Origin of the sequence: Phenylobacterium sp. (assembly GCF_004299445.1) — a bacterium.
GTDB lineage: Bacteria > Pseudomonadota > Alphaproteobacteria > Caulobacterales > Caulobacteraceae > Phenylobacterium.
This window is the reverse complement of the sequence record NZ_SCTC01000007.1, coordinates 1-54,799: the sequence shown is the minus strand read 5'-3', so window position 1 is coordinate 54,799 and position 54,799 is coordinate 1. Positions and strand designations below refer to the sequence as shown.

Annotated in this window: 53 protein-coding genes and 1 riboswitch (1 of these 54 cut by a window edge); of the genes, 29 read left to right on the top strand and 24 right to left on the bottom strand. The window is 69.2% G+C overall.

From position 1 onward, the window contains the following. From EPN98_RS02745 to EPN98_RS02730, 4 genes are all read left to right on the top strand, one after another. Positions 1-524, top strand: partial view of a PEPxxWA-CTERM sorting domain-containing protein gene (locus EPN98_RS02745; protein WP_293359976.1) — the 3' portion only. Its footprint begins 127 nt before the window's first position; only the last 524 of its 651 coding nucleotides appear in the window; the start codon falls outside the window, past its left edge; the stop codon is at positions 522-524. Between the two features lie 175 nt (positions 525-699). Continuing rightward, positions 700-1,428: an ABC transporter ATP-binding protein gene (locus EPN98_RS02740; protein ID WP_293359973.1), complete on the top strand. Its 729-nt coding sequence runs from the start codon at positions 700-702 to the stop codon at positions 1,426-1,428. Continuing rightward, positions 1,425-3,791, top strand: coding sequence for an FtsX-like permease family protein (locus tag EPN98_RS02735; protein ID WP_293359970.1), 2,367 nt, complete (start codon positions 1,425-1,427; stop codon positions 3,789-3,791). The genes EPN98_RS02740 and EPN98_RS02735 overlap by 4 nt, the downstream gene beginning before the upstream one ends. Positions 3,792-3,793: 2 nt before the next feature. Then, positions 3,794-4,990 (top strand): HlyD family efflux transporter periplasmic adaptor subunit, encoded by a 1,197-nt coding sequence (locus EPN98_RS02730; RefSeq protein ID WP_293359968.1) that lies wholly within the window; start codon positions 3,794-3,796, stop codon positions 4,988-4,990. A gap of 11 nt (positions 4,991-5,001) precedes the next feature. On the opposite strand, the gene EPN98_RS02725 is transcribed toward EPN98_RS02730, so the two are convergent. From EPN98_RS02725 to EPN98_RS02710, 4 genes are read right to left on the bottom strand one after another with little or no spacing between them, the layout of a single operon-like run. Beyond that, positions 5,002-5,706 carry an amino acid racemase gene (locus EPN98_RS02725; RefSeq protein ID WP_293359965.1) on the bottom strand — a complete coding sequence of 235 codons (705 nt, stop codon included), beginning with the start codon at positions 5,704-5,706 and terminating at the stop codon, positions 5,002-5,004. After that, on the bottom strand, positions 5,703-6,719 hold the full coding sequence (locus EPN98_RS02720; RefSeq protein ID WP_293359963.1) for a D-cysteine desulfhydrase: 1,017 nt from the start codon (positions 6,717-6,719) through the stop codon (positions 5,703-5,705). The genes EPN98_RS02725 and EPN98_RS02720 overlap by 4 nt, the downstream gene beginning before the upstream one ends. Positions 6,720-6,742: 23 nt before the next feature. Continuing rightward, the gene (locus EPN98_RS02715) at positions 6,743-7,114 is read right to left on the bottom strand and encodes a hypothetical protein (RefSeq protein ID WP_293359960.1); all 372 of its coding nucleotides are present in this window, start codon (positions 7,112-7,114) and stop codon (positions 6,743-6,745) included. Positions 7,115-7,130: 16 nt separating this feature from the next. Then, a complete protein-coding gene (locus EPN98_RS02710; RefSeq protein WP_293359957.1) occupies positions 7,131-7,550 on the bottom strand; it encodes a DUF6491 family protein in 420 nt (139 codons plus the stop codon). 96 nt (positions 7,551-7,646) lie between these two features. Further along, positions 7,647-7,754, top strand: a riboswitch (TPP riboswitch). A 38-nt stretch (positions 7,755-7,792) separates the two neighbouring features. Between EPN98_RS02710 and thiC the strand changes: the two genes are divergently transcribed. Continuing rightward, a complete protein-coding gene (gene thiC / locus EPN98_RS02705; protein ID WP_293359954.1) occupies positions 7,793-9,628 on the top strand; it encodes a phosphomethylpyrimidine synthase ThiC in 1,836 nt (611 codons plus the stop codon). Between the two features lie 195 nt (positions 9,629-9,823). Here the strand turns inward: thiC and EPN98_RS02700 are convergent, their stop codons facing one another. The 3 genes from EPN98_RS02700 to EPN98_RS02690 form a co-directional block, all read right to left on the bottom strand. Then, positions 9,824-10,030 carry a hypothetical protein gene (locus tag EPN98_RS02700; protein ID WP_293359951.1) on the bottom strand — a complete coding sequence of 69 codons (207 nt, stop codon included), beginning with the start codon at positions 10,028-10,030 and terminating at the stop codon, positions 9,824-9,826. Positions 10,031-10,144: 114 nt separating this feature from the next. Then, a complete protein-coding gene (locus EPN98_RS02695) occupies positions 10,145-12,661 on the bottom strand; it encodes an FtsX-like permease family protein (protein WP_293359948.1) in 2,517 nt (838 codons plus the stop codon). Continuing rightward, positions 12,658-13,350, bottom strand: coding sequence for an ATP-binding cassette domain-containing protein (locus tag EPN98_RS02690; RefSeq protein WP_293359946.1), 693 nt, complete (start codon positions 13,348-13,350; stop codon positions 12,658-12,660). The genes EPN98_RS02695 and EPN98_RS02690 overlap by 4 nt, the downstream gene beginning before the upstream one ends. Positions 13,351-13,401: 51 nt before the next feature. Between EPN98_RS02690 and EPN98_RS02685 the strand changes: the two genes are divergently transcribed. Continuing rightward, a complete protein-coding gene (locus tag EPN98_RS02685) occupies positions 13,402-14,043 on the top strand; it encodes an arylesterase (RefSeq protein ID WP_293359944.1) in 642 nt (213 codons plus the stop codon). Between the two features lie 35 nt (positions 14,044-14,078). Beyond that, positions 14,079-14,936, top strand: coding sequence for an MBL fold metallo-hydrolase (locus tag EPN98_RS02680; RefSeq protein WP_293359941.1), 858 nt, complete (start codon positions 14,079-14,081; stop codon positions 14,934-14,936). Here EPN98_RS02680 and EPN98_RS02675 read toward each other — a convergent pair. The 4 genes from EPN98_RS02675 to EPN98_RS02660 all read right to left on the bottom strand — a co-directional run bounded on the left by EPN98_RS02675 (position 14,902) and on the right by EPN98_RS02660 (position 19,648). Then, on the bottom strand, positions 14,902-15,657 hold the full coding sequence (locus EPN98_RS02675; protein ID WP_293359938.1) for a hypothetical protein: 756 nt from the start codon (positions 15,655-15,657) through the stop codon (positions 14,902-14,904). The genes EPN98_RS02680 and EPN98_RS02675 overlap by 35 nt on opposite strands. 40 nt (positions 15,658-15,697) lie before the next feature. After that, the gene (locus tag EPN98_RS02670; protein WP_293359935.1) at positions 15,698-16,888 is read right to left on the bottom strand and encodes a cytochrome P450; all 1,191 of its coding nucleotides are present in this window, start codon (positions 16,886-16,888) and stop codon (positions 15,698-15,700) included. Positions 16,889-17,046: 158 nt separating this feature from the next. Continuing rightward, a complete protein-coding gene (locus EPN98_RS02665; RefSeq protein WP_293359932.1) occupies positions 17,047-18,045 on the bottom strand; it encodes a glycine zipper 2TM domain-containing protein in 999 nt (332 codons plus the stop codon). A gap of 472 nt (positions 18,046-18,517) precedes the next feature. Further along, positions 18,518-19,648, bottom strand: coding sequence for a zinc-binding dehydrogenase (locus EPN98_RS02660; protein WP_293359929.1), 1,131 nt, complete (start codon positions 19,646-19,648; stop codon positions 18,518-18,520). A gap of 608 nt (positions 19,649-20,256) precedes the next feature. Here EPN98_RS02660 and EPN98_RS02655 point away from each other — a divergent pair. Next, positions 20,257-21,639, top strand: a complete 1,383-nt coding sequence (locus EPN98_RS02655) for an HWE histidine kinase domain-containing protein (RefSeq protein WP_293359926.1) — start codon at positions 20,257-20,259, stop codon at positions 21,637-21,639. 100 nt (positions 21,640-21,739) lie between these two features. Next, positions 21,740-22,042, top strand: a complete 303-nt coding sequence (locus tag EPN98_RS02650; protein ID WP_293359923.1) for a hypothetical protein — start codon at positions 21,740-21,742, stop codon at positions 22,040-22,042. Here EPN98_RS02650 and EPN98_RS02645 read toward each other — a convergent pair. Together EPN98_RS02645 and EPN98_RS02640 are read right to left on the bottom strand one after the other, a co-directional pair. Beyond that, a complete protein-coding gene (locus tag EPN98_RS02645; protein ID WP_293359920.1) occupies positions 22,039-22,809 on the bottom strand; it encodes a hypothetical protein in 771 nt (256 codons plus the stop codon). The two genes, EPN98_RS02650 and EPN98_RS02645, sit on opposite strands and share 4 nt — an antisense overlap. 25 nt (positions 22,810-22,834) lie before the next feature. Continuing rightward, positions 22,835-23,404 (bottom strand): OmpA family protein, encoded by a 570-nt coding sequence (locus tag EPN98_RS02640; RefSeq protein WP_293359917.1) that lies wholly within the window; start codon positions 23,402-23,404, stop codon positions 22,835-22,837. A 260-nt stretch (positions 23,405-23,664) separates the two neighbouring features. Here EPN98_RS02640 and EPN98_RS02635 point away from each other — a divergent pair, with 260 nt between their 5' ends. After that, complete coding sequence (locus tag EPN98_RS02635; protein ID WP_293359914.1) at positions 23,665-24,171, top strand: FKBP-type peptidyl-prolyl cis-trans isomerase; 507 nt, start codon at positions 23,665-23,667, stop codon at positions 24,169-24,171. Between the two features lie 81 nt (positions 24,172-24,252). Here the strand turns inward: EPN98_RS02635 and EPN98_RS02630 are convergent, their stop codons facing one another. Beyond that, positions 24,253-25,137, bottom strand: a complete 885-nt coding sequence (locus EPN98_RS02630; protein ID WP_293359911.1) for a hypothetical protein — start codon at positions 25,135-25,137, stop codon at positions 24,253-24,255. A gap of 371 nt (positions 25,138-25,508) precedes the next feature. Between EPN98_RS02630 and EPN98_RS02625 the strand changes: the two genes are divergently transcribed. Beyond that, positions 25,509-27,299 (top strand): long-chain-acyl-CoA synthetase, encoded by a 1,791-nt coding sequence (locus EPN98_RS02625; protein ID WP_293359909.1) that lies wholly within the window; start codon positions 25,509-25,511, stop codon positions 27,297-27,299. 17 nt (positions 27,300-27,316) lie between these two features. Here the strand turns inward: EPN98_RS02625 and EPN98_RS02620 are convergent, their stop codons facing one another. Continuing rightward, positions 27,317-28,480 carry an HWE histidine kinase domain-containing protein gene (locus EPN98_RS02620; RefSeq protein ID WP_293359906.1) on the bottom strand — a complete coding sequence of 388 codons (1,164 nt, stop codon included), beginning with the start codon at positions 28,478-28,480 and terminating at the stop codon, positions 27,317-27,319. Continuing rightward, positions 28,396-28,809 (bottom strand): PAS domain-containing protein, encoded by a 414-nt coding sequence (locus EPN98_RS02615; protein ID WP_293359903.1) that lies wholly within the window; start codon positions 28,807-28,809, stop codon positions 28,396-28,398. The genes EPN98_RS02620 and EPN98_RS02615 overlap by 85 nt, the downstream gene beginning before the upstream one ends. A 117-nt stretch (positions 28,810-28,926) precedes the next feature. Between EPN98_RS02615 and uvrC the strand changes: the two genes are divergently transcribed. Next, positions 28,927-30,837 (top strand): excinuclease ABC subunit UvrC, encoded by a 1,911-nt coding sequence (gene uvrC, locus EPN98_RS02610; protein WP_293359900.1) that lies wholly within the window; start codon positions 28,927-28,929, stop codon positions 30,835-30,837. A gap of 7 nt (positions 30,838-30,844) precedes the next feature. Here the strand turns inward: uvrC and EPN98_RS02605 are convergent, their stop codons facing one another. Beyond that, positions 30,845-31,888: a hypothetical protein gene (locus tag EPN98_RS02605; protein ID WP_293359897.1), complete on the bottom strand. Its 1,044-nt coding sequence runs from the start codon at positions 31,886-31,888 to the stop codon at positions 30,845-30,847. Positions 31,889-31,988: 100 nt separating this feature from the next. Further along, entirely contained in the window at positions 31,989-32,990 is a 1,002-nt protein-coding gene (gene cobS / locus EPN98_RS02600; RefSeq protein WP_293359894.1) for a cobaltochelatase subunit CobS, read from the bottom strand. Between the two features lie 114 nt (positions 32,991-33,104). Between cobS and EPN98_RS02595 the strand changes: the two genes are divergently transcribed. Both EPN98_RS02595 and EPN98_RS02590 read left to right on the top strand, forming a co-directional pair. After that, positions 33,105-33,476, top strand: coding sequence for a limonene-1,2-epoxide hydrolase family protein (locus tag EPN98_RS02595; protein WP_293359891.1), 372 nt, complete (start codon positions 33,105-33,107; stop codon positions 33,474-33,476). An 18-nt stretch (positions 33,477-33,494) separates the two neighbouring features. After that, positions 33,495-34,361 (top strand): TauD/TfdA family dioxygenase, encoded by an 867-nt coding sequence (locus EPN98_RS02590; protein WP_293359888.1) that lies wholly within the window; start codon positions 33,495-33,497, stop codon positions 34,359-34,361. 10 nt (positions 34,362-34,371) lie between these two features. On the opposite strand, the gene EPN98_RS02585 is transcribed toward EPN98_RS02590, so the two are convergent. After that, entirely contained in the window at positions 34,372-35,094 is a 723-nt protein-coding gene (locus EPN98_RS02585; RefSeq protein WP_293359885.1) for a hypothetical protein, read from the bottom strand. A 50-nt stretch (positions 35,095-35,144) separates the two neighbouring features. Then, positions 35,145-36,449: an MFS transporter gene (locus EPN98_RS02580; RefSeq protein WP_293359883.1), complete on the bottom strand. Its 1,305-nt coding sequence runs from the start codon at positions 36,447-36,449 to the stop codon at positions 35,145-35,147. Between the two features lie 112 nt (positions 36,450-36,561). Here EPN98_RS02580 and EPN98_RS02575 point away from each other — a divergent pair, with 112 nt between their 5' ends. Continuing rightward, complete coding sequence (locus EPN98_RS02575) at positions 36,562-37,707, top strand: aminotransferase class I/II-fold pyridoxal phosphate-dependent enzyme (protein ID WP_293359881.1); 1,146 nt, start codon at positions 36,562-36,564, stop codon at positions 37,705-37,707. 16 nt (positions 37,708-37,723) lie between these two features. Here EPN98_RS02575 and EPN98_RS02570 read toward each other — a convergent pair whose 3' ends face one another. Next, positions 37,724-38,116 carry a hypothetical protein gene (locus EPN98_RS02570; RefSeq protein WP_293359878.1) on the bottom strand — a complete coding sequence of 131 codons (393 nt, stop codon included), beginning with the start codon at positions 38,114-38,116 and terminating at the stop codon, positions 37,724-37,726. Between the two features lie 145 nt (positions 38,117-38,261). On the opposite strand from EPN98_RS02570, the gene EPN98_RS02565 reads away from it, so the two are divergent. From EPN98_RS02565 to EPN98_RS02535, 7 genes are all read left to right on the top strand, one after another. Further along, entirely contained in the window at positions 38,262-38,675 is a 414-nt protein-coding gene (locus EPN98_RS02565; RefSeq protein WP_293359876.1) for a helix-turn-helix domain-containing protein, read from the top strand. Between the two features lie 4 nt (positions 38,676-38,679). Beyond that, the gene (locus EPN98_RS02560; protein ID WP_293359873.1) at positions 38,680-39,543 is read left to right on the top strand and encodes an alpha/beta hydrolase; all 864 of its coding nucleotides are present in this window, start codon (positions 38,680-38,682) and stop codon (positions 39,541-39,543) included. After that, positions 39,540-39,905 carry a DUF4180 domain-containing protein gene (locus EPN98_RS02555; protein ID WP_293359870.1) on the top strand — a complete coding sequence of 122 codons (366 nt, stop codon included), beginning with the start codon at positions 39,540-39,542 and terminating at the stop codon, positions 39,903-39,905. The genes EPN98_RS02560 and EPN98_RS02555 overlap by 4 nt, the downstream gene beginning before the upstream one ends. Before the next feature lie 19 nt (positions 39,906-39,924). Then, positions 39,925-40,584, top strand: a complete 660-nt coding sequence (locus EPN98_RS02550; RefSeq protein ID WP_293359867.1) for a Type 1 glutamine amidotransferase-like domain-containing protein — start codon at positions 39,925-39,927, stop codon at positions 40,582-40,584. 52 nt (positions 40,585-40,636) lie between these two features. Further along, the gene (locus tag EPN98_RS02545; RefSeq protein ID WP_293359865.1) at positions 40,637-41,644 is read left to right on the top strand and encodes an aldo/keto reductase; all 1,008 of its coding nucleotides are present in this window, start codon (positions 40,637-40,639) and stop codon (positions 41,642-41,644) included. Between the two features lie 171 nt (positions 41,645-41,815). Then, positions 41,816-42,685, top strand: coding sequence for a 2OG-Fe(II) oxygenase (locus tag EPN98_RS02540; protein ID WP_293359862.1), 870 nt, complete (start codon positions 41,816-41,818; stop codon positions 42,683-42,685). Positions 42,686-42,699: 14 nt separating this feature from the next. Beyond that, positions 42,700-43,686, top strand: coding sequence for an aldo/keto reductase (locus tag EPN98_RS02535; protein ID WP_293359859.1), 987 nt, complete (start codon positions 42,700-42,702; stop codon positions 43,684-43,686). 226 nt (positions 43,687-43,912) lie between these two features. Here the strand turns inward: EPN98_RS02535 and EPN98_RS02530 are convergent, their stop codons facing one another. Continuing rightward, positions 43,913-45,448, bottom strand: coding sequence for an acyl-CoA synthetase (locus EPN98_RS02530; RefSeq protein WP_293359856.1), 1,536 nt, complete (start codon positions 45,446-45,448; stop codon positions 43,913-43,915). A 10-nt stretch (positions 45,449-45,458) separates the two neighbouring features. Continuing rightward, positions 45,459-46,277: an N-acyl homoserine lactonase family protein gene (locus EPN98_RS02525; RefSeq protein ID WP_293359853.1), complete on the bottom strand. Its 819-nt coding sequence runs from the start codon at positions 46,275-46,277 to the stop codon at positions 45,459-45,461. Between the two features lie 107 nt (positions 46,278-46,384). Between EPN98_RS02525 and EPN98_RS02520 the strand changes: the two genes are divergently transcribed. After that, positions 46,385-47,995, top strand: a complete 1,611-nt coding sequence (locus EPN98_RS02520; protein ID WP_293359849.1) for an NAD(P)/FAD-dependent oxidoreductase — start codon at positions 46,385-46,387, stop codon at positions 47,993-47,995. A gap of 120 nt (positions 47,996-48,115) precedes the next feature. On the opposite strand, the gene EPN98_RS02515 is transcribed toward EPN98_RS02520, so the two are convergent. Continuing rightward, positions 48,116-48,958, bottom strand: coding sequence for a fumarylacetoacetate hydrolase family protein (locus EPN98_RS02515; protein ID WP_293359846.1), 843 nt, complete (start codon positions 48,956-48,958; stop codon positions 48,116-48,118). Between the two features lie 70 nt (positions 48,959-49,028). On the opposite strand from EPN98_RS02515, the gene EPN98_RS02510 reads away from it, so the two are divergent. The 6 genes from EPN98_RS02510 to EPN98_RS02485 all read left to right on the top strand — a co-directional run. Then, positions 49,029-49,730, top strand: coding sequence for an FCD domain-containing protein (locus tag EPN98_RS02510; RefSeq protein WP_293359843.1), 702 nt, complete (start codon positions 49,029-49,031; stop codon positions 49,728-49,730). Positions 49,731-49,755: 25 nt separating this feature from the next. Further along, on the top strand, positions 49,756-50,685 hold the full coding sequence (locus EPN98_RS02505; protein WP_293359840.1) for a VOC family protein: 930 nt from the start codon (positions 49,756-49,758) through the stop codon (positions 50,683-50,685). A gap of 177 nt (positions 50,686-50,862) precedes the next feature. Next, on the top strand, positions 50,863-51,249 hold the full coding sequence (locus tag EPN98_RS02500) for a GntR family transcriptional regulator (protein WP_293359838.1): 387 nt from the start codon (positions 50,863-50,865) through the stop codon (positions 51,247-51,249). After that, entirely contained in the window at positions 51,246-52,145 is a 900-nt protein-coding gene (locus tag EPN98_RS02495) for a slipin family protein (RefSeq protein ID WP_293359835.1), read from the top strand. The genes EPN98_RS02500 and EPN98_RS02495 overlap by 4 nt, the downstream gene beginning before the upstream one ends. Positions 52,146-52,156: 11 nt before the next feature. Next, a complete protein-coding gene (locus EPN98_RS02490; protein WP_293359832.1) occupies positions 52,157-53,542 on the top strand; it encodes an alpha/beta hydrolase in 1,386 nt (461 codons plus the stop codon). A gap of 141 nt (positions 53,543-53,683) precedes the next feature. After that, a partial coding sequence (locus EPN98_RS02485) for a globin-coupled sensor protein (protein WP_293359830.1) occupies positions 53,684-54,799 on the top strand: 1,116 nt, incomplete at its 3' end.

Below are 54,799 nucleotides of genomic sequence, written 5' to 3'. Positions count from 1 at the left end.
GCTGGACCACGAACGGCTTCCTCTCCGTGGTCGGCTCGGCCGGCAGCTCGCAGGGCGCCAACTATACGGCGACCGACGGCGACGTGTTCGCCCGCCTCGATGCCGGTGTGGGCGAGGGCATCTTCACCACGCTCAGCCAGACCTTCACCCTGCTGACCGCCGGCACGCTCTCGGGCGACGCGGCGTTCCTGGCTTTCGACTACATGCCCTATGACGACGACAGCTACGTGCGGATCTTCGACATCAACACGTCGCAGACCGTGTTCTCGGCCAGCGTCGGCAGTGTCGGCGACTACGGCGCGACCGGCTGGACCCACTTCAGCGCCAACCTCGGCCCGGGCCAGTACACCCTCGAAGCGGGCGTGCGGAACAACGGCGACAACAGCATGTCGTCCGCCCTGCTGGTCGACAACGTCGCCCTGCAGGCGGGCGCGGTGCCGGAACCCGGCGCGTGGGCGCTCATGATCATGGGCTTCGGCGGCGTGGGCGCGATGGTGCGCCGTCGCCGGATGATCCTGGCCTGATCGGCCTCAGGGGCGGCCGGGCGCACCCCGGTCGCTCTCTCGACCACGCACGTGGGACGCCGGCTCCCAGCCCAGGCAGACGGCGACGCGTTGGCGGGCCAGGGCTGTGCTGACGTGGATCAAGACGGGTAGGGCCATCAGGGCCTAGGCTTCCCGCCACCTCGAGTGGGACGCCATGCTGAGCCAGGAAGCCGCCGCGCCTGTGACCGCCTTCGATATCCGGGGGCTGGCCAAGGTCTATGCGACCGGGGCTGGAGAGGTGCACGCGCTGCGCGGCGTGGACCTGGAGATCCTCAAGGGCGAGACGCTGGTCCTGCTGGGCCCCTCCGGCTCTGGAAAGTCGACGCTGCTCAATATCCTGGGCGGTCTCGACCGCGCGACGTCGGGGACGGCGCGCTTTCACGACCTGGACATCACTGCGGCGAGCGACGCCGAACTGACCCGTTATCGGCGCGCGTCGGTGGGCTTCATCTTCCAGTTCTTCAATCTGGTCCCGAGCCTGACCGCTCTCGAGAACGTCGCGCTGATCACCGAGATCGCCGCCAACCCCATGCCGCCCGAGGAAGCGCTGGCGCGGGTGGGACTGGCGGAGCGACTCAACCACTTCCCGGCGCAGCTTTCCGGAGGCGAACAGCAGCGGGTGGCGGTGGCGCGCGCGATCGCCAAGCGGCCCGAGCTGCTGTTCTGCGACGAGCCGACCGGATCGCTCGACAGCGAGAGCGGCGTTCGTGTTCTCGAGGCGATCGCCTCGGTGAGCCGGGAGGTGGGCGCGACGACCATGATCGTCTCGCACAACACCGAGATCGGCGCGATGGCGGACCGCGTCATCCGCTTCCGCGACGGGCGCATCGCGGGCATCGCCCGCAACACCACCAAGGTCGCGCCGTCGGAGATGGCGTGGTGAAGCCCTCGCCGCTGGATCGGAAGCTGCTGCGCGATCTGTGGCGGCTGCGCTGGCAGGTAGCGGCCATCGCGCTGCTCATCGCCTGCGGCGTCTCGGTGGCCGTTATGGCGTACTCGGCCCAGCGCGTGCTGGTCCGCGCGCAGGAGGCGTTCTACGCCGAGACCGCCTTCGCCGACGTGTTCGCCCACGCCCGTCGCGCGCCGACGTCCCTCGCCGGCGCCTTGCTTCGCATCGACGGCGTCACTGCGGCCGACGTTCGAATACAGGAGGCCGGGCTGATGGACGTGCCGGGGCTCAGCCGCCCCGCGGTCGCGCGCCTGATCTCGCTGCCGGACGATCCTCAACGCGCGCTGAACCGGGTCCGGCTGGTCCGAGGCCGGATGCCCGACCCGACGCGAAGCGACGAGGCGGTGGCGCTGTCCGCATTCCTCGACGCCTCCGGAGTGCGGCTGGGGGACCGGCTGACAGCGGTCGTCGCGGGCCGGTCGTTCACCTTCCGGGTGGTGGGCGCTGTCCTGTCGCCTCAGCACGTCTACGTGCCGGCCCCGGAATCCCTGATGCCCGACGATGCGCATCAGGCGGTGATCTGGGCGCCGCGGCGCGCGGTCGAGCGCGCGGCTGGGATGGCGGGCGCATTCAACGAGGTGGCGCTGACCCTGGCGCCGGGCGCGTCCGCCCCCGCTGTGCTGGCCGACCTCGATCGGCTGCTGGCGCCGTACGGCGGGCGCGCCTCCTACGTCCGTGCTGACCAGCCCTCGGACAAGTTCCTGAGCGCCGAGCTTCGAGAGCTCTCGACCTCGGCCACCGTGCTGCCGCCAGTGTTCCTCCTGGTGGCCGCGGCCCTGGTCAATCTGGTGGTCACCCGACTGGTCGAGATCGAGCGCGAGCAGATCGGGCTTCTCAAGGCGTTCGGCTACGGGCGCGTCGCGGCGGCTGCGCCCTATCTGAAGCTTGCGGCGGCGATCGCCGCAGCGGGGGCTGTCGGCGGCAGTCTTCTCGGCGTCGGGCTGGCGGCCGCCATCGTGGAGCAATACCGCCAGTACTTCCGCTTTCCGGTGCTCGAGCCGCAGTTTCACGGGCCGGCCTTCGTCCTGGCCTCGCTGGTGGCGGTCGCGGCCGCGCTCGGCGGCGCGGCCGGCGCCGCGCGCCGTGCGGCGGCGTTGTCGCCGGCCGTCGCGATGCAGCCGCCGCGACCCACGTCGTATCGCAAAGGCTGGCTTGATCGACTGCCGTCGCACGCGATCGATCAGGCGACCCGCATGATCGTGCGCAGCCTCGCGCGCTTCCCGCTCCGCTCGGTGCTCACGGCCGTCGGCATGGCCGCCAGCCTGGCGCTGCTGGTGGGCACGCAGTTCCTGTTCGACAGCCTGGATGCCGTGATCGATCGCACCTACTACCGCGCTCAGAGCTGGAGCGAGGCCGTCAGTTTCGCCGAGCCGGTCTCGCGGAGCGCGCTGGCGGATGCGACCCGCCTGCCGGCGGTCTACGCGGCGGAAGGCGTACGCTCGGTCGGCGCTCGCCTGCAGGCGGGCGGGCGCGAGGAGCGCGTTCGTCTTGTGGGCCTCGATCCCGACTCCCAGTTCAGCCGGCCTCTCGACGCCCGGGACCAGAGGGTTCCTTTCAAGGGAGGCGGCCTGGTCATCGGCGAGGCGCTGGCCGAGCGTCTATCCGTGGCGCCCGGCGACGTGGTTCGCGTGGCGGTCGTGGACGGGCGAGGGCCGATCGCCGACCTGCCCGTCACCGGCCTCGCCCGGGACTTCAGCGGCCTTACGGCCTACATGCCACGGCGGGAGTTGAACCGGTTGATGGCGGAGGGCGACGTGATCGACTCGGCTCAACTGCTGGTCGCCGCCGACCAGCGCGCGGACTTCTATCGCGCTGTGGAGCGCGTTCCGACCATCGTCGGCGCCTCGTCGCGGGAGGAAACTGTTGCGGGCTGGCGCCAGGCCATGGCCGAGGCGTTCCAGGTGACCATCAGCTTCTTCGTGGCCTTCGCCGCGGCCATCGCGTTCGGGGTCGCCTACAACGCCTGCCGTATCTCGTTCTCCGAGCGGGCGCGCGACCTGGCCACGCTGCACGTCCTGGGCTTCGGCCATCGGGAGTGCGCCTACATCCTCGCCGGCGAGATCGTGGTGCTGGCGCTGGTGGCGGTTCCCCTGGGCCTTCTGGGCGGCGTGGGGCTGTCGCACGGACTGGTGGCCGCCTATTCGCGCGACGAGGTGCGCCTGCCGGCCGTGATCGGAGCCGGCAGCTATGGGGTCGCCCTGCTCGCCTACGTCATCGCCGTCGGCGTGGCCGCCGCCCTCGTGGTGCGCCGCGTATGGACTTTGGATCTGGTCGCCGTGCTGAAGACCCGGGAGTAGCGATGGGCAGGATCAAATGGGCGCGCTGGGTGATCATGGGCGGCGGGGCGGCGATCGTCGTGACCGCGCTGGCGCTGCTGCTGGCGCCAAGGCCTGTGGAGGCCGAAGCGGGCGTCGTGACGCGGGGGCCGATCGCCGAAGCTGTCGCGGACCAGGGAACGGCGCGGGTGCGCGAGGCCTATGTGGTGTCGGCCCCGGTCGCCGGCCGGCTCGACCGGGTGAACCTGCACATCGGGGATCCCATTTCCGGCGGCCGGACCGTGGTCGCCCGCATACGGCCGGCCAGCGTCGATCTCCTGGACCCGCGCGCCCGCGCCCAGGCCGAGGCCGCCGTCTCGGCGGCGCGCGCAGCCCTGGCCGCCACCGAGGCTCAGAACGAGCAGTTGGCCGTTGAAGCGCGCAAAGCCGATACCGATCGGGGTCGGATGCGTGCGCTGTCTGAACGTGGCTTCGCCGCCGCGCAGGCGGTGGACGACGCCGAGGCTCGCGCCCGGACGGCGCGGGCGATGCTGCGGGCGGGTGAAGCCAACCTCGGTGTACGACGCTCCGAACTCGCCGCCGCGCGCGCCGCCCTGCTGGGTCCAGGGGCCGCCGGCGACGAGACGGTCGAGGTCACCGCGCCGGCGTCGGGCTATGTCACGCGCGTGCTGCAGGAGAGCGAGCGCACCGTGACGGTCGGTGCGCCGCTGGTCGAGGTCGCAGACCAGTCGGGCCTGGAGGCGGCGGTCGAGTTCCTGTCGCAGGACGCGGTTCGCATCCGCGAGGGCATGGCGGCCGAGATCTTCGACTGGGGCGGACCGGGCGTGCTGCCGGCGGTCGTGCGTCGCGTGGAGCCTCAGGCGTTCACCAAGGTGTCGGCGCTGGGCGTCGAAGAGCAGAGGGTCCTGGTGCTGCTGCAATTCACAGGACGCCCTGACGCGTGGGCCCGTCTGGGCCCGGGCTATCGGCTCTGGGGTCGCGTGTTCCTCCGGCGGGAGCCGAATGCGCTGAAGGTTCCGTTGGGCGCGCTGGTGCGGGCCGATGGCGGCTGGGCCCTGTATCGCATCGAGGCCGGCCGGGCCCGCCTGACCCGTGTGCAGGTCGGGGCCATGACCGACCGCGAGGCCGAGATCCGCGGCGGTGTGGCCGCAGGCGCCCGGGTGATCGTGTTTCCGTCGGATCGCGTGAAGGACGGTGTGCGGCTGAAGATCAAGTCCTGAGCCGTCGGGCGTCAGGCGGGCGCGTGGGGCATGGGCTCCCAGCCCAGGCAGACGGCGACGCATTGGCGGGCCAGCAGGTCCCCGGGGTCGACCAGCTTCAGCCGCACGTCGCGGTCGTCGAGGACCAGCGGCACCTCGGTGCAGCCGGCGATCAGCACCTCGGCGCCGGCCTTGCGCAGTTCCTCGGCGTAGCCTTGCATCTCGCGGGTCGCCGCGTCTCCCAGGTCGCCGGCCTTGATCCGGTAAAGGGTCTGCATGAACGCCTCCTGCCGCTCGGGCGGCAGGGCGACCAGCCCCATGGCGTGGGCGGCCAGGTATTCGCGGTAGAGCTTGAGCGCGCCCTTGGTGCCCAGCACGCCGACCCGCATGGCGCCGGTCTGGCCCGCCGCCCGGGCCGCCAGCTCGATCATGTCGACCAGCGGCAGGCCCGAAGCCCGTTGGATCACGTCGGCGTGGGCATGGGCGGTGTTGCATGGCATGGCCAGCACCTCGGCGCCGGCGCCGCGCAGGGCGCCCGCCATCTCGGCCAGCACGTCGCCGGCGTTCGTGCCGGGCACGTTGCGGTCGGGAGCCTTCGGATTGATGTCGGCGATGACCCGGATGTGGTCCTGGTCCTTCTCGGCCGGCGTGTAGGCCTGCAGCTTGGCCAGGAACTCGACCGTCGCGGCCGGGCCCATGCCGCCCAGCACCCCCAGAGTCAGCGAGGAGTCGCTCACAGCTTGCCCTCCAGTTCCGACTGGTAGCCGAACAGGCCGTGCGCGCCGCCGGTGTGCAGGAAGACGACGGTCTCGCCGTCGAAGTCGCCGCGGTTCGAGAGCGCGATCAACCCCTTCATCGCCTTGCCGGTGTAGACCGGGTCCAGGAGGATCCCGTCGGTTCGCGCGATGGTCTTGAGCGCATCCACCACCGCCTGGTCGATCAGGCCGTAGCCCGCGCCCACGTAGTCGCAATCGGCCACTACCATGTCGCGCGTCACCCGATCCTCGTGGCCCAGCAGCGCGGCGGTTTCGCGGGCCAGCTTGTAGACGTTGGCCTCCTGGGTCTCCTTCGGCGCGCGTACGCCGATGCCCAGCACCGGGATGTCGGCGCCCATCACGGCCAGGCCCGCCACGAGGCCCGCGTGGGTGCCCGCGCTGCCGGTGGCGGTGACAATGCGGTCGATCTCGAGGCCGGCCTCGTTGGCCTGGGAAACCAGCTCCAGCGCGCATTCGACATAGCCCAGCGCCCCTATCACGTTCGAACCGCCGCCCGGGATCACGTAGGGCCGTCCGCCTTTGTCGGCCACCTCGGCGGCGACCTTGGCCAGTTCGGCGTTCATGTCGGTCCCGCCGGGCACGGTGCGCACCTTCGCGCCCAGCAGCTCGTCCAGCAGGACATTGCCCGAGCGGTTGTAGTCCTGGGCGTTCGAGCCGGTGCGCGCTTCCAGGATGATCTCGCACTTCATGCCGAAGCGGGCGGCCGCGGCCGCCGTCTGGCGCACATGGTTCGACTGGATGGCCCCCTGGGTGACCAGGGTGTCGGCGTCGTTGGCGAGCGCGTCGCCCAGCAGGTACTCGAGCTTTCGCGTCTTGTTGCCGCCGCCGGCCAGCCCGGTGCAGTCGTCGCGCTTGATCCACAGCGCCGGGCCGCCGCCGCCGGGACGCGCCAGATGTTCCGTCAGGCCGGGCAGCGGCTCGAACGGGGTGGGCAGGTGGGCGAAGCGGATGGGATTGAAGCGGGCGAGATGCATTCCCGACCGCTATCCCCTTACGGCTACGGCTTCAACGTCTTGGGCAGCGCGGCGACCTCTTCCGCGGTGAGCCTTTGGATCGACTGCGCGCCGCAATAGCCGCTGCGGGCCTGCAGGCCGAGCTGGCTGGCCTTGCAGATACGCTCGCGGCCGCGGGTGTTGAAGGCGATCGGATCGGCCGAAATCGCGCTGCGGAAGCAGGCCTGAGCCGTGGTCACGCGATAGACCCCCTTGCCGAAGACCTCCATCAGCATGGTGTTCTGGTCGACGACCGTGTGGTTTCGAATGTCCCGGACCAGGATGCAGTCGTCGCCGGACAACGGCGCGGCAGTCCCGGCCACGGCCGCGGGTCCGAACGCCGCCGCCAAAGCCAAGGCGGCGATGAAGCGCTTCATGGGGCGGCTCTCCTGACTAAGGCTTCAGCTTCTTGGGCAGGGCGGCGACCTCCTCGGGCGACATCTTGACGATGGAGTCCACGATGCAAGGGGTTGCGAACCCGCCGATGGAAATCGCCACGTCCATGTCGATCGGCTTGCAGATCAGGGGGGCGCCCGGCGGACTGCGCGTGACGATCGGGTCTGACGACGTGGCCCCGGCCAGGCAGGCGCCCTTCATCGTGACCCGATAGGCGCCCTTGCCCTGAACGTCGATCAACAGGGTGTTGCGGTCGCCCACCGTATGATTGCGGATCTCGCTGCTGCGGATGCATTGCCCGGCGGGCAGGCCCGTGCCCGACGCCGGGGCAGGCCCGAGCGGCGAGGGCTTCGCGGCCATCGCGGCGCTGGAAAAGGCGGCCGCGGCGACGGCCAGGGCAATGACAACAAACCTCATGGGCGTTCTCCTGCTCGTCCCCCGATGCATGATACGCGCACCAGCGATCATCGTCTGCATTTGTGGTGGCGAGGCGCCTCCAACAAGCCTAAACCTTCGTCATCCTCGGGGGGCCGCGCTTGGGCGGCTGAGAGGTGGGCGAGCCCACGACCCGTCGAACCTGATCCGGGTCATGCCGGCGAAGGGAAGGGCCGACACCCAACCGACGCCCGTGATCCGTCCGTCATTTGAGGACGCACGCGATGAACAAGCCTGCCGGCAAACTGGCCCCCGCAGCCATCCCCACGGGCGAGCGCCCGGGATCGAAGAAGGTCTACCAGCCCGGCGTCATCTGGCCCGACATCCGCGTGCCGTTCCGCGAGGTGGCCGTGCACCCTTCGGCCAACGAGCCGGCCCTGACGCTGTACGATCCCTCGGGCCCCTATACCGACCCTGCCGTCAGCATCGACATCGAGAAGGGCCTGCCCAAGACGCGCGAGCCGTGGGTGGTCAGCCGCGGCGACATCGAGATCGTGGAGAACCCGCGCGCGGTGAAGCCCGAGGACAACGGCTTCGCCAAGGGCGCGCACCTGGCGCCCGAGTTCACCGCGCCGCGGCGGGTCTATCGCGCGAAGCCGGGCGCCAATGTCACCCAGCTGGAGTACGCCCGGCGCGGGATCGTCACGCCCGAGATGGAATACGTGGCGATCCGCGAGAACATGCGGCGCCGCGAGACCGATGCCTTCATCCGCGACGGCGAGGACTTCGGCGCCTCGATCCCTGACTTCGTGACGCCCGAGTTCGTGCGCGACGAGATCGCCCGCGGCCGCGCCATCATCCCGGCGAACATCAACCACACCGAGCTCGAGCCGATGATCATCGGCCGGAACTTCCTGGTGAAGATCAACGCCAACATCGGCAACTCGGCCGTCCTCAGCCACGTGTCCGACGAAGTCGACAAGATGGTGTGGTCGATCCGCTGCGGCGCCGACACGGTCATGGACCTGTCCACCGGCCGCAACATCCACAACATCCGCGACTGGATCGTGCGCAACAGCCCCGTCCCGATCGGCACGGTGCCGATCTACCAGGCGCTGGAGAAGGTGAACGGCGTCGCCGAGGACCTGACCTGGGAGGTGTTCCGCGACACCCTGATCGAGCAGGCCGAGCAGGGCGTGGACTACTTCACCATCCACGCCGGCGTGCGGCTGGCCTATGTGCCTCTGACCGCCAAGCGGGTGACCGGGATCGTCAGCCGCGGCGGCTCGATCATGGCCAAGTGGTGCCTGGCGCACCACAAGGAGAACTTCCTCTACGAGCACTTCGAAGACATCTGCGAGATCATGAAGGCGTACGACGTCTCGTTCTCGCTAGGCGACGGCCTGCGGCCGGGCTCGATCGCCGACGCCAACGACGCCGCGCAGTTCGGCGAACTGGAGACCCTGGGCGAGCTCACCCAGATCGCCTGGAAGCACAATGTCCAGGTGATGATCGAAGGCCCCGGCCACGTGCCGATGCACAAGATCAAGGCCAATATGGACAAGCAGCTGGCCGTCTGCGGCGAGGCCCCGTTCTACACGCTTGGCCCGCTCACGACTGACGTGGCCCCGGGCTATGACCACATCACCTCGGCGATCGGCGCGGCGATGATCGGTTGGTTCGGCACGGCGATGCTCTGCTACGTGACCCCCAAGGAACACCTGGGCCTGCCCAACCGCGAGGACGTGAAGGTGGGCGTCATGACCTACAAGCTGGCGGCCCACGCGGCCGACCTGGCCAAGGGTCACCCCGGCGCGCGCATGTGGGACGACGCGATCAGCCGGGCGCGGTTCGAGTTCCGCTGGGAAGACCAGTTCAACCTGGGCATCGATCCCGAGACGGCGCGCGAGTACCACGACGAAAGCCTGCCGAAGGAGGCGTTCAAGACCGCCCACTTCTGCTCGATGTGCGGCCCCAAGTTCTGTTCGATGAAGATCAGCCAGGACATTCGCGACGCCGCCCGCCAGCAGAACGACGTCGAGACCGGCATGGCCGAGATGGCCCAGAAGTTCCGCGAAGGCGGCGGCGAGATCCTGGTTCCGGTGGGCAAGGCGGAATAGGGCGCAGCTCAGCTCAGAGCCGTCCTTCCCTTGCGCGGCGGGTTGCAGGCGGCCGCGCTTGCGGCCTTGATCTCGGCCAGGGTCGCGATGCGATCGTGGCTGGTCATCTTGCCTTTGCGCTTCAGCCCCCGATAGACGGCGAGGCCTCCGTCGCACGCGGCGCAGGCGCGCCCCCGCCTCGAACCGCGATGCGGCCTAGTCTTCGACCTTCACCCTCTGGGGCGGCCAGACGCGAACGGCCACGGCCACCGTCACCGAGCCCAGGATCGCCGCGGCGGCGCCGGCCCACTGGACCGTGCTCATGCCGATGGCCGCGTAATGCCCCGTCATCGCGCCCGACAGGAACACGAGGCCGGCCGAACCCCATTCGACCAGGTCATTGGCGGTGACTTCGAACTTCATTCTGGCGGCTCCGGCGGCAGGCCAATCAATCACGACAGGATGCGCATCGGCGAGATGCCAAATGCTTACCGGCGGGGGGATGCGACACTGTCGCGCACTGGGCGGCCAGGCCTCCTACTCGCTGCGCAGCGCCGGGGCCGGCCGCTTGGAGAGCGCCTGGAACGAGGCCAGCAGTCCGCCGCCCGCCGCCAGCAGCGACGCGCCGCCCAGCAGGGCCGCCACGCCGCCCCAGTCGACGCTCCACTTGGCTTCGAACACCAGGACCACGACCGGCCAGGCCGCGGCGTAGCCCAGGCCCACGCCCGCCGCTCCGGCGATCACGCCCACCAGGCCATACTCGATGACGTAGGCGCTGAGCACCTGGGCGCGCGACGCGCCCAGGACCTTCAGGGTCGCGGCCTCGCGGGTGCGTTCCTGCGCTCGCGCCGCGATCGCGCCGGCCAGCACCAGGAGCGCCGCGAGCAACGCGACGGCGGCCGCGCCGCGAACGGCCAGCGCCACCTGGTCGAAGAGCTCGGTGGCCGCCTCCAGCTGCTCGCGCACCGAGATCACGTTCACTTCCGGGAAGTTCGCGCCGAGCGTCCGGATCACGCGCTGTTCCTCGGCCTTGGTCGCCTTTGCGATAGCCACCTGACGCGGCGCGGCGCCTTCAAGCGCGTTGGGCGTCAGCACCAGCGGGAAGCTCGCGCCGAAGCTGCCGAAATCGACGTTCCGGATCACCGCGACCTTGGCGTCGATGTCGCGGCCCAGCACCTGGATCGTGATCGTGTCGCCCACCTTGATGGATGTGCCGGCGGCGGGGTCGCGGCCCATGGCCACCAACGGCGCACCTGCATGGTCGGCGGCCCACCAGCGCCCCTTGAGGATGCCGGCGTTGGGCGGCTCGGGGCCGATGGCCGAGACGGTGACGTCGTTGTCATAGGCCCACTTGGCGTTCCGGGGGATCGTGGCGATGTCGACGGGCTCGCCCCGGACGGCGGTGATCCGGCCGGTCATGAACGGCGCGCGGAGGTAGGTGTCGGTCGTGAGCGCGCGGCCGTAGGCGCGGGCCACTTCGGCGTCGAAGGCGGCGGCGCGGTCGCCGGGGATTTCGGTGAAGACCAACGCGGGCGCGGTCTGCGGAGCGATGATCGAAATCTGCCGCAGAAGGCTGGACTGGATCAGCACCACCGCGGCCAGCAGGGCGACGCCCAGGCCGATGGCGGGCGCGGCGGTGCGCGCCGCTGAGCGCGGGCCGGCCAGGTTCGCCAGCGCAATCCGCATCGCGCCGCGCGTGCCGCCGCGCATTCGTCCGGCCATCAGCGCCGCCAGCCATCCGAAGCCCCACAGCACGGCGAACGCGGCGGCCGTGCCGGCGATCATGATCGCCGCGGCCAACGGCGTGGGCGCCGTCACCAGGGCCAGCCCGGCCAGGCCTGCCGCCGCCAGCAGCGCCCCGACAAGCTCGGGTCCGAAGCTCACGCGTCCGATCAGGTCGCTGCGGAACAGGCTTGCGGGCGGGGTGGTGCGGGCCCGCGCGAGCGGCGCGAGCGAGAACGCCGCCGCTGACAGCACGCCAAACGCGGCGGCCTTCAAGAGCGGGAGCGGGTAGATGGCGAACAGGGCCGGGACGGGCAGGTCGCGGGCGATGAACTGGCCAAGGAGCAGCGGCGTGGCGGCCCCCAGCGCCAACCCGATGGCGATGCCGACCAGCGCCAGGAAGCCGATCTGCGCCAGGTACATGTCCCGGATCAGGCCGCTCTGGGCCCCCAGCGCCTTGAGCGTCGCGATGGCGGGCTTGCGACCGTCCACATAGGCGCTGACAGCCCCGAACACGCCCAGGCCTCCGGCTACCAGCGAGGCTAGGCCGATGAATCCCAGGAAGTACTCCAGCTGGTCGATCATGCGGCTGACTCCGGGCGCGGCGTCGTTGCGGTCGCGAACCCGGAAAAAGCCCTTCATCGTCTGGCGCACCTCGGCCTTGGCCGCCGCCAGTTCCAGCCCTGGCCGCAAGGCCACGCGCACCGTCTCGCCGAACGGCAATCCGGGTTTGAGGAAGCCGCCTTCCTCCAGGGCGCCCGGCCGGGTCAGCACCCGCGGGCCCAGCTGGAACCCGCGGGACAGCCGGTCAGGTTCGGCGTCGAGGATCGCCGTCACCCGCATGGGCACGTTGCCCGCAAGGAACCGGTCGCCCAGCTTCAGTCCCAGCTTGTCCAGCAAGGTCTGTTCGACCGCCGCGCCCCAAATCCCGTCGCGGCGCTCCAGCGCGACCGCCAGAGACGGCGCGCCCCGAACGGTGACGTCGCCGGCCAGGGGATAGGCGTTGTCGACGCCGCGCAACTCCACCAGCCGCCGCGCCCCGCTGGGCGCTTCGGCCATGGCCTGGGCCGCGACGGCGCGGGTGATCCGACCCAGGCTTTCCAGGCGCTGCAGTTCGCCGGGCTCGAAGCGGCGCTGGCTGGCCGAAATCGCCATGTCGCCGCCCAGGATCTCGCGGGCCTCGCTGGCCAGGCCGCGCCGGAAGGCCTCGGCGGTGGAGCTTGCGGCGGCGATCGCCGCCACGCCCAGCGCTAGGCAGGCCAGGAAGATGCGGAATCCCTTGACCCCGCTGCGCAGCTCCCGCGCCGCGAACCGCAGCCAGAGTGGGGTCACGCCGGGACGTCCGCTGGGGCCACCGGGTGGCCGTCACGCAGCGTGACGACCCGCTGGGCCCGCTTGGCCAGCCCATTGTCGTGGGTGACCATCAGCAGCGCCGCCCCGGTATGCTCGACCAGTTCGAACAGCAGGTCGGCGACGTGGCGGGCGTTGTTGGAATCGAGGTTGCCGGTGGGCTCGTCGGCGAAGATCAGGGCCGGCGAGGGGGCCAGCGCGCGGGCCAGCGCCACCCGCTGCTGTTCGCCGCCCGAGAGCTGGTGCGGGTAGTGGCGCCGGCGCGCGCCCAGGCCGACGCGGTCCAGCCAGGCGCGGGCCTCGTCCATGGCGTTGGGCTTGCGCGCGATCTCAAGGGGGGCCGCCACGTTCTCCTCGGCCGTCATGTTCGGCAAAAGGTGGAACGACTGGAACACCAGGCTGACCCGTCCGCGCCGCAGCTTGGCGCGACCGTCTTCGTCCAGCCGCGACAGGTCCTGGCCGAACAGCTGCACCCGCCCGGCGCTGGGCCGCTCCAGGCCCGCCGCCACGGCGATCAGCGACGACTTGCCCGAGCCCGACGGGCCCACCAGCCCCACACGTTCGCCTTCCGCCAGTGTCAGGCTGAGGTTGCGCAGGATTTCCACCGGTCCTGCGGCGGACGGTAGCGTCAGGCCCACATCGTCGAGGACCAGCGGCGGCGTATCGTTCAAGCGTAACCCCGGGGATTGAGCGGCGTCGTCAGTCCCTTACATAGGACGTTCATGGCCAAGCCAAGACATAGCCGCCGAACCCTTCTCGCATGGCCGCTGCTGCTGGCCGCCGGTCCGGCGCTGGCCGCGCCCGCGCGGACCAGGATCGTCACCGTTCTGGGCGACTCGATCACCGCCGGGTACGGCCTCGCGGCCAAGAGCGCGCTGCCCTACCAGCTGCAGCTGGCGCTCACAAAGCTCGGCGTGGCGGCGCAGGTCCGGGCGGCCGGCGTCAGCGGCGACACCACGGCCGGCGGCCTCGCCCGTGTGGACTTCTCGGTGCGCAAGGACACCGACCTGGCGGTGGTGGCCCTGGGCGCCAACGACCTGCTGCAGGGCCAGGATCCCAAGCGGACGCGGGCGAACCTCGATGGGATCGTCAGGAAACTGAAGTCGCGCAGGATCGGCGTCGTGCTCACCGGCATCTCCGCGCCGGTGGAGGTGGGCGGCGGCTACGCCCGCGATTTCAACGCGGTGTTCCCCGCCGTGGCCCGCGCGCACGGCGTGCCGCTCTATCCCAACCTGCTGGACGGCGTGGCGCGCCAGCCCGGCCTGAACCAGCCTGACGGCATCCACCCCAACGCGCGCGGCGCGGCGATCATCGCCGCGCGACTGGCCCCCACCGTCGCGAAGGCCTTGGCGGCGCGCGGCTAACCCAGGCACAGTCCTGCCAAAGCGGGAGGACGCGAATGCTCAAGTGGCGGATCGGGGATGTCACCATCACCCGCATCGTGGAGATGGAGACCAGCGGCGGCACCCGGTTCCTGTTGCCCCAGGCCACCTATGAGGCGGTGCGCGAGATCGACTGGCTCTACCCGCATTTCGCCGAGCAGAGCGGCAAGCTCAAGATGTCGATCCATGCGCTGGTGGTCGAGACGCCCGGACGCCGGATCATCGTCGACACCTGCATCGGCAACGACAAGTCGCGCGAGATGGGGCCGTGGAGCCACCTGCAGACCACGTTCCTGGCCGACCTGGAGGCTGCGGGCTTCGCGCGCGAGACCATCGACACCGTGCTGTGCACGCACCTGCACGTGGACCACGTGGGCTGGAACACCATGCTGGTGGACGGCGCGTGGGTCCCGACGTTCCCCAACGCCCGCTACCTGATCGGCCGCGCCGAGTACGAGCACTGGCAGGCCGAGGAGGAAGGCGTCGAAGACGTTTCCAAGTCCTACTTCCACGACAGCGTGAAGCCCGTCTGGGACGCCGGTCTGGTCGACCTGGTCGAGACCGACCATCAGGTCTGCGACGACGTCAGCCTCGAGCCGACCCTGGGGCACACGCCCGGCCACGTCTCGATCCGGATTCGGTCGAAAGGCGAGGACGCCCTGATCACCGGCGACTTCACCCACCACCCCTGCCAGCTGGCCCGGCCGGACTGGGCGGCGGAGGTGGATTTCGACAAGCAGGCCTCAACCGCGACCCGGCGGCGGGTCTACGGCGCCCTCGAAGGCACGAAAACGCTGGTGATCGGCACCCACTTCGCCGCGCCCTGCGCCGGCCATGTGGTCAGGGACGGCGAGGCCTGGCGGCTGGAGGTGTGACAGGGGCGGCGGGCAGGCTGAACAGAGCCCGGTCCGGCGTTACGGTCTCGACCTTGTCCAACTGGCGTTCCAGCGGCTGGGCCAGCCCGCCGCCGGTCGTGGTGACGTGGAACGGCAGCAGGACGCGGCCGACGCGGCGGTAGTCCGAGTATTCGAGGGTTCGCGGCTGGTGGGCCCGCCCATCGACGATGCGGCCCAGCAGGCCCGTGCGGCGGTCGAACCACAGTTCGCGGGGCTCGCCATACTCGGGATGAACCCGCGCCACGTCGAACGACCGCCCTCCGCCGGTGCGAACGCCCACAAGCGTGCTGCGCATGTCGAAGCGGCCGGTGAAGAGATAGCCGTACGCGCCGAAAAAGGCGTCCGAGCGGGCGCGCGCCAGCAGCTCCTGCTGGGTTCCCGGCGGCCAAGGCGTGCTGAGCGGCAGCCACCACAGGCCATAGCCATTGTAGCCCTGGATCACCTTGCCGGGTCCCGCGCCGATCTCCACCCGCTCGCCCCAGCGCAGGAAGTCGAGCCAGTGCTCGTACGGTCGCCCCGCCTCGGTCCCCACCTCATGCAGGCCGCGGATGGCGTTCCAGGCGCGGGCGCCCCCCATGGCCGCGCGCGCCCGTTCCAGCACCGCGCCCACGCCAGCGCCATGCTGCGCGGCGGCCACGCCGGGCGCGGCTGCGAGGGCCGGAACAATCAGGAGCGCGTCGCGGCGCGTGCGAGTCGACATCACGCCCGAACCAATTCGCTCAGCGTGTCGAGATTGCGGCTCAAATTGCCTGGAACCGGATGGGCATCGACTTCGGTCCCGAGATGAAGTTCGACGGCAGCCACTCCACCGGGGCCGCCAGTTCGAAGGCCTTCATCCGCGTCAACACCTCGCGCAGCATGGCGTCGATCTCGATGCGCGCGATGTGCTGGCCCAGGCAGCCGTGCGGACCGGTGCCGAAGGCGATATGCGGGTTCTCGGGCCGAGAGAGATCCAGGATGTCCGGCCGCTCGAACACGGCGAGGTCGCGGTTGGCGGCGCCGAAGTACATGACCACCTTGTCGCCGGCCTTGATCCTCGCGCCGGCCAGATCGGCGTCGTGCTTGGCGGTGCGCCGCATGTAGATGACCGGACTGGTCCAGCGCAGCAGTTCCTCGCGCGCCGTGGGCAGGCGGGCCGGCAGGTCGGCCATCAGCCAGGCGTACTGCTCGGGATTCTCCATCAGCGCCAGCAGGCCGCCGGACAGGAGGTTGCGGGTCGTGTCCCCGCCCGCGTCCACCAGCAGCAGGAAGAAGAGCAGGAACTCCATGTCCTCCAGCTTGCGGCCGTCCACCTCGCAGGCCAGCAGCCTGGACGCCAGGTCGTCGCCCGGCCGCGCCCGCTTCTCGGCGATGACCTTGGAGCCGTACTCGAACATCTTCATCACCGCCTGGCCGCCGGCGCCGGGCGGCAGCGCCTCGGGCGCGGTGTGGATGATCTCGGTCAGCTTGTAGAGCTCGCGCCCGTCCGACAGCGGCAGGCCCATCAGCTCGGCGATCACGAAGCTGGGCATCTCGCCCGCGACGTCGTTCACGAAGTCGCACTCGCCCTTCTCGATGACGGCGTCCACGATCTGTCGGGCCAGTTCCTGGATACGCCCCTCGCGCAGGCGCGCCGCCGGTTCGGTGAACTCTGACCGGATGAGCTTGCGGAACGCCGTATGCTCGGGCGGATCCATCATCAGCATCATCTTGTACGGCCCGAACCCGCCGGCCTCAGCCAGGGGGTCGGTGATCATGATGGTGGGCTCGGAGGAATAGGTCTGGAAATCGCGGTCTACGGCCCAGACGTCGGCATGGCGGGTCACGGCCCAGAAGCCCTTGCCGCCAGGTTCGTCGTGCCAGCGGACGGGCTCGTTCTCGCGCAGCCAGGCGAACTGATTGTGCGGCTGGCCGCCGTCGAAGCTGCCGGGCGAGAGCAGGTCGATCTTCAAGGGGAATCCTCCGCGTTCTTGCGAGGATTGGACCCGCTTGACCGCGGGTCACGCAAGGGGCCGACGCGCTCAGCAAAGCGGCCCCAGCCCCGATCAGGAGGCTGAGGCCGTTCGCTCACCCGGCCAACGTACGCAGGCCGGTGCGGAGATGTGGTGGCTCAGTACTGACGGACCGGACCGCGGCGGGCGACGCGGATGCTCTCGCTGAGCGAATCCAGCCGCGCCTGGATCATCTGCTCGTCACGCGGACGCAGGTTGCCGTTGCGCGTGCGCAGACCGGCTTCTTCGCGCTCGATCGACGCCATGGTGCGCATCGCCATATTGCCCTCGCGGCGGGTCAGGCTGCCGTCGTCCAGGCCATTGCGGATGCGCTGGCCCAGCCACGACTGGCGCGCGTCGATGTCCATCTGCGCACCGCGCTGGCGGTTGGGCTGCCAGCCCTCAACGGGAATCCAGCGGCCCCGGGCGTCGTAGTAGCCGGTGGTCTCGCCGGCGTGCCAGCGGCCCTGCTCGTAGTAGCCGAGGTGGACTTCGCCCCGACCATTGCCGCTCGCCCGCGACGGTTGGCCCGCGATCCAGCGGCCCCGGGCGTCATAGCGTCCGCTCGAGGGACGCTGAATCCAGCGACCCGAGCGGTCGTAGTGACCCGGCGCCGCGCCGGTCACCCAACGTCCGTTGTCGGCATAGTAGCCGGTGGCCGAGACGGGAACCCAACGTCCGCGAGCGTCGTAGTAGCCGGCGGCCGAGGGCTCGGTGTTGGCGACGCTCCAGCGGCCGGCCGTATCGTAGTGGCCGTTCGGCGCGCCATCTGTCCAGCGGCCTTCGCGATCATAGTACCCCTGGGCGTTGCCTCGGGCGACATTGCTGGCGTGCCAGGCGCCGGAGTTGTCGTAGAAGCCGTAGGCCTTGGCGCAGTCGCCATTCCCCTTGGAGACCTGATTGCCGACCACGCCGCCGCCCAGGCCGCCAACGATGGCGCCCGCGGTGCGGTCACCCTTGCCTGCGATAGCGCTGCCGAGCAGCGCGCCGAGGCCGGCGCCGACGACCGTGCCGGCCACCCGCTCTGAGCGGCGCTGTTCGCAGGTCTGCTGAGCCAGGGCGAGCGTGGGGACGATGGCCGCGGCGGCGACGCCGGCGACCAGAAGGTGAATTCGCATGAAGTGAGTTTCCCGAGGAAGGGGCATACCCTTCCCGTCGCTCATACATGGGATCGAGTTCAGTAAATTCAAGTGTTATGAAGACGATATTACTACAGTGTTTGCATAACAATAATTGTTATTTGGTGGGAACTTATCTTGAAATCAAGAGTTCGCCTGAGCTTGGCGGTAGACTGGTCGATGACGCCCGTTCTGTAACGCTGCACACAAAAAGCCCCGACCCGCTTTCGCGCGCCGGGGCCTCCGTACGCCAGCCAAAATACGCAAGGCCTGCGGACAGTCCGGGGATGTGGGGGCTCGCGGCCAGGAACAAGCGCTGCCGTCCCGGTTCGAGCCAGAAAGACTGGCCCATGACTTGCAGCAAGGGTCCCCGAAGCCGCGGCGGAGGTCATTCCGGCACGACTTCCCCGCCAACAGACTTCAGGCCCGACGGTTCCCTCCTGGATCGCCGGGCCTTTTCTTTGCGCGGCCCTCAGAGCCCCTTGGCGGGATTGACCAGGAACTTCTCGCCGGTCGCCTTCTTCTGGTAGGCCGCGATCACCTTCGGATCGAGGACCTCGGCGAGCGAGATCTCGGCGGTGTAGTGGCTGGCGAAGGTGGTCTTCAGCTCATCCACCACGCGTTGGCGAAGCCGTTGGGTCCCCTCGGCGCCCAGCTTGGCCAGGAACGGGGTCAGCAGCCACCCGCCCAGCGACCACGACAGGCCGAAGTTGCGGTTCAGCTCCGACGGACGCGTGTCCAGCCCGCCATAGATGTAGACCTGCTTGAACACGCTGGAGCCGTAGCGGCTGTAGGCGCCGCCCTTGGCGTTGGCCGCAGCCTCCATGCCGGCCAGGATCTGGCCGGCCAGCTTGCCGCCGCCGATCGCGTCGAAGGCGATCGTGGCGTTGGTGGCGATCAGCGCCTGCAGCAGGTCGTCCTGGAACGTGGGCGCGCTGGAATCGATCACGTACTTCGCGCCGATATCCTTCAGGATCTTCGCCTGCTCGGGGCTGCGGACGATGTTCACCAGGTCGATGCCGTCCTTGATGCAGATCTTGTTCAGCATCTGGCCCAGGTTGGACGCCGCCGCGGTGTGGACGAGGGCGGTATGGCCTTCGGCGCGCATGGTCTCAGTCATGCCAAGGGCCGTGAGCGGATTGACGAAGCATGAGGCGCCGTCAGCGGCGGTGGCGTCAGCCGGCAGCGGAAGCACGTCGCCGGCCTTTACCGTCCGGTACTGGCCGTACATGGCGCCGCCCAGCAGCGCGACGGTCTTGCCCATCAGCGCCTGGGCCTTGGCGTCGGGGCCGGCGGCGATCACGACGCCCGCGCCCTCGTTGCCCACCGGCATCGGCTGGTCCAGACGGGCGGCCAGGGCCTTCAGGAACTGTTCAGGCACCTTGGCGGTGGTCACGCCGCCCTCGCTCTTCAGCGTCGAGATGTCGGCGGGACCCAGGAGCAGGCCGAGGTCGGATGGGTTGATGGGCGAGGCCTCGATGCGCACCAGCACCTCATCGCCGGTCGGCGCGGCGACGGGGACGTCGGCAAGCCTCAGCTCGAGTTCACCCGAGCTCTTCACCGTCGAAAGCAGTTGCAGTCCCGTCTGCGGAATCCCGGCCATTGGCCCCTCCCTGGATTTTACGTTGTCAGGCGGCGGACATGGCGCGTCCGCTGCTCTTCGCCAAGCCCTGAGGTGAAGAAAGGCGCCGGGCGTAAGGCCCGTAATGCAAAAAGGCGGCCCTCTCGGGCCGCCCCTGCCGCTTCATTTTCATCCGCACGAACCCCGAAGAGTCCGGAAGCGCCGCGGGGGCCCCACGCCCCGGCGTCGGTCGCCCAACGCCGTTACCGATCCTCATCCTCCATCGATGCGCCGCCAGCAAGCGCATACCTCTCGCAGGTTGAATATCTCCGCCGCTTGTTGCCGCTCAGCCACGCCGCGAAATGGCCCTATTCCGGACCTGCGTCGGACACAGGGCCGGTGTCTAAGGGATGCGTCGGCTGGCCTCGCATCTGGTCCGGATCCTGAACAGCCCCCCCAGCCCCTCTGACCGGGCGCCTGGTCGGCCGACGACCCTCCCCACATCTCCATGTTTGCAAGGCATTGGGCGCTCGCGGTCTGCGGGACTATGGTGTCGGCCAGGTTGGAATGGCGTGGACGGTCGGCGTTTGGACAGTTCTGGGCAGGCGTTGGGCCTTGAGGCTCCAGGCATTGCTGTGCGCAGCGCGGCCGTGCTCACCGCTCTGCGCCAGGCGCCCATGGGCATCGCGATCTTCGACCGCGAGATGCGCTACCTTGCCGCCTCGGCGCAGTACCTCACCGACCAGGGACTGCCCGGCGACACGCCGATGGAAGGCCGGCTGCATTATGAGGTCTTCCCTGACATCCCCCAACGCTGGCGCGACATTCACGCCCGCGTGCTGACCGAAGGCGCCGAGTTCGGTCACGAGGGCGAGGCCTTCGAGCGCGCCGACGGCCAGGTGGAGTGGATCCGCTGGTCGATCGCCCCTTGGCGTGCGGACGACGGCTCCATCGGCGGGCTGGTTCTCTACACCGAGGAAGTGACCTCAAGGGTCGAGGCGCGTCTTCGCCTTGAGGCTGCCGAGGGAAAGTACCGCGCCGTGTTCACCCAGGCGGCGATGGGCGTGGCCCGCGTCGCGCCGGATGGCCAGCTTCTCGAGGTCAACGATCGATTCTGCGAGATCGCGCACCGTTCGCGCGCCGACCTGCTGACGCGCACATACCAGGAGATCACCCACCCGGACGACCTGGACACCGACATGGCCCAGGCCAGGGCGCTGCTCGCCGGCGACATCGACACCTATTCCATCGAGAAGCGCTACATCGGTCAGGCGGGCGAACCTGTCTGGATCGACCTGACCGTATCGCTCGTGCGCAAGAGCGGTGGCGAGCCGGACTACTTCATCTCCGTCATCGCCGACATCGCGGCGCGGAAGGACGCCCAGGCCGAGCAGCAGCGCTATCAGGGCCAGCTGCGCCTGATGATCAACGAACTGAACCACCGGGTGAAGAACACCTTGGCCACCGTGCAGTCGATGGCGGCGCAGACTCTACGCGGCGAGCCCGATCCCCTCAGCGCCTACGAGAAGTTCGAGGCCCGGCTAATGGGCTTGTCCGAGGTGCACGAGGTGCTCACGCGCGAGCGCTGGCACGGCGCGGCGTTGCACGAGGTGGCTCACCGGGCGCTGCGGCCCTTCGGCGATGGCGCGTCGGAGCGGATCCGCCTCGATGGCCCTGAGGTCTGGCTGACGCCCGGCGCGGCGTTGACCATGGCGCTGGTGTTCCACGAACTGGCCACCAATGCGGTGAAGTACGGCTCGCTCTCGCGCCATAGCGGACGTGTCGACGTCACCTGGACGCTCCAGCGGCCTGGGGAGCGGCTGAGGCTGACCTGGGTGGAGACCGGCGGTCCCAGGGTGGCGCCGCCCACGCGCCGGGGCTTCGGCTCGCGCCTGATCGAGCGGGCCTTGCAGGGAGAGTTGCGCGGCTCCGCCGCGATGGCCTTTGACGCGGCGGGCCTGACCTGCGCCATGGAGGCCGTTCTGCCCGACCGCGCCGACATGCTCACCCTTATCGATGGAGCCGGCGTCTAGCTGGCGGGTGTAGCGGCCCGCAGACTCAACCCCAGCGGAGTCGCGCGCCGCACGATGTTCTGCTTTTGTTCGAATCATGACCTTTCGAGATCCCCGCCCTATGCGCGTCATCCCGCTTGGCCCGGAAGCGTCCGTCGGCGACTTCGCCCGCTACCCGGGCTGCCGGCTGGCGGTGACGTGCGCCATGTGTGGCTGGACCAAGGGCTACAGCCCCGAGCGGATCATCCACCGCCTGCGCGAACTGAAGGCCGGCGGATATACGACGCCCCTGGCCGTGGTGGCCCGCCGGGTGCAGTGGCCGTGCCCCGGCTGCCATCGGTTGAAGTGGCGCGCCAACCTGGCCTGGCCGCCGGAGCTGACCGAGGCCGAGGCCAAGCGGCTGGCGGCCCGGGCCCGCAACTAGTTCCGCGCTCCCCGCCCCTGGCCGCGCGTGAACAGCAGATCCTGCCAGCGCCAGGCGCCCGAGCCGACGACGAGGCGCGCGGCGCCCGGTCCGTCGTTCATCGAGATCAGCACCATCCCGCGCTGGGTCTCCGTCTTGCAGGCTTCGGGCGCGAAGCCGACTTCCCACAGGATCGCCTCGCGCACGGCCGCTAGCCCCGCGCCTTCCTGACTGGGGTGGCGCACCCAGTCGCCGTTCCACATCATGATCGGCCGTCCCCGATGCGCTTGCGACATGGCCGCCTGCGCCTGGCGATCCTTGCGCAGGGCCGTCTGGAGCCGCCGGGTCATGTTGCATCCGGCGCCTGAGCCGCGGTCGCCGCCGCCGCCCTCGGCCGTCGAGGCGCCGGCCACGTCGCCGTCGCTGGCTTCGGTGAAGCCGTAGGCCGCCTTCGGGGCGGCTGGGATCGGGACAACGGTCGGCGGCGCCGGCTTGACCTGGGCTACGACCCGCTTGGGCGGGGGCGGATCTTTCCTGGGAGCGGGGGACGTCGTCTTCGTCCGGGCTGGCTCCGGCTTCTCGGCTTGGGGCTCAGGCTCGGGCGGGGGTGGCGGCTCCGGCGGCGGTGGCGTCAGCAGCACCCGGATCGGTTCAGGCGCGACTGGCGCCGACGGGGCAGGCGGCTGGATCGTCACCAGGGCCACGAGCAGCGCCGCGTGTAGCGCGCCGCTGAGGGCGCCGGTGATCAGGCGACGTCGTCGATCCAGGTGGCGGCGGGTGGGGGCCATCGGCTGGCGACGTCGCCTTCCACCGCTAGCTCAGGACCACCAGGACGACGCGACGATTTTGCTGACGGCCCTCACGGCTGTCATTGTCGGCCGCCGGCGAGTCCGGGCCGTACGAGATCGTGCCGATCCGGTTCAGCGCGACGCCCTTCTGATTCAGGTAGCGCCGCACCGCCTCGGCGCGCTCTTCGCCCAGCTTGTAGTTGTGGTCCTTGGGACCCGAGGCGTCGGTGTGGCCCTGCACCTCGACGTAGACGTTCTTGTTCTCGCTTTTCAGCTTTTCCACGAAGGCGTCGAGCCGGGCCTGGGCTTCGGGCGAAAGCGTCGCCTGGTCCACCGGGAACTTCATGCTGTCGTCCGACAGCACCTCGGTGAACAGGAACTTGCCCTCGGCCAGCTTGCCCGCGGCCGTCGCGCGGTCGAGCGCGTCCTTTGCGACTCCGTCCACCGCGGTCACCCGGGTTTCGACGACGTCCACGCGGGAGCCGACGACCGCGGTCTGCTCCCTGACATATTTCTTGGTTGCGCAGCCCCCCAGGCCGGCCACGCCCGCCATCAGCACTCCGGCGAGAACCACTTTCGACACAGGCAGAATCATCCAGGTTCCTCCAATAGGGTTGATTTCGCCCGCCACCGTTAAGCTGTTACTGATTGATCAATCAGACGAGAACGCGGCAGTTGTTTGACGGAGCTCTGCTATGAGACTTCCGCATCGGCTAAGCTTGCATCAAGTATCGATATCCCGATCGGTACATGGTCGCCGAATACTCAAGAACGACGTCGCACTAGGTTCGATGTGGTGCGGGGCGGCGGATATGGCCTAGGTTCGCGCCAGATGCTCACCGTTACGGACTCCCCATGATCGCCCGCGCCGCTCTCGTTGCTCTTGCCGCCCTCACGCTCAGCGCCTGCGCCACGGCGCCCGCTCAGGCTCCGGCCAGGATCACCTACACCGGCACGCCGCAGGAGCAGTGGGTTCAGGGGCAGAAGGCCTACGAGGCCTGGAGCGCCGCGCGTCCCGGCTGGAAGGTGACGGAGAGCGGACTGCAATACCGGCGCGTGAAGGCCGCCAAGAGCTCGGCCCCACGCCCGACGGTCGAGTCCACGGTCACGATCCACTACGTCGGCCGCTTCATCGACGGGCGCGAATTCGACAGCTCGCGCGCCCGCGGCGAACCGGCGACCTTTCCGCTGAGCCGGCTGATCCGGGGCTGGCAGGAGGGCGTGCCGCTGATGCGGGTCGGCGAGACCTTCCAGTTCGTGATCCCGTCTGACATCGCCTACGGTGACCGCGATCGCCCTCCCATCCCGCCCGGCAGCACGCTGCTGTTCGAGATCGAGCTGATCGGCATCGACGGGGAGTAGTCGCGCGAAGGGGCGACGCCGTTCCAGGAACGCATCGCCCCGTCTCCGTCCCTCGAACGGTATGCGCCAGCTATGCTGGAGTTACGACGTCGGCGGCGTCTCAGGCGCCGTTTCCGTGGGCGAGGGGGTCTCCACGGGCGGCGTAGCCGGGAGGGCGGCGGGGGCGGCCTCGGTCGTGGCCGGCGGGGTCACCGAAGCCGGCGGATTCGCGCCCGGGTTCAGCGTCGAATAGGGCTGCGGACCGGGCGGCAAGGCGGTGGTGGCGCTCGCATTCACGCCCCTCTCACCTGCGCTGGGCGCCGCGACTGCGGCCGGACGGGCGTGGGCCGTGCGCACCGGCGCCGAGGCGGGCGCGCTGATCCGCGGAGCCGCGGCGACGGCGGGCGGATTGACAGATGTGTCCATCGCGGCCGGGGCCGCAGGAACGACCGGCGGCAGCGGGGCGGTCGCGACCTGTTCATCAGCGGGTTGACCGGCGGTGAGTTCAGGGACCCCCTCGTCGCCCCGGCTGGCATACCATCCGACCGCGCCCAACGCGCCCAGCGTGACGACGCCGGCGACGATCGCGGCGGGTCCCATACTCTTCGAGCGGGCGCCATGCGAGGTCCTCGCCGCGGGCCGTCCGATGGGGGCCACCAGACTCGCGTCGTCCTCGACCGGCGAGGTGGTCGCGGGGGGCGTGGTCGCGCCATAATCGGCGGCCTCGGAGCGGACGTAGTCGTCGCGCACCGGATAGGCCCCTTCGATCGGACGCTCGACGAGCGGGGCTTGCACGAAGGTGTCGTCCTCGCGTTCGCCCGCGAAGCTGCGGGCCTCGGGGGCGACGGTCGTCGACGCCGGCGGCGTCTTGCGGGCAAAGACCCCACGCTTCTTGCTGCGACGCTCCCAAATCGGCTGGGCGAACAACACGCCCTCCTGCTCGGTGACAGATTTCTCGGAGCTGTCGCGTTCGAAATTCGTGGACATGCGGATCCCTCCAGAATGTTTCGAACCAAACAAACGGGTCCCTGGAGCGGCGGTTCCGCAACGAACTGGGGGAGACGCGATGTGCACTCATCCTTCCGGGAGATTTACATGGACTGCATCCATGAATTCGTCCGAAACCTGGACTCTGGCCCGGCGCATGCTCGCCGCAATTCGAACTTGATCTTCGTCGTCAGGTCGTAAGTTAGATTGGGCAGGCGCTCGCGGCGCAGGGGGGCGTCCCGGGCCGCTCGGGCAGTCTCCGGTGAATGCGGGGGCGCCACACTTGTCGATGATCGCGGGGAAAATCCTGGCGCGACGCTTGACCGGCCCGACCGGCGCTCGCCAAGGTCGCACGTCGACTGGAGAAGTGGATGCGGTTTCAGGCCAGGTTGAAACGCGACCTGCGGTTCTGGCAGGGGCTCCAGCGCACCCTGAAGCGGGTGAAGTCCATCGCCCGCGACAGCGACAATCTGATCTGCGACGACATCCAGGCGGCGGTCGAGCAATGGCGCAACGAACGCGCCATGACCTTCGAGGGGCGCACCGTCACCTATGGTGAACTCGACGCCATGGCCAATCGTTACGCCCACTGGGCCAAGGGCCTGAACCTGCGCCGCGGCCAGGTGGTGGCGCTCTTCATGCCCAACCGGCTCGAGTACTTCGCGATCTGGTACGGGCTGTCGAAGGTGGGCGTGGTCACCGCGCTGATCAACAACCAGTTGACGGGCCTGCCGCTCGCCCACTGCCTGAATATCTCCGGGGCCAATCACGTCATCGTCGACGCCGAGACCTCGCCGGTCTTTGAACAGGCCCGCCCGCTGCTCGAGCGCAAGATGCAGGAGTGGGTGCTGGCGCAGGCGCATGGCGACCAGCGCGACCTGAGCCAGGCTCTGAAGAGCTGCAGCCAGCTTCCGCCCGACCGCTCGGTCCGCGAGGACATGACCGCCGCCGACACTGTGCTCCTGATCTACACGTCAGGCACCACGGGCCTGCCCAAGGCCGCCCGGATCACCCACATGCGCGCCCAGCTGATGATGCGGGGGTTCGCCGGCGCCACGGGCGCGACGTCCAAGGACCGGATCTATGTGACGCTGCCCCTGTACCACGCCACCGGCGGCCTTTGCGGGGTTGGTGCGGCGCTGCTCAATGGCGGCTCGGTGGTGCTGCGGCGCCGGTTCTCGGCCACCCACTTCTGGAAGGAGATCGTGGCCGAGGGCTGCACGATGTTCGTCTATATCGGCGAGCTGTGCCGCTACCTTGTGAACCACGAGTTCGACGAGGACGAGATCCGCCACAAGATCCGGCTCGCCTTCGGCAACGGCCTGCGACCCGATGTGTGGCCGCAACTCAAGCAGCGCTTCCGCGTGCCCGAGGTGCTCGAGTTCTACGGGTCGACCGAGGGCAACGTCTCGCTGTTCAACTTCGATGGTCGGGAAGGCGCGGTCGGGCGCGTGCCCAAGTGGTTGAAGAAGCGGTTCAACATCCGCCTGGTGCAGTACGACGTCGAGACCGAGGAGGTGGTGCGGGGCCTGGACGGGCTATGCATCGAGGCTGGTCCCGGCCAGGTCGGCCAGTGTGTCGGCCAGATCGCGGCCGGCGACGCCCGCAGCGAGTTCACCGGCTATCTCGACAAGGCGGCGTCCGAAAAGAAGGTGCTGCACAACGTGTTCGAGCGCGGCGACGCCTGGTTCGCCACCGGCGATCTCCTGCGGACCGACGCTGACGGCTACTTCTATTTCGTGGATCGCATCGGAGACACCTTCCGCTGGAAGGGCGAGAACGTGTCGACGAACGAGGTGGCCGAACGGCTGCTGGCGTTCCCGGGTGTCGAGGAGGCCAACGTCTACGGCGTGGCGGTGGACGGCGCCGACGGCCGCGCCGGCATGGCCGCCCTCGTTGTGGATGGCGTCTTCGACGCCAAGGCGTTCAGCGAGCACGTCAGGCAGGAGCTGCCCGCCTACGCCCAGCCGCTGTTCGTCCGGCTGCTGCCGGCCATGGAGACCACGGGCACCTTCAAGATCCGTAAGGTCGACCTCGTCGCCGACGGCTACGACCCCGCGAAGGTCAAGGGCCCGCTGTTCTTCCACGACCCGAAGAAGGGCTACGTGAAGATCACCAAGTCCGTCTGGGACAAGCTCCAGGCCGGGATGGTGAAGATCTAGCGCGCGACCGTTCGAGGTCAGCTCTTGGCGACGCCCAACGGCAGTTCGATCCGGCAGATCAGACCGTCCGGCGCGAATTCCAGCTTTGCGCTGCCTTCGAGCTGGCCCTGCAGGCTGCGTTCGATAAGCCGTGATCCGAACCCCCGACGGGTCGGGCTCGCGACCTGCGGCCCCCCGCGCTCACGCCAGGTGAGCGCCAGCCGCCCGTCCTGGGTGGCCCACTCCACGGACACACACCCGTCGGCGCCCGAGAGCGCTCCATACTTCGCCGCGTTGGTCGCCAGCTCATGGGCCACCAGCCCGAACGCGAGCGCCTCGGCGGGCGTCAGGTCGACGTCGGGGCCCTCGAGCTCATACTGGTTGGGGCCGAACGGTCCCAGCTCGGCCAACAACACGTCGCGTAGCGCCGCACCGCGCCAGTTCGTCGCCGTCAGCAGGTCGTGGGTCTTCGAAAGGGCCATCAGCCGCGACTCGAAAGCCTCCTGGAACGCCGCCGGGTTCGCGGCGGTGCGCAGGGTCTGGTGCGCGATGGCCTGCACCGTGGCCAGGCTGTTCTTCACACGGTGGTTCAGTTCGTCGACCAGCAGCTTCTGCTGCCGCTCGGCATGGACCCGGTCGGTGACATCGCTGCCTTCGACAAACACGCCGGTGACGTCGCCGCCGGGGGTCACGATCGGCTGGAAGACGAAGTCGACGAAGCGCTCCTCAAGGGGTGCGTCCGGGGTGCGGCGCAGGCTGACGCTCATGGCCTGGCCCACGAAGGGCTCGCGACGTTCCATCACGCCATGCAGCAGCGCGACGAAGCCCTGCTCGACCACCTCGGGCAGGGCCTCGCCGACAGGGCGGCCGATGATCTGGCGGTCGCCGATCAGGCGCTGATAGGCGTTGTTGGCCAGGGCGAAGCGCAGCTCGGGTCCGGCGATGACGGCGATGAACCCGGGGGCCTGCATGAACAGTTGGCGCAGGTCCTGGGTCTCGCGCAGGAGCGTCTGGTTCTCTGCCTGCACTTCCTGGGCGCGTTGCAGAATGTCCTTCTCGCCCGGCGCCGGCTCGCCGCCCGGCCCGTAGGCCAGGGTTCTCAACCGCTGCAGCTCGGTCACATCGACGGTGTTCTGCACGACGAACTGGCAGCGGCCGGACGAATCCAGCAGCGGCGCATGCACGGCCGACCAGTAGCGCATCTCGAACCCCCCCCCCCACGGGCCGCAGGGCGCTCGATGGCGTAGGGGATCAGCGGCAGGGAGTCGGTCAAACCAGTTTCCAGCACGCGCTGCAGCGACGCCTTCAGTCGCCGCCCGCTCTCGCCGGGGTCCGGGAACGCATCGAACAGGTAGGCGCCGATGAGATCCTCGCGACGCCGCTCGAGCACGGTGCAATACGCGTCGTTCACCTCCACGTACCGCAGGTCGCGGTTCAGGATCATGTAGGGGCTGGGCAGGACTCGGAACAGCCGCGCAAAATCGATCGTGGGCGCGCCCACAGCCAGGCGATCAGTCACGGTGGCGCCCATTGTTGCTTACGCTCCCCCTCGTTCGGGCAACGCGCCATGGCCACGCCTGTTCCCGCGCCCGGATGGGCAAATGGGGCAGCCCTGCAGCCGCGCCAGGACTCGCCTATATTCGTGGCCATGTCGGAAGCCTCTCCCCCGCCGTCCCTGATCGACGCCGAGCGTTTGGACGCCGCGCCGCTGAAGGGTGCGGCGCTCATCAAGGACGAGGTCACCCGCCTGCCGGATCGCCCCGGCGTGTACCGCATGATGGGGGAGGATGGCGAAGTCCTTTATGTGGGCAAAGCGCGCAGCCTGAAGAAGCGCGTCATCCAGTACGCTCAGGGTCGCTTCCATACCCAGCGCATCGCCCACATGGTCGACCAGACGCGCTCGATGGAGTTCGTCACCACCCGCACCGAGACCGACGCCCTGCTGCTCGAGATCAACCTAATCAAGCAGCTGAAGCCGCGCTTCAATGTCCTGCTGCGCGACGACAAGTCGTTCCCGGAGATCGTCATCCGCCGCGAGCACCCGGCGGCCCAGCTGCGCAAGCACCGCGGCGCCCACACCATCAAGGGCGATTACTTCGGCCCGTTCGCCTCCGCCTACTCGGTCAACAAGACGCTCAACACCCTGCAGAAGGCGTTCCTGCTCCGCTCGTGTTCCGACAGCGTTTACGAGAGCCGCACGCGGCCCTGCATGCTGCATCAGATCAAGCGCTGCGCAGCGCCCTGCACCGGCCTGATCTCCATCGAGGACTACTCCGGGCTGGTCGATCAGGCCGAGGACTTCCTGCGCGGCCGCTCGCGGGCCGTCATGCAGCGCATGTCGGAGGCGATGCAGAAGGCCTCCGACGACATGGAGTTCGAAGTGGCCGCCCGCCTGCGCGACCGCATCCGCGCCCTGGCCTCGGTGGCGCAGGAGACCCAGATCAATCCCGAGACCCTGGAGGAGGCCGACGTCTTCGCGCTGCACTCCGAGGGCGGCCAGGCCTGCGTCCAGGTGTTTTTCTTCCGCGCCGGCCAGAACTGGGGCAACCGCGCCTACTTCCCCCGCGTCGACAAGAGCGACGAGGACGCCGACATCATGGGCGCCTTCCTGGGCCAGTTCTACGACGACAAGCCGATCCCCCGGCTGATCCTGGTCTCCATCGAACCGGCCGAGCGCGAGCTGCTGCAGGAGGCCTTCGCCCAGAAATCAGGCCGCAAGGTCGAGATCGGTCGGCCCCAGCGCGGCGAGAAGCGCCAGCTGGTGGACCACGCCCACACCAACGCCCGCGAGGCGCTGGGCCGGAAGATGTCCGAGAGCTCGGCCCAGTCCAAGCTGCTGGCCGGGGTCTGCGAGGCCTTCGGCCTTGAGACCCAGCCCGAGCGGATCGAGGTCTATGACAACAGCCACATCATGGGCACGAACGCCGTCGGCGGCATGATCGTGGCCGGCCCCGACGGCTTCCAGAAGAGCCAGTACCGCAAGTTCAACATCAAGAGCACCGAGCTCACCCCCGGCGACGACTTCGGGATGATGAAGGAGGTGCTGCGCCGCCGTTTCGCGCGGCTGGTGAAGGAGGAAGAGGAAGGGATCACGGGCGAGGACTCGGGCTTTGCGCGTCCCGACCTGGTGCTGGTCGACGGCGGCGCGGGCCAGCTCTCGGCCGCTCTCGAGATCATGGCCGACCTGGGCGTCGACGACATCCCGGTGGTCGGCGTCGCCAAGGGCCCCGACCGCGATGCCGGCCTCGAGCGCTTCTTCATCCCCGGCAAGGAGCCCTTCATGCTCGAGCCGAAGAGCCCGGTCCTCTACTACCTCCAGCGCCTGCGCGACGAGGCCCACCGCTTCGCCATCGGCACGCACCGGGCCAAGCGCGCCATCGACATGAAGAAGAACCCCCTCGACGAGATCGAGGGCGTGGGGCCGGGGCGCAAGCGGGCGCTGCTGCACGCCTTCGGAAGCGCCCGCGGCGTCAGCCGCGCCAGCGTCGAGGACCTCGCGAAGGTGGACGGGGTGAGCGAGGCGCTGGCGAAGCGGGTCTGGGACTACTTCCGGAAATAGGGGTCGGCTAGTTCGCGCCGCCTGGCTTCACCGGCGCGGCCGTCTCGGCCCGGTCGGCCGCGCGGCTGCCGCCCAGAATGCCGGGCATGGCGTAGTTCCCCTCGTGGCAGGCGTACTCGTAGACCTGCCCGTCCAGGGCGGCGAACTCGTACTCACCGCCCCAGGGCTTGTCCCAGACGCTGGGCGCCTCGACGGTGAACGCATAGCCCAGCCGGTCCTTGCTCACCCGCCGGAACCGCTCAGTCACCTTCAGGTCTTCCCAGGCGCCGAAGAAGGCCTGGGCCTTGGGAAAGTTGGTGGTCTCCACCACCAGCGTGTCGCCGTCGTACCAGCCGACGGAATCGCCGAACCAGGGCCTGACCGAGTCCGCCCGATGCTCCCGCGAACCCAGCCGGACCACCCGCGCGTCGTGGACCATCTCGACCACGATGACGACCGCGTCGGTCCCCTGAACGATGGAATAGTTGTTGTTGTAGAAGCCGTTGGACATCATCGGCGGCGGCCCGTTGCGGCCGAACGAAGTCAGGCACCGGTCGGCCAGGCTCATCTCTTCCGGATTGTTGTAGCGCCGCGCGGTCTGCTGATCCTCGCCATAGAGGGCGGCTGCGCCGTACTGATCGAGATAGTAAGGCGAGCCCGAGAACGCGCGCATCTCGGCGGCCGACACCTTCGAGCCGGGGCGCGGGGCGGGAACCTGCCCGTCGGGCGTGGTGATCAGGCTGGTCCGGGGCTCGCCACGCACGCGCATGACCCGCAGGCCGGGATCCAGGAAGCCGCGGTTGTACCCGCCCACCGTGCCGTCCGCGACGGTGGGGGCATTGGGATCGGTCCGCTGGTTGCCCTTCTCGATCTGCGCCGCCGCGGCGCTCTCGATCTTGGCGACCTCCTCGGCCGTCATCGCCAGCCGCCCGCCGTACTGCGCCGGGCGCGTCTGCGATGTCATCGTGGCGTTGGTCCAGTTGCCCTCGATGTCGGGCCGCTTGCCCTGAGCGAGCGCCGTGGTCGCCAGCAGCGCCACCCCGAAGCCAAGCGCGATCTGCATCGTCTTCATGGCCAGTCCTCCCGCGGCCAGCATCGCGCCGGGACGAGGTAGCCGCAAGGCTGGTCTAGATCACGCGCTCAAAGGCTGAGCGCCGGCGACAGTCGCAGCGCTAGGCCACGCGCACGCGCGCCGTGCTCTCGGGCAGGTCCTGGCCGAAGGCGCGCTGGAAGAACTCAGCGACGGTGCCGCGCTCCAGCTCGTCGCACTTGTTCAGGAACGTCATCCGGAACGCGAGCCCGATGTCGCCGCCGAAGATCTCGGCGTTCTGCGCCCAGGTGATCACGGTCCGCGGGCTCATTACGGTCGAGATGTCGCCGTTCATGAAGGCGTTCCGGGTCATGTCGGCGACGCGCACCATGGCGTTGATCGTCCGCCGGCCCTCGGCCGTCTGGTAGGACGGGCTCTTAGCCAGCACGATCTCGGCTTCCACGTCGTGGCTGAGGTAGTTCAGCGTGGTGACGATGGACCAGCGGTCCATCTGCGCCTGATTGATCTGCTGGGTGCCGTGATAGAGCCCGGTGGTGTCACCGAGCCCGATCGTGTTGGTGGTCGAGAACAGGCGGAAATACGGGTTGGCCCGGATCACGCGGTTCTGGTCCAGCAGGGTCAGCTTGCCCGAGGCTTCCAGCACGCGCTGGATCACGAACATCACGTCGGGCCGGCCGGCGTCGTACTCGTCGAAGACCAGCGCGATCGGGCGCTGCAGCGCCCACGGCAGCATGCCTTCGCGGAACTCGGTGACCTGCTTGCCGTCCTTCAGGACGATGGCGTCCTTGCCGACCAGGTCGATCCGGCTGATGTGGCTGTCCAGGTTCACGCGGATCATCGGCCAGTTCAGCCGCGCGGCCACCTGCTCGATGTGGGTCGACTTGCCGGTGCCGTGATAGCCCTGGACCATCACCCGACGGTCGAAGGCGAAACCGGCGCAGATCGCCCGCGTGGTCTCAGGATCGAACTTGTAGGCCGGATCGATGTCCGGCACGTGGCTGTCACGCTCGCTGAAAGCCGGGACCTTCATGTCGAAGTCGACATTGAAGGTCGATCGCACGTCGACCTCCGTGTCGGGGGTCAGCGTGATGAGCTTGTCTTCGGTTGTGTCGTAAGCGGCCATGGCCGGGTTCGATTACAAGCTTGCCGCCGCGTACGCAAACGGGTGTTTCATCGGAAAATGAAGAAGCGCCTGCGCAGGGACCGGGCGCCGCTGGGGAAGGGAGGGACTGCCGCCATGGCCGCCAACGCCGAGATCGTCCGCAACTTCGTCGCCGCCTGGTCGCGGCTGGACGCAGCGGAACTGGCCGGGTTCTTCACCGAGGACGGCGTCTATCACAACATGCCCGCCCGGCCGGTGGTCGGTCGCGCCGCGGTCCAGGCCTTCATCGCGGGATTCATCAAGGACTGGTCGGCGACCGAATGGGACATCCTCAACCTCGCCGAAGCGGGGGATGTGGTGATCGTCGAACGGCTTGACCGGACGCGTCTGGGCGAAAAGCGGGTAGACCTGCCATGCTGCGGGGTGTTCGAAATGCAGGACGGCAAGATCAGGGTCTGGCGCGACTACTTCGACCTGGCCACGTACACTCGGGCGCTGGGCGGCTAGATCCAGGGGAGGAACGTCATGGCGGATGGCGCAACAGCGGGCCCGATTCAGGTGCGGGCCGAGGACAGCGGTTTTGGCGCGGAGGTGACTGGCGTCGACCTGTCGAAACCGCTTTCCGCCGGGACCATGGCGGCGATCCGCGACGCCTGGGCCAGGCACGCCGTGCTGTCGTTTCCCGATCAGCCGCTCAGCCTGGACGAGCTCGAGGCCTTCACGCTGCAGATGGGTCCGTTCGGCGACGACCCCTTCATCGCGCCGATGCCCGGTCGGCCCAACGTGCTGGAACTGCGGCGCGAGCCCGATGAGAAGGCTCCCAACTTCGGTGGCGGCTGGCACTCCGACTGGAGCTTCCAGCCGGCGCCGCCCGCGGCCACCATCCTGCGGTCCGAGGTCACCCCGCCGGTAGGCGGCGACACGCTCTTCATCGATGCGGCGCGCGCCTACGACGACCTTTCGCCCACGATGCAGGCGATGCTGGCGCCGCTGCGTGCGATCCACTCCGCAGGCCGGCCCTACGGCGCCCAGGGGCTCTTCGCCCGGGAGACCGAGAAGCGGGCGATGAAGATCCTCTACTCGGCCGAGGCTGACAAAACCCACCCGCACCCGCTGGTCCGCACCCATCCGGTCACGGGCCGCAAGGCGCTGTTCGTCAGCCCGACGTATACCGTCGGCGTCGAGGGCCTCACCGACATGGAAGCCGACGCCGTGCTGGGCTTCCTCTACAAGCATCTGCTGCAGGACAAGTACCGCTACCGGCACAAGTGGCGACCCGGGATGGTGCTCATGTGGGACAACCGCTGCACCATGCATTTCGCCGAGGGCGGCTATGACGGCCACCTGCGGGTGATGCACCGCACGACGGTCGCGGGCGACGTTCCGGTCTGACGGGCCGCCTCTAGGCGCGGACGCCGGCGGGTTCCGCGACCCGCGAACGGCCCCACGTCCGGGAGTGACGCAGGCAGCCGATGCAAAGCGCCGTCGCCAGCGACAGCATCACCGTCTCGCCGCCGTCCTCGAGGATGATCAGCGCCGTTTCGCTGAGCGGGACCGCCGCGGGCGTGGCGCGGAACGCGTCGACGAACACGCCGAAGAGGCCGGGCGATGCGGCCGCGGCCAGCAGGATCACGCCGGTCCTCGCCAGCGGCGGCGGGGCGCGCCGCAGTAGCACCGCGAAGAGGGCGATGAGCATCAGTCCGATCGTCCCAAAGAACACCACCTGCGCCAGATCGGCCGGCCGCTCCAGGCCCAGGGTCGCGCCGCCCAGCAGCCGCTCCCCAAGAACGCGGCCGATGCGTTCGTGCAGCGCCATCGCGTTATCGGCCGCCAGCCAGATGTGCAGCGCCGCCAGCGCGACGAAAACGATCTCGCGACGACGCCGGGCGCAGAGCCCCATGGCGACGGCGCACACGAGCGATTTGCCGTACTCGAGATCTTCGACCAGCCCGAACTCGCGGTTGATGTCGAAGAGCTTGGTCTGCAGCCATCCCGGCGCGAGACCGTGGAGCGACAGGACGTGGCCCGCATAGAACGCGATGTCGGTGACGTCGAAGGCGAGCAGCACGGCGAGCGCGAAGCCGACCCACCGCCACTCGATCAACACAGGCTTGCGGCCCGACATGCGTCGCCTCTCGGTCGAGAAGCGTCATATAACTGTCGGAAATCCTAAAGTTAAGGTTGCTGTGTCGGCTGGGCGACATCCGGCGGCGGCTTGCAGAACCAGAGACCCGCCAGGCTGAGCACGCCGGCCGCCACCAGGTAGCCGCCCACCAGGGTCAGGCCGCCGCGGTCGGCCAGCGCCTGGGCGGCTATGGGCGCCATGCCGCCGCCGATGATGCCGCCGACGTTGAAGGCCAGCGACGCGCCTGTGTAACGCACCCGGGGCGGGAACAGGCTGGGCAGGAACGCCCCCAGGGGTCCGTAGACGAAGCCCATCGCGAACAGCGCCAGCGACAGCCAGGCCCAGATCAGCATGAGCGAGCCTGAGCCCATCATCGCGCCCATCACGCCGCCCACGGCCACGGTGGCGAAGCAGCCGCCCATCAGCACGCGGCGCGCGTTGCTGGCGTCCGAGGCGTAGCCCGCCATGATGATGCCGGCCGCCAGGAACAGGATGGCGCCTAGCTGAACGCCCAGGAACGTCTCGCGGCTGTAGCCGAGCGTCGCCGTCCCATAGCCCAGGGCGAACGCCGTCGAGAGGTAGAACAGCGCGAAGCAGGCGACGACCGCAAAGGTGCCGGCCACCAGCGCGCCGGGGTGACGCCGGATGGTCTCGGCCATCGGCACGTGGCTGGGCTCGGCCTCGGCCATGGCCTTCTGGAAGTCGGGTGTCTCGGTGATCCGGAGACGGATCCACAGCCCCAGCCCCACCAGGATCGCGCTGGCCAGGAACGGCAGGCGCCAGCCCCAGTCGATGAACGCTTCCGGCGACAGCATGACGCCCAGCAGAAGGAACAGCCCGTTGGCCGCTATGAAGCCCACCGGCGCGCCGAGCTGGGGGAACATCCCGAACCGGGCCTTCCAGCCCGGCGGCGCATTCTCCACGGCCAACAGCGCCGCACCGCCCCACTCGCCGCCCAGGCCGAAGCCCTGGCCGAAGCGCAGCAGGCAAAGCAGGGCCGGCGCCACCCAGCCCACCAGCGCATAGCTGGGCAGGAAGGCGATCAGCAGCGTCGACAGGCCCATCGTCAGCAGCGACGCCACCAGGGTCGACTTCCGCCCGATCCGGTCGCCGAAGTGGCCGAAGAACGCGGCGCCCACCGGCCGCGCGAAGAAGGCGACGGCGAAGGTCGCGTAGCTCTGCAGCAGCTGAGCGCTGTCGGACGATTTCGGGAAGAACAGCTGCGGGAACACCAGCGCCGCGGCCGTGGCGTAGATGTAGAAGTCGTAGAACTCGACCGCCGTCCCCACCAGGCTGGCCGCCAGCACGCGGCGGTTGGAGGCGCTGCCGGCGCCTGCGGCTGTGGTGGTCGTCACGCGTTGAGCTCCCCTCGAACCCGTCCGCCTTCGCGCCCGCAGCCGTTGCGGTCAAGGCCATGACGGTCGCTCTGGACGTAGACGCCGCGCGCCGGGCATGTATCCAGCCGTCATGAGCGCCCAGATCGTCGATCCCTTCTACGCCATCTCCATCAGCGGGCTGGCCCAGCGGCTGAAGGCCGAGGGCCGTTCGGTCATCCACATGGAGTTCGGCCAGCCCTCGACCGGGGCGCCCGCCGCGGCCATCGCCCGCGCCCACGAGGTGCTCGACGCCGACGCCATGGGCTACTGGTCCAGCGATCCCCTGAAGGCGCGCATCTGCCGTCATTACGCCGAGAGCTATGGCGTCACGATCGACCCGATCCAGATCACGCTCACCTGCGGCGCCTCGCCCGCGCTGGTGCTGGCGCTGTCGGCGACGTTCAAGCCGGGGGACGTGATCGCCATGGCGCGGCCCGGCTACGTGGCCTACCGCAACAACGTCAAGGCCCTGCACATGGTCCCGCTGGAGATCGCCTGCGGGCCCGAGACCCGCTACCAGCTCACCGCCGCGACCCTGGCGGCGCTGGACCCGGCGCCGGCCGGCGTCATCCTGGCCAGCCCGGCCAACCCCACCGGCACGATCATTCCGGCCGACGAGCTTCGCGCCATCGCGCAGGTCTGTCGCGAGCGGGGCATCCGCATCATCTCGGACGAGATCTATCACGGCCTGAGCTACGCCGAGCCGACCCATTCGATGCTGGAGTTCGAGCCCGGCGCGATCGTCGTGAACAGCTTCTCCAAGTACTTCTCGATGGCGGGCTGGCGGCTGGGCTGGCTGATCTCGCCGCGAGACGAGGCCTCGCGCGCCGTGGCCTACATGGGCGCCCTGTTCCTGACCGCGCCGTCGCTGGCCCAGCACGCCGCATTGGTCGCCATGGACTGCCGGGACGAGCTGGAAGGCCACGTCGGGACTTACCGCCGAAACCGCGAGCTGCTGCTCGAGGCGCTGCCGGCGCTGGGGCTGGAGAAGATCGCGCCGCCCGACGGCGCCTTCTACATCTATGCCGACGTGGGCCGGCTCACCGACGACAGTCTGGCGTTCTGCAAGCAGCTGCTCAGCGATACCGGCGTCGCCACCGCGCCCGGCATCGACTTCGACCCGGTGGACGGTCGTCGCTACATCCGGATGAGCTTCGCGGTCTCGACGCCCGAGATCGAGGAGGCCATCCGGCGGCTGGTTCCCTGGTTCGAGGCGGCCTGGGCGAAGGCCGCCTGACGGCGCGCAGGGCCCGTTACTGGGCGTTCGCCTCGCCGACAACGCCGGTCACGGCCGCCCGCGCGGCGCACTGCGCCAGCGCCTGACGCGTCTCGGGGCTGAGCGCATCGGAGCCCTCGGCGGCGGCCGCGACGGAGCCCGTGCGGACCGCCTCCACGACCACCTTCGAGAGCGCGTCGAGCTGGCGCGCATCCAGCTTCGAACCCAGCCGCTCGTCGACGCAGCCGCAGAAGGCCTCGCTCTGACCCGCAAGCGTGCAGGCGGTCTTCACCCCCACCATGCTGCTCGCCGTCTGTGCGGCCTCCTTGGCGAAGTCGCCCGCACTCTGCTTGACGGCCGTGCCGGCGCCCTCGCAGCCGCTGAGCGCAAGCGCGGCAAGGGCCAGCCCCGCCACCCGAAGGTCGAACATCGATCCCTGCTCCTCTCGAGAATGTCCTGCTGAGATAGGAATCCCGGACTGTGATCGCACCTGGCGCCGTTCAATTCCGCAGTGGCGACCGTTGACTCCCTAAAAATCCAAATATACTCCCTAATAAGGAATATTAGGGAATGTTATGTCGGAAGAGGTCTATACCGTCGAGCAGTTTGCCGAGCGGCTGCGGCTCCATCCGAAGACGGTGCTCCGCTTCATCCGCGAGGGCCGCGTGCGGGCCGTGAAGGTGGGGCGATCCTACCGGATCCTGCGCTCGGACCTGGAAGCCATGATCGGCGCGTACGGCGCGGCGCCTAAGGCGTCCTCCATCCGCGTCACCAGCGTCGTGGATATCGACGGGGTCGACCCGGAACGCGCCCAGCGGCTGGCCCGGCAGATCACGGCCGCCCGCATGAGCGGTCGGGGTCACGACGATCCGATGAGCCTGGACGTGGCGCATGATCCCGTGGGCCGGCGGCTGAAGATCATCATGATAGGCGCGCCAGACGACGTGGCGGCGATGCTGCAGCTCATCCGGTTCACCGTGGACGCCTGAGCCCATGACCGGCATCTGGAAGCGGCCGAGCGACGGGGCCACGGTGCTGGCGCGGTATCGCGAGTTGCTGCGTTTGTGGCCCGCGCCCTCCGAACATCGGACCGTCGCCACATCCCTGGGCGAGACGTTCGTGATCGCCAGCGGTCCCGCCGACGGGCCTGCGGTGTTGCTGCTGCACGGGTCGGCGGCGAACAGTGCGAGCTGGATCGGCGACGTGGCGCATCTGGCCACGAGCTTCCGGGTTTTCGCCGTCGATATGGTCGGAGAGCCGGGTCTGTCGGCCGAGAGCCGGCCGCCGCTGGCCAGCGGCGTCTACGCCGACTGGCTGGGCGAGGTGATGTCCGGCCTGGGCCTCGCGCGCGCGGCGCTGGTCGGGATCTCGCTGGGCGGCTGGCTGGCGCTTGAGTACGCGACGCGTCGCCCGGAAACCGTGAGCGCGGTGGTGCTGCTGTGTCCGGGCGGGGTCGGACGGCACAAGAACATCCTGCTCTGGGCGCTGCCCCTGCTGCTACTGGGCCGCTGGGGGCGGCGGAAGATCATGCAACGGATGGCCGGCGGCCACCTGCCGCCGCCGGCATCGCCCGAGGCGAGGGCGTACGGCGAGTTCATGGACCTCACCTTCGCCAGGTTTCGCCCACGCACCGAAGTGCTGCCGCCATTCACCGACGCCCAGCTTCAGCGTCTCTCCATGCCGCTGCTGGCGATCCTGGGCGCCAAGGACGTGATGATCGACAGCAACGGCGTGCGTGAGCGATTGGTCCGAAACGTTCACGGCGCGAAAATCATCTGGCTTCCCGACGCCGGCCATCTGCTGGTCGGCCATGCCGCCACGATCGAAGGCTTCCTCGCCGGGGCCCTGACTCCATGAGCGGCACGGCTCAGACCCTCGCGGGCAAGACCGTCTACGTCTGCTCGGCGGACGGCCCGAAGCTGGACGGCGAACGCGCGGCGACCGACATCATCGGCGACAGCTACATGAGCCAGCCGTCGGTGGTGGCGATCCCGGTCGAGCGGCTGTCGCCCGACTTCCTCACGCTCAGCAACCGCGTCGCCGGCGGGGTCATCCAGAAGTTCGTGAACTATGGCGTCGCCGTCGCCTTCGTGGGCGACGTCTCCGCAGCCGTCACGGCCAGCAATGCGCTGCGCGACTTCGTGCGGGAATCGAACCGAGGCCGCCACGTCTGGTTCGTCGCCGACTTGGCCGAGCTGGAGGTGAAGCTGGGCGGCTGACCGTGCTAGGCAGGCCGTCATGCGCCTCTATCTCGCCTCGTATCGCACCGGCGACAGCTACGCCGAGCTCATCCGCATGGCGGGGCCGGGCGCGCGGGTGGGCGTGATTTCCAACGCCGTTGATTTCGTGCCGCAGGCCGACCGCCAAGCCTACGCACGCAACGTGTTCGACCCCATCGCCGACTTCCGCGCCCGCGGACTCGACGCCTACGACCTGGACCTGCGGGCCTACTTCCGCCGCCCCGAGGCGCTGCTGGCCGAGCTGGAGCGTACGCGGCTGGTCTGGGCGGTGGGCGGCAACGCCTTCCTGCTGCGGCGCGCGATGCGCCAGAGCGGCTTCGACGCCATTGCGCCCGGCCTCGTCTGGGCCGATCGCCTGGTCTATGGCGGCTGGAGCGCGGGCGCGTGCGTGGCCGCCCCCAGCCTCCGCGGCCTCGAGCACATGGACGACCCCGCGGTGCTGGCCGACGGCTACGATCCCGAGCCGGTCTGGGAAGGCCTCGGCCTCATCGACGCCGCCATCGTCCCGCACTGGCGCTCGGATCACGACGAGGCCGAAGCCGCCGAGCAAACCGCCGCCTGGATGGCCGCGAACGGCGTCCCGCACAGGACCCTGCGCGACGGCGACGTGCTGATCCAGAACGGTGAAACCCTGGAGCTGCACGCCGGACGCCCTTGACGCATGACGGGTCGGCGTCGTCTCTCACCGGCCGCAGCCGGGAGAAATGTTCATGCAGACGCGCAAGCTGGGTCCGTTCGAAGTGTCGGCCATCGGGTTCGGCTGCATGAGCCTGAGCCACGCCTACGGGTCGCCGCCGACCCGTGAGGTGGCCGAGCAGGTGCTGCTGGGCGCGCTGGACGCCGGCCACACCTTCTTCGACACCGCCGCCGTCTACGGCCTGGGTCACAACGAGACCCTGGTGGGCGAGGTGCTGGGCCCGCATCGCGACAGGTTCGTACTGGCGTCCAAGTGCGGGATCACCGACGCCACCGGAACCCAGCGCGGGATCGACGGCCGGCCCGAAACCCTCAAGGCGCTGTGCGACGTCAGCCTGCGCCGCCTGGGAACCGACGTCATCGACCTCTACTACCTGCACCGCTGGGACAAGAAAGTCCCGATCGAGGACAGCGTCGGCGCCCTGGCCGACCTGGTGAAGGCCGGCAAGATCCGCACGATCGGCCTGTCGGAGGTCTCGGCGCCCACGCTTCGCCGCGCCCACGCCGTCCATCCGATCACCGCGCTGCAGACCGAGTACTCGCCGTGGACCCGCAACCCCGAGATCGCCGTGCTGGAAGCCTGCCGTGAGCTGGGCGTCGCGTTCGTCGCCTTCTCGCCCGTGGGCCGCGGCTTCCTGGCTGGCGCCGCCCACGATCCGTCGACGCTGGAGGACAACGACTTCCGGAAGGGCATGCCCCGTTTCCAGGGCGAGGCCCTGGCCGCCAATCTCAAGGTCTACGAGGCCTTCGCCGCCCTCGCGAAGCACGCCGGCTGCACGCCGGCCCAGCTGTGCCTGGCCTGGCTGCTGCGGAAGGGCGACGACATCATCCCCATCCCGGGCACGGCCAACCCGGACCACATGCGCGAGAACGCGGCCGCGGCCGCGATCACGCTCTCGGACGACATCATGGCCCGCATCGATGCGGCGGTGAACGAGCGCACGGTGGTCGGTCCACGCTATGCGTCCGCCATGCAGGCGTCGGTCGACACCGAGCGGATGCCGGTCGAAGAAGCGGTCTGAAACCCCGGCCGCGCGGCGTCCGTATTCCGTTCACGAGTCGGCGCTAGCTTGGCGCCGAACTTGCGACCACGCGCTCACTGTGCGGCGAGATTCCCGAACCGGTCGCCTTGGCAAGCCGCCGGGGCTCGGTCATAGGGAATCGACCCGCGCCGACGTATCTGGGGACCGAAAATGCTCGCCATCACTGCTGCCGACGTCACCGCCGCGCCCTATCCGCACATCATCAAGGACGGCATCCTGCCGGCCGACCTGTTCGCGGCGCTGCGCAAGGATTTTCCCGACACCAGCATCTTTGACGCCCAGAAGAGCAGCCACGGTTCCGTGGGCAGCCGCACCGGCGCGGGCTTCGACATCTATCGTGGCGACCCCGCGTATGACGAGCTGACCCGCCGCTCCAGCGCCTGGAAGGACTTCGGCGAGTTCATCAACTCCGAAGCCTTCGCCGACAAGTTCCGCGAGGTGTTCGCCGACCACATCGACGACATCGGCCTCAGCGTCGACATCCGTCGCAGCCACGTGAACTCGAACTACTTCGAGCCGCGCGACGTGCTGACCGAGAAACCCACCCTGGGCGATCGCGTGTCGGCGGCCGTGGGCCTGCTGGCCGAGCCGTTCCGCAGCGTCGAGCCGGTGGAGCTGTTCACCCGCCTCGACATTCACAAGAGCCTCACCGGCTACGCCAAGAAGCCGCATTGCGACCGTGCCAACCGCCTGTGCTCGCTGATCATCTACTTCACCGACGCCGAGAAGGTGGGGCTTGAGGGCGGCGACCTGCTGGTCTTCAAGCACAACGAGCAGAAGCCGGTCCGCAAGTACGAGCGCTATCCGCACCCGGAAAACGTGACCGAGGTCGCGCGCCTGCGCCCCCGCGAGAACCTGGGCGTCCTCTTCCCTTGCCAGAACAACAGCTACCATGGGGTGACCCAGGTGCTGAGCCAGGGCATCGCGCGCGACTTCCTCTACATCAACATCTCGGGCCGCACGTCCTCGCTCTGGTGGGGTCCCACGGGCCGCGAAGGCGCGGTCGCCAAGGCCGCCTGATCCAGGACCTCGTCATGCAGACACGTCGGGTCGGCGAATTCGACGTGTCGGCCATCGGCTTCGGCTGCATGAGCCTGAGCGGCGCCTACGGGCGTCCCCCCGGCTGGGGCAATGCCGAGCGCGTCCTCAAGGGCGCGCTCGACGCCGGCTACACCTTCTTCGACACCGCGGTCGCCTACGGCATGGGCCGCAACGAGGCGCTGATCGGCAAGCACCTGCGCAAGCGCCGGCATGAGTTCGTGCTGGCGTCCAAGTGCGGGCTCACCAACGGCGATCGCCGCGAGCTGACCGGCGACCCCGCCGTGCTCAAGGCCACGTGCGACGACAGCCTGCGTCGGCTGAAGACCGACGTCATCGACCTCTACTACCTGCACCGGTGGGACCGGCGCGTCCCGATCGAGGACAGCATCGGCGCCCTGGCCGACCTGAAGCGCGCCGGAAAGATCCGGGCGATCGGCGTGTCCGAGATTTCGGCCGCCACCCTGCGCCGCGCCCATGCCGAGCACCCGATCGCGGCGCTGCAGACGGAATACTCCCCCTGGACCCGCAATCCTGAGCTGGGCGTGCTGGACGCCTGCCGCGAACTGGGCGTGGGGTTCGTGGCCTTCTCGCCGGTGGGACGCGGCTTCCTGGCGGGCGGGGTGCGCAGCCTGTCGCGGATCAAGGCCGGCGACCTGCGCAAGGGAATGCCGCGGTTCGAGGGCGAGGCCTTCCAGGCCAACCTCACGATGCTGCGGACGTTCGAGGCCCTGGCGCGCGACGCAGGCTGCACGCCCGCGCAGTTGTGCCTCGCCTGGCTGCTGCGGAAGGGCGGCGACATCGTGCCGATCCCCGGCACGGCCAGCTTCGCCCACATGCGCGAGAACGCCGCGGCGGCCGCGATCGCGCTCTCGGACGACATCATGGCCGGCGTCGATGCCGCCGGGCGCGCCGTCACCGGCTCGCGCTATCCCGACCACCTGCAGGCCAGCGTCGACACCGAACGGATGCCCGGCGAATGACGCCTGCCTTTCCCACGAAGTGGGAGAGGGGGACCGCCCGCCGAGCCGGAGGCGAAGAGCGGGTGGTGGAGAGGGCAAGCCTCATCCGCGACTTTGCCAATTGATCTGCTGAGCCTTCGAGCGGTGACCTGACCGCTCTGCCGGCCGCTTGCCCTTCCCACCCCCCGCTCTTCGGCCTGCGGCCTCGGCGGGCGGTCCCCCCTTCCCATTGCATGGGAAGGGCAGGCTAGATTCGCCGTTCCAGGCCTTCCCAATAGGGCTCGCGCAGCTTGCGCTTGAAGATCTTGCCCGAGTCCTCGCGCGGCAGATCGGTCGCCAGTTCCACCACGCGCGGGACCTTGTAACCGGCCACGTGCTCGCGCAGGTAGGCCTTCACCGAGGCCTCGGTGATCGGCGCCCCCTCGGACGGCTGGACCACGGCGCAGACGCCCTCGCCGAACTCCTCGTCGGGGATGCCGAACACGGCGCAGTCGGCTACGCCGGGCATCTTCAGCAACTCGGCCTCGATCTCGGCCGGATAGATGTTCACCCCGCCCGAGATGATCATGTCCTTGGCCCGGTCGCAGAGGTAGAGGAACCCGTCCTTGTCGAAATAGCCGATGTCGCCCGGGGCGATGAGGCCGGCCTTCTCGGTGTCGCGGCGCTTCTGGTCGTCGCCGTGGTAGGTGAAGTCGTTGATGAAGCGGTTCTTCGAAACCACCTCGCCGACTTCGCCCTGGGGCACGTCGTTGCCGTCCTTGTCGATGATGCGGACCTCGGCCTCGGGGATCGGCTTGCCGACCGTTCCGGGGTGGGCCAGCCACTCCTCGCTGTTGCAGCTAACGACGATGCCGACTTCCGTCGCGCCGTAGTACTCCTCGATCACCGGGCCCCACCACTCGATCATCTCGCGCTTGATCGGGGGCGGGCAGGGCGCGGCCGCGTGGACCACGAACTTCAGCGAGCTGAGGTCGTACTTGCGCTTCACGTCGTCGGGCAGCTTGAGCAGCCGGTGGAACATGATCGGCACCATGTGCAGGTGCGTGACCTTGTGCCTCTCGATCAGCTGCAGCAGCTCTTCGGGATCGAACCTTGGCTGCAGGATCGCCGTGCCGCCCGCCCGCGCCGCGAACAGCCCGTAGGCGTTGGGCGCCGAATGGTACATCGGGCCCGTGACCACCGTGACCACATCCTGCGGCGGCCCATAGCCCACGAAGCCGAAGCCCCGCATCAGCACACGTCCATAGGCCTCGGCCTGTTCCGGTGTCGGCGGATGGCGGCGCACGCCCTTGGGCCGGCCGGTGGTGCCGGAGGTGTAGATCACCGTGCCGCCGCCGGTCGACGGTTCGCCCGCATACGGCTCGAACCCCGCCAGCCAGGCGTCCCAGTCCAGCATCCCCGCCGGCGTGGCCTGTGGCGTGATCCCGTAGGCCTCGGCGATCTCGGGCGGCGTCGGCACGACCAGGACCGGCACGCCGGGCGGCAGCACCGAGCGGATCGGCTCGATCAGGTCGGCGTGGATGATGATCGCCTTCGCGCCCGAATTCTCGAACAGATAGGCCGCCTCGTCGGGCAGGTAGTGCCAGTTCACCGGCGTGGCGTAGACGCCCAGCAGGCCCGCCGCCGTGCTGGCCTCGATGAACGGGAAGTCGTTGCGCAGGTAGAGGGCGATCACGTCGCCCTCGCGGATGCCCAGGCTGAGCAGCCCCGTCGCCGCCCGCGCAGCCCGCTCGTTCATGACGGCCAGATCCAGCCGCCGTTCTCCGCTGATCAGCGCACCCATGCTGCGGCCCCTACTTCAGCGCCGCGGGGAACTTCGGCAGGGCGTCGAAGTCCTCGGGCACATGCTCCAGCACCACCCGGGCCTTGGTCTCCTTGGCCAGCGCCTCGACCAGGTCCATCGACTTCAGCGTCTGCTCGCGGTTGAAGTTGAAGCGCGGGACGCGCCGGTTGGGGCGGCTCTCGGCGATGTGCCAAAGGTCGCCGGTCAGGATTACCGGGCCCGCCTGTTTCAGCCGCACCAGCAGCACGGTGTGGCCCGGCGTGTGCCCGGGCGCCTGATAGATCACCACCGTCTTGTCGCCGAACACGTCGAAGGTGGGCTGCTCGATCAGCTTGGTCTTCGAGGTCTCCAGAGCCGAGTAGGTCGCGAACTGGGCGGCGTTCTTCCTTGCGGCCTCGCTGAAGGCGTAGGCCTTCTCGTCTGGATCGACGATCCACGTGGCGGAGGCGAACTTTCCGGCGTTGCCGATGTGGTCGAAGTGGCTGTGCGAGATGGACAGGTACTCGATGTCGGCGGGCGTCAGGCCCACCTGCTTCAGCTGATCGAGCAGGGTGGGGACGGTGGCGTTCGGAGCCGGCTTGTCGGCTTGCGGCAGACCGGTGTCCCAGATCAGGTCGCCCTTCGGATGGCGGATCAGGTAGCAGGGCACGACCATCTTCGCTGGCTTGTCCTTGTAGGATCCGTCGTCGGCGAACCCGTCGGCATTGGGCATCGTCAGCCGGCCGCACTCGATGGCGTACAGCTCGACGCTCTTGGGCGCTGCCGGGGCGGCGAGCGCGGACCCGCCCATCAGAGCTGAGACGGCAGCGGCGGCGAGCAGGCGGAGCATCGGCGTTTCCCCAGATTTGATTTTCGCCAACCTGACGCGGCGGAGCGGGGATGCACAAGGCCGCAAAGGGGCTATCGTCCGGGAAAAGGGCAAAGGGAGGAGCGGGTATGGGTCAGTCGTACGATGCAGTGATCGTGGGCGCGGGGTTCTCCGGGCTCTACATGCTGCACCGGCTTCGCCAGCAGGGGCTGACGGCGCGGGTCTTCGAGGCCGGGACGGGCGTCGGCGGCACCTGGTACTGGAACCGGTATCCGGGCGCGCGGGTCGATATAGAGAGCCAGGAGTACTCGTACTCCTTCTCGCCCGAGCTCGACGCCGAGTGGGTGTGGAGCGAGCGCTACGCCAGCCAGCCTGAGCTGCTGAAATACCTCAACCACGTGGCCGACCGCTTCGGCCTGCGTGACGGCATTCAGTTCGAAACCCGGGTCACCGCCGCCCACTTCGACGAAGCCTCCAACCGCTGGACCGTCACCACCGACCGCGGCGAAACGATCACCGCGCGCTACTGCGTCATGGCCACTGGCGTGCTGTCGGTGCCGAACGAGCCGGCCTTCCCGGGCAAGGACTCGTTCCAGGGCCCCAGCTGGCACACCGGGCGCTGGCCGCACGAGGGCGTCGACTTCACCGGACAACGGGTCGCGGTGATCGGCACCGGCTCGTCCGCGATCCAGTCGATCCCGCAGATCGCCGCCCAGGCTGACCACGTCACCATCTTCCAGCGGACGCCGAACTTCAGCGTGCCCGCCCACAACGGCCCTCCTGACCCGACCGTCGTCGCCGACTGGACGGCCAATCGCGAGCAGTACCGGCGCGAGGCCCGGGAAACCGGCTTCGGCATCCGCATGGTGGACGGGCGCGAAACCCTGGCGTCGGAGGAGGACGAGGCGACGCGCCGGGCCGTCTACGAGGCCCGCTGGCAGGTGGGCGGCTTCGCCCTGCTGGGCGCCTACGGCGACCTGACCTCCGATCTCGACGCCAACGCGACCGCGGTCGCGTTCGTGGCCGACAAGATCCGGGGCATCGTCAAGGATCCGGCCACGGCCGAGAAGCTGGTGCCCAAGACCTTTCCCATCGGCGCCAAGCGCCTATGCGTCGACACGGGCTACTACGACACGTTCAACCGCGACAACGTCAGCCTGGTCGACCTCAACGACGAGCCGCTTGTCGAGATCGTGCCCACCGGCGTGCGCACCGCGGCGGCGACCTATGAGGCCGACGCCATCGTCTACGCCATTGGCTTCGACGCCATGACCGGCGCGCTGGGCAAGATCGACATTCGCGGTCGGGGCGGCGCCGTTCTGAAGGAGGCGTGGGCCGCCGGTCCCCGCACCTACCTGGGCCTGATGGTGGCGGGGTTCCCGAACCTGTTCATCGTGACCGGGCCGGGCAGCCCGTCGGTGCTCTGCAACATGGCCGTCGCCATCGAACAGCACGTCGAATGGATCTCGGACTGCATCGCGTGGATGGGCCAGCGCCAGCTGGGCGCGATCGAGGCCACCGAGGCGGCTCAGGACGAATGGGTCGCCCACGTCAACGAGGTGGCCGAGCCTACGATCTTCCCGCACGCCAACTCCTGGTACCTGGGAGCCAACGTGCCGGGAAAGCCGCGGGTGTTCATGCCCTATATCGGCGGCTTCCCGGTCTATCGTGACAAGTGCAACGAGGTCGCGGCCGCCGGCTACCAGGGCTTCGCTCTGACGTCCGACGCGCGGCTCTGAGGCAGGCCTAGAGCGCGTTGGGCGAAAGTGGATGCCGGCTTCGCCCTGAAACGCGCTCTAGATCAAGGAGATCGCGCCTGTTCATCCGGTTCGGATGATTCCATCTGAACCGGACAGGCTCTAACCGGCCACGCGGTTCTCGATGGCGCCGACACCTTCCACCTCGCAGCGGACCACGTCGCCGGGCTTGAGGAAGGTGGGGGGCGTCATGCCGACGCCGACACCCTCCGGCGTGCCGGTGGCCAGGAGGTCGCCAGGCTCGAGGGTGAAGGCGGTCGAGAGGTACGCGATCTGCTGCCAGATGTTGTAGATCAGCTGGCTGGTGTCGCTGTCCTGGCGGACCTCACCGTTCACCAGGCAGCGGATTTTCAGCGCGTGCGGATCGGCGATCTCGTCGGCGGTTACGATCCAGGGGCCGATCGGGCCGTGGGTGTCGAATGACTTGCCCATGGTGAATGTGGGCGAGTGGCGCTGCCAGTCGCGGGCCGAGACATCGTTGGCGACGACGTAGCCGAACACGTGGGTCTTCGCGTCCGCCTCGCTGACGCCCTTGGCGGGCTTGCCGATCACCACGCCCAGCTCGGCTTCGTAGTCCAGCATCTGGGTGACCCCCGGCTCGATGTCGTCGAAGGGCCCGGCGATGCAGCTCGTCTGCTTGTTGAACCAGAACTGCTGGCTGGGCGTGGGCTGACCCAGCCGCTTCGCCTCTTCCAGGTGCCTGGCGTAGTTCATGCCGATGGCCAGGTACTTGCCCGGCCGCTCGATGGGGGCCAGCAGGCGGGCGCTCTTCAGCGGCGCGGTCCGTCTTGCGGCGTCCCGCTGACGCGCCACATCGGCCAGGGCCTCGGCCCCGCCCGCGATGATCGCCAGCATGCTGGCCCAGCCGTCCAGCACCACGATGTCGTCGCCGCGCACCACGCCCAGCCGGGCGGTTCCGTTGTCGTCGAAGCGCAGCAGTTTCACGGGACGATCTCCTCGAGTTCAATCTACACATTCCTTGTCACGATCGATTTTATGCTGCAATATATATTTTATGATCGACGCCCTTCGCAGTCCTACGGCCGACACCTCCGCAGCGCGTAGCCAGACCAGCCTCGCCTACCAGCGGCTGCGGGCCGACATCATGTTTGGCCGCCACGCGCCGGGCGCGCGGCTGAAGATCAACGACCTGGCCCAGCGGATGGAGGTGAGCCCGGGCGCCATCCGGGAAGGGCTGTCGCGGCTGGTGGCCGAGCAACTGGTCGTGTCGCAGGACCAGAAGGGGTTCGCCGTCGCCCCGCTCTCGATCCAGGATCTGGAAGATCTCACCGACCTGCGCTGCGAGGTCGAGGCGATCGCGCTGCGGCGCGCGCTGGCCAACGGCGACGATGCCTGGGAAGCCGCCGTGCTGGCCGCCGCCCACCGCCTCAGCCGCGTCCCGCCCCGGGTCGGGCGCGACCTGGACGCGACGATGGCCTGGATCGCGCGGCACGCCGAGTTCCACGCCGCCCTCGTCAGCGCCTGCGGCAGCCGCCGGCTGCGGGACCTGCACGCTCAGCTCTACGAGCAGTCCGAGCGCTATCGCGGCCTGTCGGCGCACGCCGACCACGACCGAGACGTCGGCGGCGAGCACCAGGCCATCGTCGACGCGGCCCTGGCCCGTGACGCCGACCGACTGGTCGACCTGATGGTCCGCCACATCCGGGCCACCACGGCCCTCATCATCGGCTCGGCCCGCCTGGCGGCGGCCGAGTGATCCCCCGAGCCCAACGAGGACTTCCATGAGCGTGATCAAGGTCGAGGACATCGCCCACGTGCGGTTCCGCGCCCCGGACCTGGGCCGGATGGCGCAGTACCTGGCGGACTTCGGACTGCTGCCGGCCGACGCGCGTACGGATCGGCTGTACGTCCGTGGCCGCGGCTCGGCGCCCTTCGTGCACGTGACCGAACTGGGCGAGCCCGCGTTCCTGGCGGTGGGCTTCCGCGCCCAGAGCCTCGCCGATCTGGCGGCGCTCTCCACCGCCACAGGCGCCCCCGTCGAGGACCACGACGCGCCTGGCGGCGGCCGGATCGTGCGGCTGAAGGACCCCGATGGTCACGGCGTCGAAGTGGTGGCCGGACAGTCGCCGGCCGCCGAAGTCGCCATCGAGTCGCCGCCGGCTTGGAACAGCGCCCACGGCCGGCCGCGGCTAAGGACCGTCAAGCGGGTCGCCGCCGGATCGGCCACAGTCATGCGCCTGGGCCACGCCGTGCTCAACGTGTCGGACTTCCGGGCCTCGGAGGCCTGGTACAAGGGACTGTTCGGCTTCCTCACCTCCGACGAGATCGCCGTCGCGCCGGAGTTCTCGCTGGGCGCCTTCCTGCGCTGCGACCGGGGAGACTCGCCCACCGACCACCACACCCTGTTCCTGGCTCAACTGCCCACCGGACCTGGCTTCAACCACGCCGCCTTCGAGGTTCAGGACCTGGACGACCTGATGCGTGGACATGCCCACCTCAAGGCCGCCGGCGCCGATCCCGAGTGGGGCGTGGGTCGCCATGTCCTGGGCAGCCAGGTCTTCGACTACTGGCGCGATCCGTGGGGTTTCACCCTGGAGCACTGGACCGACGGGGACCTGCTCACCGCGGCCGACCCGCCGCGTAAGGCGTCGATCCAGGAGCTGATGGGCGTCCAGTGGGGCATGCCGATGCCCTCGACCATGGGCGGCTGACGCGAGTTGGCGCGCCCATGGCCGGCCGGTCGCGGTGACGCCTCCACCCCTCCCTTAGGCTCCTGTCCCCCAGCCTTCCCGCGGCCGTGAACCTCTCGGTTCCTGCGCGGCGGCACAGCGCCGCTTGACCGCTGCGCTGCGAGGGTATTGTATTAGTGTATGCATACACAGGAGCAATTGCTCAGCACGCTGCGGATCGAGGACACCGGCGTCCCGATCTATGTGCAGCTGCGCGAGCAGTTCCTGCGGATGATGGGGGCGGGGCGGCTGAAGCCTGGCGACCAGATGCCGACCATGCGCCAGGTCGCGGTCAGCCTGCGGGTCGACCTGAACACCGTACGCCACGCCTATGACGATCTGGAGCGCGCCGGGGCCGTCATCCTGGTTCGCGGACGCGGCAGTTTCGTCGCAGAGCCGGCCGCCACGCTGACCGGACCTGACCATGAGGCCGAGACCGAGCGGCTTGCTCGCCAAGCTCTGGCAGCAGCTGCCGCCGCGGGCGTCGATCCCGCCGCGCTGGCCCGCAAGATCAACGAACTCGCCACCCAGGAGGACGCGCCATGATGAACGCCAGCAGCCCACTGAAGGACGTCAATCCGCTCTCGCTGACCCTGGCGACGATTGCGGTGGCGATCGGGGCGATCATCGTGACGACCGCGGATAGCGCCCCGGCCCTGGTCGCTGTCGGGCTGGTGGTCATTCTCTTGGGCATCCTGATCCTGCTCACGCTCAAGATGGCCAACCAGTGGGAGCGGGCCGTCGTGCTGCGCCTGGGCCGCCTGGACAAGATCGCTGGGCCTGGCCTGTTCCTGATCATCCCAATCGTCGACCAGATCGCCTATTGGATCGACCAGCGGATCCAGACCACCGAGTTCAACGCCCAGCAGGCGCTGTCGAAGGACACCGTTCCTGTGAACATCGACGCAGTGATCTTCTGGCAGGTGCACGACACCGAGCGCGCGGCCCTGGAAATCCAGGACTACCGGCGCGCGATCGCGCAGGTCTCGGAGACCTCCCTGCGCGAGATGGTGGGCTCGTCGATGCTGGCGACCCTGCTGGCCGAAAGGACCAGGGGCGACGAACTGCTGCGGGAGGTGATCGGGCGAAAGATCGCCGACTGGGGTATCTCGGTCATCTCGGTCGAGATTCGCGACATCGGCGTTCCGGCCGGCCTGCAGGACGCCATGAGCCGCCAAGCCCAGGCCGAGCGGGAACGGCTGGCGCGGGTGGCCCTGGGCCAGGCCGAGCAGGAGGTGGCGATCAAGTTCGTCGAGGCCGCCGAGATCTATGCCCGCTCGCCGGCGGCGCTGCAGCTGCGGGCGATGAACATCATCTACGAGACGACCAAGGAGGGCGGCGCCACCATCTTGCTGCCGACCTCGATGGTCGACGCCATGAACCCCGGCAGCGTGATGGCCCTGGCCCAGGTGGCCCAGGCCGCGCGCCCGCCGCAGGCCTGAGGGAGGGCGAGATGAAGTCCATGCTCCAGCGGGTCGCGGCGGTGTCGGCGGCGGCGCTTCTGACGAGCTCGGCGGCCAGCGCCCAGGAGGCGGTCGGCGACTGGAACGGCCTGCTGCAGGTGGGCGGCGTCGAGCTGCGCATCGGCGTGAAGATCGAGGCCGGCGAGGGCGGCGCGCTCACGGGCTCGATCACCAGCCCCGACCAGAGCCCGGGCGACATTCCCATCAGCGACGCCAGGATGGACCAGGGCAAGCTCAGCTTCGCCGTGCCCATGATCCGGGGACGCTACGAGGGCCGGTGGGACGCAGCACAGGGCGCGTGGAACGGGCGGTGGATCCAGGGCGGGCCGATCCCGCTGACGCTGGCCAAGGGCCCCGTGCCCAGCCGGGCACGACCGCAGATGCCGGCCAAGCCCTACCCGTATCGCGAGGAGGAGGTCGCCTTCGACAGTGCGCCGGGCGTGAAGCTCGCCGGCACGCTGACCCTGCCCGAAGGCAAGGGGCCGTTTCCGGCGGCGATCCTGATCAGCGGGTCCGGCGCTCAGGATCGCGACGAGCAACTGCTGGGCCATCGGCCTTTCCTGGTCCTGGCAGACCACCTGACGCGACGCGGCATTGCGGTGCTACGCTACGATGATCGGGGCTACGGGAAGTCGACGGGCAGGTTCCAGGACGCGACCAGCTCGGACTTCGCCGTCGATGCGGCCGCGGCAGTCGCGTTCCTGCGCGACCGCAAGGATATCGACACGGGCCGGATTGGACTGATCGGCCACAGCGAGGGCGGCATGGTCGGGCCGATGGTGGCGGCGAAGGATCCGACGATCGCCTTCGTGGTCCTGCTGGCCGGCCCTGGCGCGCCCAGCCGCGAGCTCATGGCGGCCCAGCGCGCGGCCGTAGCCAAAGCACGAGGAATCCCGCCTGAAGCGGTGGCCCGCAACGAGACGTTCGCGGGCCGCATCGACACCCTGCTCGCCGAGACGGCCGACTGGGAGGCCGCGAAGGTCGAAGTGACCAAGGTGGTCGGCCAGGGCGCGGCGGTTGTGGGTGTCCCGGTTGAGCAGTTGATCGCCGCCAACCAGCTCCTGTTCACGCCCTGGTACCGCGAGTTCATCGCCCATGACCCGCGGCCCAACCTGGCGAAGCTCAGGATGCCCGTCCTGGCCGTCAACGGCGCCAACGACCTCCAGGTGATAGCCGGCCAGAACCTGCCGGCGATCCGCGAGGCGCTGAAGGCGAACAAGGACGCCACGGTCATCGAGCTACCGGGACTTAACCACCTGTTCCAGACGTCGGCGACGGGCGATCCTCGCGACTACGGCCGCATTGAGGAGACGTTCGCTCCGGCGGCGCTGGCAACGGTATCCGACTGGGTGAGGGCGCGCGCTGCGGGGCGCTGAAGCCGGCAACACCATTCGATCCGCAAGTCATTGATCCGCATCAGTTTGCTCTGCGCCATTTGGCCGCTCCTCGGCCCCGGTCATGGCAAGCCGATGTTAACCGACACGGCGTGGGGTGAGTCCAAATGAAAGGGCTCACCCATGAGCGAAAGCAATGCCATAGGCGAACGACTCGACTTCATCGGCCTGGACCGTCAGTCGCGTGACACGCTGAGATCGCTTCGACCTTTCATCGAGGCCGAGATCCAGCCCGCGCTGCAGGCTTTCTACACGCGCGTGCGCCAGACGCCCGCCGTGAATCGATTTTTCCGTGACGAGCGTCACATCACCGGGGCGCAGAACGGTCAGGCGCGCCACTGGGGCGTGATCGCCGAGGCGGAGTTCAGCGATGCCTACGTCAGGGGCGTCCGCACCATCGGGGAAACGCACGCCCGCATCGGTCTTGAACCGCGCTGGTACATCGCCGGCTACGCGCTGATCACGGAGGCGCTGCTGCGGCGGCTGGTGGAGACGCGATGGCCCAAGGCGCTTGGCGTCAACGCCAAGGCGGCCAAGGTCGTGGCAAACGAAAGCGCCGCGATGGTTAAGGCCATGATGCTCGACATGGACTTCGCGCTCTCGATCTATCTCGAGACGCTCGAGGCCGAACGCCAGCGGCTGGACACCGAACGCCGGGCCGCCGAGGAGCGTCAGACGGTGGCCATGTCGGCGCTGGGCGAAGCCCTGGCGCGCCTGGCCAAGGGCGACCTGCGCGCCCGTGTCGACTCGGAGCTGTCGCCGGAATTCGCAACGCTCAAGCGGGACTTCAACGCTGCGATCTCCAGCCTTGAGCAGGTCGTCGCGGCGGCTGCGGGCACCGCCCAGATGGTCAGCCAGGGCGTCGGACAGATCAGCTCCGCGGCCGGTGATCTGTCGCGCCGCACCGAACAGCAGGCCGCCAGCCTCGAGGAGACCGCAGCGGCCCTGGAGCAGATCACCGCGACGGTTCGCAAGAGCGCGGCGGGGGCCCAGGACGCCAGCCAGGCCGTCGCCGGCGCGCGATCCGAAGCCGAGCGCTCAGGCGCGGTGGTGAGCCAGGCGATCAGCGCCATGGACGAGATCGACGCCTCGTCCGGCCGGATCAGCCAGATCATCGGGGTGATCGACGAGATCGCCTTCCAGACCAACCTGCTGGCCCTCAACGCGGGCGTGGAGGCGGCCCGGGCCGGCGATGCGGGCAAGGGCTTCGCGGTCGTCGCGTCCGAAGTCCGCGCGCTG

Excerpts from the sequence above, each read along its gene's own strand:
- EPN98_RS02710 (WP_293359957.1), bottom strand. The coding sequence starts at position 7,550 with ATGAGGTTTGTTGTCATTGCCCTGGCCGTCGCCGCGGCCGCCTTTTCC.
- EPN98_RS02510 (WP_293359843.1), top strand. The coding sequence starts at position 49,029 with ATGATCGACGCCCTTCGCAGTCCTACGGCCGACACCTCCGCAGCGCGT.
- EPN98_RS02575 (WP_293359881.1), top strand. The coding sequence starts at position 36,562 with ATGAGCGCCCAGATCGTCGATCCCTTCTACGCCATCTCCATCAGCGGG.
- EPN98_RS02595 (WP_293359891.1), top strand. The coding sequence starts at position 33,105 with ATGGCCGCCAACGCCGAGATCGTCCGCAACTTCGTCGCCGCCTGGTCG.
- EPN98_RS02620 (WP_293359906.1), bottom strand. The coding sequence starts at position 28,480 with ATGCGCTACTGGTCGGCCGTGCATGCGCCGCTGCTGGATTCGTCCGGC.
- EPN98_RS02635 (WP_293359914.1), top strand. The coding sequence starts at position 23,665 with ATGATCGCCCGCGCCGCTCTCGTTGCTCTTGCCGCCCTCACGCTCAGC.
- EPN98_RS02665 (WP_293359932.1), bottom strand. The coding sequence starts at position 18,045 with ATGCGAATTCACCTTCTGGTCGCCGGCGTCGCCGCCGCGGCCATCGTC.
- EPN98_RS02675 (WP_293359938.1), bottom strand. The coding sequence starts at position 15,657 with ATGTCGACTCGCACGCGCCGCGACGCGCTCCTGATTGTTCCGGCCCTC.
- EPN98_RS02560 (WP_293359873.1), top strand. The coding sequence starts at position 38,680 with ATGACCGGCATCTGGAAGCGGCCGAGCGACGGGGCCACGGTGCTGGCG.
- cobS (WP_293359894.1), bottom strand. The coding sequence starts at position 32,990 with ATGGCCGCTTACGACACAACCGAAGACAAGCTCATCACGCTGACCCCC.
- EPN98_RS02520 (WP_293359849.1), top strand. The coding sequence starts at position 46,385 with ATGGGTCAGTCGTACGATGCAGTGATCGTGGGCGCGGGGTTCTCCGGG.
- uvrC (WP_293359900.1), top strand. The coding sequence starts at position 28,927 with ATGTCGGAAGCCTCTCCCCCGCCGTCCCTGATCGACGCCGAGCGTTTG.
- EPN98_RS02525 (WP_293359853.1), bottom strand. The coding sequence starts at position 46,277 with ATGCTCCGCCTGCTCGCCGCCGCTGCCGTCTCAGCTCTGATGGGCGGG.
- EPN98_RS02625 (WP_293359909.1), top strand. The coding sequence starts at position 25,509 with ATGCGGTTTCAGGCCAGGTTGAAACGCGACCTGCGGTTCTGGCAGGGG.
- EPN98_RS02570 (WP_293359878.1), bottom strand. The coding sequence starts at position 38,116 with ATGTTCGACCTTCGGGTGGCGGGGCTGGCCCTTGCCGCGCTTGCGCTC.
- EPN98_RS02590 (WP_293359888.1), top strand. The coding sequence starts at position 33,495 with ATGGCGGATGGCGCAACAGCGGGCCCGATTCAGGTGCGGGCCGAGGAC.
- EPN98_RS02550 (WP_293359867.1), top strand. The coding sequence starts at position 39,925 with ATGCGCCTCTATCTCGCCTCGTATCGCACCGGCGACAGCTACGCCGAG.
- EPN98_RS02605 (WP_293359897.1), bottom strand. The coding sequence starts at position 31,888 with ATGAAGACGATGCAGATCGCGCTTGGCTTCGGGGTGGCGCTGCTGGCG.
- EPN98_RS02540 (WP_293359862.1), top strand. The coding sequence starts at position 41,816 with ATGCTCGCCATCACTGCTGCCGACGTCACCGCCGCGCCCTATCCGCAC.
- thiC (WP_293359954.1), top strand. The coding sequence starts at position 7,793 with ATGAACAAGCCTGCCGGCAAACTGGCCCCCGCAGCCATCCCCACGGGC.
- EPN98_RS02490 (WP_293359832.1), top strand. The coding sequence starts at position 52,157 with ATGAAGTCCATGCTCCAGCGGGTCGCGGCGGTGTCGGCGGCGGCGCTT.
- EPN98_RS02530 (WP_293359856.1), bottom strand. The coding sequence starts at position 45,448 with ATGGGTGCGCTGATCAGCGGAGAACGGCGGCTGGATCTGGCCGTCATG.
- EPN98_RS02730 (WP_293359968.1), top strand. The coding sequence starts at position 3,794 with ATGGGCAGGATCAAATGGGCGCGCTGGGTGATCATGGGCGGCGGGGCG.
- EPN98_RS02650 (WP_293359923.1), top strand. The coding sequence starts at position 21,740 with ATGCGCGTCATCCCGCTTGGCCCGGAAGCGTCCGTCGGCGACTTCGCC.
- EPN98_RS02495 (WP_293359835.1), top strand. The coding sequence starts at position 51,246 with ATGATGAACGCCAGCAGCCCACTGAAGGACGTCAATCCGCTCTCGCTG.
- EPN98_RS02645 (WP_293359920.1), bottom strand. The coding sequence starts at position 22,809 with ATGGCCCCCACCCGCCGCCACCTGGATCGACGACGTCGCCTGATCACC.
- EPN98_RS02715 (WP_293359960.1), bottom strand. The coding sequence starts at position 7,114 with ATGAAGCGCTTCATCGCCGCCTTGGCTTTGGCGGCGGCGTTCGGACCC.
- EPN98_RS02700 (WP_293359951.1), bottom strand. The coding sequence starts at position 10,030 with ATGAAGTTCGAAGTCACCGCCAATGACCTGGTCGAATGGGGTTCGGCC.
- EPN98_RS02505 (WP_293359840.1), top strand. The coding sequence starts at position 49,756 with ATGAGCGTGATCAAGGTCGAGGACATCGCCCACGTGCGGTTCCGCGCC.
- EPN98_RS02535 (WP_293359859.1), top strand. The coding sequence starts at position 42,700 with ATGCAGACACGTCGGGTCGGCGAATTCGACGTGTCGGCCATCGGCTTC.
- EPN98_RS02685 (WP_293359944.1), top strand. The coding sequence starts at position 13,402 with ATGGCCAAGCCAAGACATAGCCGCCGAACCCTTCTCGCATGGCCGCTG.
- EPN98_RS02660 (WP_293359929.1), bottom strand. The coding sequence starts at position 19,648 with ATGGCCGGGATTCCGCAGACGGGACTGCAACTGCTTTCGACGGTGAAG.
- EPN98_RS02640 (WP_293359917.1), bottom strand. The coding sequence starts at position 23,404 with ATGATTCTGCCTGTGTCGAAAGTGGTTCTCGCCGGAGTGCTGATGGCG.
- EPN98_RS02585 (WP_293359885.1), bottom strand. The coding sequence starts at position 35,094 with ATGTCGGGCCGCAAGCCTGTGTTGATCGAGTGGCGGTGGGTCGGCTTC.
- EPN98_RS02740 (WP_293359973.1), top strand. The coding sequence starts at position 700 with ATGCTGAGCCAGGAAGCCGCCGCGCCTGTGACCGCCTTCGATATCCGG.
- EPN98_RS02565 (WP_293359876.1), top strand. The coding sequence starts at position 38,262 with ATGTCGGAAGAGGTCTATACCGTCGAGCAGTTTGCCGAGCGGCTGCGG.
- EPN98_RS02615 (WP_293359903.1), bottom strand. The coding sequence starts at position 28,809 with ATGGGCGCCACCGTGACTGATCGCCTGGCTGTGGGCGCGCCCACGATC.
- EPN98_RS02630 (WP_293359911.1), bottom strand. The coding sequence starts at position 25,137 with ATGTCCACGAATTTCGAACGCGACAGCTCCGAGAAATCTGTCACCGAG.
- EPN98_RS02680 (WP_293359941.1), top strand. The coding sequence starts at position 14,079 with ATGCTCAAGTGGCGGATCGGGGATGTCACCATCACCCGCATCGTGGAG.
- EPN98_RS02555 (WP_293359870.1), top strand. The coding sequence starts at position 39,540 with ATGAGCGGCACGGCTCAGACCCTCGCGGGCAAGACCGTCTACGTCTGC.
- EPN98_RS02720 (WP_293359963.1), bottom strand. The coding sequence starts at position 6,719 with ATGCATCTCGCCCGCTTCAATCCCATCCGCTTCGCCCACCTGCCCACC.
- EPN98_RS02545 (WP_293359865.1), top strand. The coding sequence starts at position 40,637 with ATGCAGACGCGCAAGCTGGGTCCGTTCGAAGTGTCGGCCATCGGGTTC.